The organism is Streptomyces sp. TAA204, from assembly GCF_000424965.1.
On record NZ_AUKW01000009.1, the window covers coordinates 173,015 to 230,685 of the forward strand.

Below are 57,671 nucleotides of genomic sequence, written 5' to 3' on the forward strand. Positions count from 1 at the left end.
GAGCCGGCATTAGGACCCCGGCGGGCGGTGACCGGCGCCGGCAGAGTGCCGGCCCGTCACCGCCACCGGAAGCGACGGGACATCGCGAGGCGGAATCCGGTGGAGGCGCCGCACGACGCGTGCTCCAATGCACGCCATGGTTACCGGAGAACTCGTACGCCTTCGCGCACTGGCGCCGTCCGACGCGGAGTCTCTGTGGCGGTGGAACAACGACCCCGAAGTGATGCGCTGGATGGATGCGTACTACGACCAGCACCTGGAGGAGGTGCGCAAACGTCTCGAGACCCGGGGGCCGAACACGTACGGGGACACGCTGTACGGGATCGAAGTGCGGGAAGACGCAGCACTGATCGGGCTGGTGCGCCTGCGGGATGCGCAACCGGAGGTGGGGTGCGCCGAGTTGGACATCTACCTCGGTGAGAAGGACCACTGGGGCCGCGGCTGCGGCACGGACGCGCTGCGCACCATGTGCCGATACGGGTTCGACACCATGCGGCTGCACAGGATCTCCCTGTCAGTGGTCACGGAGAACCATGCGGCGCACCACATCTACCGGAAGGTCGGCTTCGTCGAAGAGGGCCGGCTGCGACAGGTGTTCCACCGGGACGGACGGTGGTACGACCAGTTCGCGATGGGCATGCTGAAGGGGGAACTGCGCTAGTGGCCTGTCAGGCTGCGGGGGCGGTCTCGCGCGGTTGTGCGTGCGGCCGGACAGCCCCTTCCTGCGCTTTGCGGACGAGCAGTTGAACCTCCTGGAACTGCCGCCGGTCTGTGGGCTGAGGCTCGCGAACCATCCGCGCCACCTCGGCCAACCCGGACCTGCGCAGCATCGCGGCGAGATGATCAGGCCACCACCGGTAGGCCGGCGCGACTGCGTGATCGAAGACCTGCGTCGGACGGGACGGATCGTCGCTTGCCGAAACGCCGACCAGGAGGTGACCGCCGGGCGCCAGTACACGGTGGAACTCCGCCAAGATGACAGGCAGTTCCTGCGGCGGAGTGTGGATGATGGACCAACGTGAGAGCACGCCGCCCAGCACGCCGTCGGAGATGTTCAACGCGGCCATCGAGCCCACGTCGAACCGCAGACCCGGATAGCTCTGTCGAGCCAGCTTGATCATCGCCGGCGAGGCGTCAACTCCGAACGCCGTCAACCCCAACTCGTCCAGATGAGCGGTGATGTGGCCAGGCCCGCACCCCAGGTCCGCGACCTGACCGTCCCCGCTCGCACGTACGACTTCGGCGAAGGCGCCCAAGATCGCCCGGTCCAGGGGACTGTCACGCAGCGAGTCGCGGAACAGCTGTGCATAGGTGGGGGCAGCAGCGTCGTAGGCCTCGCGGGTGGCACTGAGGGCATCGTGTTCGACCATGTTTCGCGACAGTAGTTCCTGGCGCTGAGGCGAGCCGGGAGGATCACGATCCGGGCCGCACCGGCCTCGGCCGGCCATCACCGGTCACGGCCGCCGGCCCGCCGGCCCGGCGGCTTCAGGGCGCCGATCGCAGCCGGTCCAGTTCGCCGCCGATCGCATCTCGCAGCACGTCATGCTGCGGACCGAGCCTGAACTGCTCGTCACTCCAGCGCTCACGCGGATAGAGCCACACCGGAGCACCCACCACATCGGCCGGCTCCCACTCGAACCGGGGCCAGACATGCGCATGCAAGAACGGGTCGGTGTTCCCGAGGATCTCCAGGTTGACCCGTCGGAAGGCCGGGTCCAGCCGTCGGCAGGCACGCTCGACCGCTTCACCGAGCTGGTCCATGTCGGACAGGAACGACAGCCGCTTTGCCTTCGGCAGGTCCGACAACCGCCGCACATCGGGATCGTCGACGAGCAGCACCGAATACCCGGGCAGGAACTGGACATCCCCGATCACCGCGAATCCGGACGTCAGCCGTCGCAGCACGGTCGGGTTCTCGCCCCTCCGCGCAGTCCCGATCCGGTCCGTCCGCCAGTCACCGGTCATGGCCGGAACCTACATCCCTCCACTCAAGGACCGCTCTTCGCTCTCGGTCTTCCTCACACGGTTCGCGGTCCAGGCATGTGAGGCGGGGAGCGTCCCCTGGCCGCTTCCAGGAACCGCCGTCCACCCCCCCGGGGGTGACAGATCCGAGCCGCGACCCCTACAGTTTGGTCGTACGCCCAAATCATTCGCCCAAGGCGAATACCCAAGGCGAACGCCCAATGTGTGTGCCCCCGAGTTCCGAGCTGGAGTGCCAGTGACACCGACATCCGCCGAACGCGGCCACGAGACCCGGGAGCGGCTGCTCGACGCCGCCGCGCAGCTGATCGTCGAGGACGGCTGGGGCGCGGTGACCACACGGCGTGTGGCCGACCGGGCGGGGCTGCGGGCCGGGCTGGTGCACTACCACTTCCGCACGGTCACCGAACTGCTGATCGAGGCGTCCCTGGCTTCCGCGCGCCGTGAGTTGAACGCGGCCGTCGAGGCGCTCTCACACGCCGACGACCCTGCCGAGGGCATCACCGAGGTGCTGGAGATGCTCTCGGCCTACAGCTCCAGCGATCCGGCGACGGTGCTGTTCAGCGAGATGCTGCTCGCCTCGACCCGTCTCGAGCAGTTGCGGTCCGAGTTGTCGGTTCTGCTGGCCGAGTGGCGCACGACCGTCACCGACTGGCTGCGAGCGGCCAACGCCTCGCACGCCATGGACAGTTCACAGCCCCCCGGCCACGGCCGGGCGGACGACGCGGGCGACCTGGAGGGCACAGCGGTGCTGCTGGGCGCCGCTCTCGACGGGCTCGTCCTGCACCGGCTGATCGATCCGTCCCTCGCGGGGATCTCCGTCACACAGCCGCTGGCACGCCTGGTGGGTGCCCCGCAGCCGCGCAAGAGCTGACGCCCGAGCACCGTCCCACCCAGCCCCGCTCCCGGCCCCGCGCCCCGTCACCCGGCACTCCACATCCCGCACCACCCACCAGAGGAGGCATCCCGTGGCACGTACGAAACCCGCAGGAGAGGACGCCGCAGCCACCCCCCGCGCCCGGGGCGCCACGGGCACCCGGGCCGTCCGTGGGGGCGCCAGGCTGCGCGGCGCGTGCAGGACGTACGGGTCCGGCGAGGCCGCCGTCAGCGCGCTCGACGCTGTGGACCTGGAGATCGAGCCGGGCGAACTGGTCGTCGTGCTCGGCCCCAGCGGCTCCGGCAAGACGACGCTGCTGAACGTGCTCGGCGGTATCGAGTCGGCGGACAGCGGGTCCGTCGAGGTCTGCGGGGTGGATCTGGCCGGCCGCAGGCCGCGTGAACTCGCGGGCTTCCGGCGGGACCACATCGGTTTCGTCTTCCAGTTCTTCAATCTCGTGCCCACGCTGACCGCCCGGGAGAACGTGGAGGTCATGGTCGAACTCACCGGACGCGGCGAGCGCGGCCGCGTCGTCGGCCTCCTGGAGTCGGTCGGTCTCGGCGACCGCCTCGACTACTTCCCTTCGCAGCTCTCCGGCGGCCAGCAGCAGCGCGTCGCGATCGCCCGCGCCCTTGCCACCGATCCCGGTCTGCTGCTCGCCGACGAGCCGACGGGCGCCCTCGACGTCGCCACCGGCACATCGGTGCTGCGGCTGCTGCAGGAGACCAACGCGGAAGGGCGCGGGGTGCTCATGGTCACGCACAATGCCGCCGTCGCCCGGATCGCACACCGCGTGGTGACCATGCGCGACGGGCGCGTGGAGTCGGTGGAACGCAACGCCGAGCCCGCCGACGTGACGACCGTGGGCTGGTGAGGGGCGGTGCAGGGGATACTTCTCGCCAAGACACGACGTGATCTGCGGCGCCGTCTGCCGCAGTTCGCCGCGATCGGGGTGACGGTCCTGATCGGCGTACTGCTCTTCGTGGCCAGCTACGACGCCTACCGCAACCTCGGCTCCAGCTACGAACACACCTACTCCCGCATGCACTTCGCGGACCTGACGGCCTCCGGCGGGGACCCGGCGAAGGTCGCGGCGGCCGCCCGGGGCAGCGAGGACGTCTCCGCGGTGACCAGCCGCACCCAGGCGCGCCTGCCGGTCCGCCTCGGCGACGACGAACTGCTGGGCCGCCTGGCCGGAATGCCCCCGGCCGGGGATGAACGCGCCGCGGGCCGGGGCGTGAACGAGGTCGATGTGGTCTCCGGTCACCGTCCGCGCGCCGGCGACGAGGACGGCGTGCTGATCGAGCGGCACACGGCGGAGACCTTCGGTCTCGCGCCCGGCGACACCGTGAAGGTCTTCGACGGCTCGGGCTGGCGGTCCCTGGCCGTGCGCGGTGTCGCGGACTCTCCCGAGTACCTGTGGCCGGCCCTCGACAGGCAGCAGGTCATCGGCGACCCGCACAACTTCGCCGTGGTGTTCGCGCCGGAGGCGACGGTGCGCGAGCTCGCCGCCGGGGGTGGCGGCTCCACCGGCCAGACACTTGTGCGCCTTTCCGGCGGCGCCCGCGGTGACGGCGCCGCGGCGGCCGCCGTCACCGAACGGCTCCGGTCCGCGGGGGCGTCGCAGGTGGAGCCCCGCTCGCAGCAGCCCTCCCATTCCGCGCTGAGCGAGGACCTGAAGGGCTTCTCCCAACTCTCCGTCGCTTTCCCGCTGTTGTTCCTCTCGGCTGCGGCTGTGGCCGCGTACGTCCTCATCACGCGGCTCGTGCTCGCCGAGCGCAAGGTCATCGCCACCTTCCTCGCCGCCGGCGTGCCGCGCGGAATCGTGGCCCGGCACTATCTCGGACACGGAGTGCTCGCCGGTACGGGCGGGGCGGTGCTGGGCGTGGCGCTGGGAGCGGCGGCCACGACCGCGGTGACCCACGCGTACACCACCGAACTCGGCATCCCCTACACGCTGGTGGAGCACCGGCCGGGCGTCATGCTGGCGGGTGCGCTCTTCGGGACGCTGGTCGGGCTGGTCGGCGGCGCTGCACCGGCGTGGGCGACGACGAGGACGGCACCGGCCGAGGCCATGCGCGGTGACGGCGCCACCCTGCGCCCGCCCGGCAGGTGGGGCAGGGCCCTGGCCGGGATGCGGCGGCTGCCCCTGACGGTGCGGCTGTCGCTGCGCGAACTCGGCCGCAGCCGCCGCCGGACCCTCGCGACGATGCTGGGGAGCGTGCTGGCGCTGGTCCTGGTGCTCACCTCGGCGGGAATGGCCACCAGCATGAGCGCTGCCATGAACGTGCAGTTCGAGAAGGTCCAGCGGGAGGACGCCACCGTCACGGCCGATCCGCGCGCGCCCGACCAGCAGCGGGTGCTGCGCGGCATCGACGGCGTCACCGACGTCGAACCGGTCACCACGGCGCAGGTCACCGCAACCGCCCACGGCGGCTCGTACAGCACGTCGTTGACGGGATACGAGCGCGGGACGTCCATGCACGGCTTCCTCACGCCGGAGGGCGGCGAGCGCGGACTGCCGCCCGACGGCGGTCTCCTGGCGGGCAAGGCGGTCGCCGACCGTCTGGGCATCTCGCCCGGCGACCGGTTCACGCTGCGCACCGGCGGCGGCGAGGCCAGGACCGTGCGGCTGGCGGGTCTGCTGGAGGAGCCGATGGGTTCTGCGCTGTACGGCACCAGGGGCACCGTCGCCGAGGCCCTCGGCCCGGCCGCCGAGGAATCGTCCGCGGGCGGCCGGACCGAGGGCTACGCGCTGCGTTTCGCGCCGGGCGCGCCGGAGTCCGTCCACGACCGGGTACGGCAGGAGGCGACCGCCCTCGACGGTGTCGTGGCCTACGCCGGGGCGCGGGCGCTGGAGCGCCAGATCGACCAGTACATGGCGCTGTTCCGCGTCTTCGTGGGCGTGATGCTGTTCCTGGGCGCGGTGCTGGCCCTCACCGTCATCCACGTGACGATGACGGTCAACATCGCCGAGCGGACAGGTGAGTTGGCCACCCTGCGGGCAACCGGCGTGCCGTTGCGGCGCATCGCGGGGCTGCTCGCCGCCGAGAACCTCGCGGCGACGCTGATCGCCCTGCCGTTCGGTCTTCTGGCGGGGTTCGCCGCGGCGTGGCAGTTCCTGGAGTCGTTCAACAGCGACATGTTCGCGATGGACCTGCGGATCGGGTGGCCCGTGGCGCTGGGAGCGGTCGGCGCCGTGACGGGCGCGTCGCTGCTCTCGCAGATCCCGGCCGTGCGGGCGGTCCGACGGCTCGACGTGGCGCGAGTCGTACGGGAGCGGGCGGACTGAGCGGCCGGAGGGACCGGAGAGACCGGAGAGAGGGTCCACTTGCGCTCCGCCGTACGGTGTGACCCTTCTCTCCGGGTATCCCTCCCTTGGCCCTGTTGTCCGCTTCGCACCTATCGGGCTGACCTGCACTGATAGCAGCTTCGGGGTACTTTCCAGGGGCAGATGGACCACTCGTGTCGTTTTTTGCCCACCTGCAGGGGTGTGCTTACGGTCGCCACCGCTCGAGAAGTTCGCCGCCGAACGTGCGGCGAGCACCGCGACCGTTAGGAAGAAACACCATGCTGTTCTCCAGCAAGGGCCGCAACCGAGGGTCCGTGAAGAGCACCCGCCTCGCCGTCGTGACCGGCGTAGCAGGTGTCGCTGTCGCTCTCCCGATGGTGACGGCGCCCGGTGCGCAGGCTGCCCCCGTCGGCACCTGGGAGAAGGTCGCCCAGTGCGAGTCCAGCGGCAACTGGCAGGCCAACACCGGCAACGGCTACTACGGCGGCCTGCAGTTCTCGCAGTCCAGCTGGAAGGCGGCGGGCGGCACCCAGTACGCGCCCCGCGCCGACCAGGCGAGCAAGCAGCAGCAGATCGCCGCCGCGGAGAAGCTGCTCGCCCAGCAGGGCCCGGGCGCCTGGGCCTGCGCCGGTGAGGGCGGTCTGACCGCCGGAGGGGCTCCCGCCGAGGTCGACACCGGCAGTGGCGCCGACGACTCGGCCGAGTCCCGTCAGAACACCGGGAGCCGGTCCGACCGGTCGGACGGCCGGCAGGCGGGCGGCGAGGGCGAGTACACCGTGAAGGCCGGTGACACCCTCGGCTCCATCGCCTCCTCGCAGGGCCTCGACTGGAAGACGCTGTACGGGAACAACAAGTCGGTCGTCGGCGAGGACGCCGACCTGATCCACCCGGGTCAGAAGCTGCAGCTCGGCTGAGACGCGCTGCTCCGCGCCCGTCCACCGGGCCGGAGAGCGCGGGCCGATGCCCTCACCCCCGTCGAGGGCATCGGCCCGCGCCACCCCTGCCCGGTCCTTGCGGCGCAGACGTATCGTGACACCGGACGGGCCGCTCGCACATTGCCGGAACCCGGCAACAATCACGCCGTGTTGACGTCCTGTGAGCGCCGCAACCACGGCCGGTTCCAGGGACGTGGAACAACCCCGCCGCACGGCTGTCACAGTTCATCGCACGTCATCGCAGTTCACCGCGCCGTCCACCGCCACGGCCGGCCCTCGCGCACTGCTCTCCTCACTCACACGCGGAACTCACAAGCGGAACAACCGCGCCGTGCGGTGTCGCAGTTCACCGCCCGCGTGTCCCGGCGGGTTCCACAGGGCTGCGGGCACCCGGCCGGGGAAGCGTTGATCCGCGCGGAGTCACAGAGCCTTCTGCGGCCACCCCAGCAGCCGGGCACCCATGACCGCCGCCTCCAGCGTGAAGCGCTGCAGCGGCTGGTTCGGGGAGTAGCCCGTGAGGGTGCGGATGCGCTCCAGCCGGTAGGAGAGCGTGCGGACGCTCACGCCGAGCCGCCGCGCGGCCTCCGCGTTGACGTAGCCGGCAGAGGCGCACACCGACAGGGTCTCCAGCAGCGGGCCCGCACCGCCCCGCGCCTTCGTCAGCGGGCCGAGCACCGTCCGTACGAGATCCGCCATCGCGCCCCGGTCGCGCAGCAGGACGGGGAAGACGAGCAGGTCCGTCGCGCTCAGCCGTACGTCTTCGAGGCCCAGTTGCTCCGCCAGGTCGAGCGCCCCCAGGGCCTCCTCGTAGCTGCGCACCACACCGCCCGCGCCGGAGTGCTCCCGGCCGACCGCGACACGCTGCGCGGCCGGGTAGCCCGCGCCGGGGTTCTCGGCGAGCCGCGCGAAGTGCTCGAGCACGTCGCGGTCGCTGCTCGCCGCGATGCACACCAGCCGTCCCTCCTTCGTGGACAGCAGCACGTCCCTCGGCCCGAACCGGCCGAGCAGGTCACGTTCGATGCGCCGGACGGTGCGGTGGACGTCGTCGTACGCCTCCGCCCCCACGGCCACGGCCACGGCGTGCACGCCCGCGAGGCGCAGCCCGAAACGCTGCGCCCGCTCGGCCAGCCGTCCCAGGTCGCTGCGCCCGTAGAGGAGGTCGTCGACGAACTCCCGCCGTTCGCCCTCTTCCTGGCGCACGGCGAGCCTCTGCGCACGTTCGTGTCCTTCGCCGAGGGCGCTGACCGCGACCTGGACCGCGCCGAGGACCGCATCCCCGGTACGGGCGCGTTCGCTCGCGGTGGCGGCGCGGGCCACGCCCGGCAGGGTGCCCCACAGCCGTCGCGTCTGGCCGAGGTAGAGGCCGACCAGCTCACGCAGCGCGTAGCCGCGTTCGGCGGCGCGTTCCCCCAGGGCGCGGAAGGTGTCGAGTTCGTCACGGCGCAGCGAGCGTCCGGTGTTGGACACTTCGGCCAGCAGGTCCGGGTAGGCGCCGAGGAAGCCGTCCGGGCCGTCCGCACCGTCCACGTCGCCGTGGGTGCCGGGGCGGGGGCCGGTGCCGCCGTCCGTCGGGGCGCCGTCCTCGCCGTGCGGGCCGCTTCCCTGGCCGTCCTTCACCCTGCTCCCGTCCACCGCTCCCCCAGTCCCCCGTGCCAACCGGCCCACAGCGTATTCGAACAGTGCAGGCCCCCGCGCCGAGTCCGCTCTCACCCGGCGGGGTACGGTGTGACAATCACGTCAAGATCGATGCAATGATGGTGTGCCGGGAAGTCTGGTCGGCGGCGCTTACGAGCGTCTGGGCCCTTCCCGATCCCTGGAGCCGCTTCGATGCCCCTCTTCTCCTCCTCCGAGCAGACCTCGCTCTTCGCACGACCGTCATTGAAGGAACGCAAGGCGCTCGCCGAGGCGCTGCGCACCGAGACGGTCGGCGGCATGATGCTGCTCGCCGCCGCCCTGGTGGCCCTGATCTGGGCGAACACCCCGCTGAGCGAGTCCTACGAGGCCGTGCGCTCCTTCCACTTCGGCATCCCCACCCTGGGCCTGGACCTGTCGGTGGAGCACTGGGCCTCGGACGGCATCCTCACCATCTTCTTCTTCGTCGCGGGCATCGAACTCAAGCGGGAGCTGGTCGCGGGCGAGCTGCGCAAGCCCGCCGCGGCCGCGCTGCCGATCGTCGCCGCCGCGGCGGGCATGATCGTTCCGGCGGGTATCTACGTCGTCACCAACCTCGTCGGGGGCGGCGATCTCCACGGCTGGGCCGTGCCGATGGCCACCGACATCGCCTTCGCCCTCGGCGTCCTCGCCGTGGTGGGCACCAACCTGCCCTCGGGAATCCGCGCCTTCCTCCTCACCCTCGCGATCGTCGACGACCTCGGTGCCATCCTCGTCATCGCCGTCTTCTTCACCTCCACCCTCAACTGGGCGGCGCTGGCCGGGGCCCTCGCGGGACTCGTCCTCTTCCGGGTGCTGCACATCAACCTGCGGGTGCGCGGCTGGTACGTGTACGTGCCGCTGGCCGTCGTCATCTGGGCGCTGATGTACAACAGCGGCATCCACGCCACCATCGCCGGTGTGGCCATGGGCATGCTGCTGCGCTGCCTGCCCTGTGAGGCGTACAAGGGGCGGCCCCCGGAGGAGACCTCGACGGCGGAACGTGTCGAGCACCGGGTGCGGCCCGTGTCCGCGGGGTTCGCGGTACCGGTCTTCGCCCTCTTCGCCGCGGGCGTCGGCGTCTCCGGCTCCGCGCTCGGCGAGATGTTCCAGCAGCCGGAGGCGCTGGGTGTGCTTCTGGGCCTGTTCGTGGGCAAGATCGTGGGCGTCTTCGGCGGTACGTATCTCGCGGCACGCTGGACCCGCGCCCGCCTCGACCCGTCGCTCTCCTGGTCCGACGTGGCCGGCATCTCGATGCTCGCGGGCATCGGCTTCACCGTGTCGCTGCTGATCTCGGAGCTCGCCTTCACCAACGGCGAGACGACCGAGCACGTCAAGGCGGCGGTGCTCATCGGTTCGCTGCTGTCGGCGGCCGTCGCGTGCGTACTCCTCAAGTCCCGCGACGCGAAGTACCGGGCGCTGTGGGAGGCGGAGAACCGGGACGAGGACCTGGACACCGTCCCCGACATCGACCAGCCCGCCGACCCCGTCAAGCGTCCGGCGGAGGCCGCACGCCGGGCCAAGGAGCAGGAGCTGCGGTCGGCGGAGGAACAGCGGAGGGCCGGCCGGGACGACGAGGGACGCGACGGCGGACGCGAAGGCGGGCACTGAGATCGTCCTCGCACTTGTGGGCACGGCCCCGGCTGCCGGTACCTTCGAGTGGGTCGATTGTTCGGTGACCGGTACGACAAGGGGGCGATCGTGGACCTGACGGAGCAGATCGCCGCGGTACGGGCCGGGGTCGGCGACCCGGAGGAGATGATCGGGGAGTTCCGGCGCACTGCCGTGCTGGTACCGGTCGCCGACGGCGGCTTCATGTCGGGCGAGTACGGCGGCATCCAGTGGATCTACGCCTTCACCGACGAGGCGCCGCTCGCGCGGTTCGCCCAGGCGCGGGGAGCGGCCGCCGACGAGGCGTGGGACTTCGTGACGGTGCTGGGCGCGCGCCTGCTCGACGGGATCATCCCGGACCTGGAGGAGCCGACCGGGGTCGCGGTGGACGTGGCCGACCAGGGCGCGTCGATGATGTTCCCGCCGGTGGCGGGAATCGTTCCGGACGCGGTGGCGGTCGACATCGACGAGGAGGGCAACCGGATCACGGGCGACGGGGAGGCGTGAGGCTCACCGGGGCGCGTGACCCCTCACCGGGGGTGCGTCTCACCCGAGGCGTGCGTCTCACCCGAGGCGTGACGGGCGCGGGGAGTCAGCTCCGGTCCGGGAAGGAATGGTGCTCGTGCTCCACGAGCCAGCGTCCGGACTCCTTTCGCAGCCCGACCGTCAGGCGCAGCCGGTTGCCGGGGGCACGCTCCAGCTCGTCGGGGGTTCCGCAGCGCAGCAGCGCGTACGCGAAGGCGACGTCGGCGCCCGCCGTCACATCGAGGGAGACGATGTCGAAGCAGGCGCTTCGCTGCCAGGCGAAGAACGGCGGCCACGTCTCGCGGTAGCGGTCGATGCCCCGCACTCCGTCGTCGGGGGGCGGCACGTCGAACATCACGATGTCGTCGGTGTGATCGGCCAGCACGCCGTCCATGTCGCCGTCGTGCACCGCCTTCGCCCAGCGCTCGATCAGTGTCCGGATCTGCGTCCCGTCGTCGTCGGCCACGGCTGAGTCCGTCCCTTCGGGGTCCTGGTCCCGCTCCCGGTCCCGCCCCTGGTGGCGGGCCCGTGCGTGTGGATGCGGTGGTGACCGCGGTGGCTTGCGGAACTCATCGGCGCGTGGCGCTCCGCCACAGCGGTGGCGTGGGTGCGGCGGCGCGGCGTGGCCGCCGCCCGTGCCGGGGGCGGGCGGTGACGCTGGCGGTGTGAATGGTGCGCTCGCGGTGCGGCTGCCGGTGGAGCTGGTACGGCCGAAGGCGGCCGAGTCCGTCCCCGGCGGTCCGGGCTGGCACCACTCGGTCAAGCTCGACGGATGGCGCGTGGCCCTCGCGGTCACCGGGGAGGGTGTACGCGTCCACTCCCGCAGCAAACGCGAGGTGACCGGGCAGTTCCCCGAACTCACCGCCGCCGCGGCACCGTTGAGCGCGGGCACCGTCATCGACGGCGAGGTGGTGGTCTGGAACGCGGACGAGCGGCGCTTCGACTTCGAGGCCCTGCAGTCGCGGGGCCTGGCCCGGCGCCCCCGGCCCGGCGCGCCCGGTGCGGTCCTGGTCGCCTTCGACCTGATCGCCGCGCCGCACACCGACCTGCGCGCCGCGCCGCTGAGCACGCGCTGGCCCCTGCTGCGCGAGACCGTGGAAGAGGCCGGCCCGGAGATCCAGACGGTCCTGGCGACCGACGACGTGGAACAGGCCCGCGCGTGGATGCGCGAGTTGAGGCCGCGGGGCGTGGAGGGGATCGTCTCCAAGCGCTGGGACTCCCCCTACCGGCCGGGCGATCCCCGTGCCGCGTGGCGGAAAGTACGCAGCGCGGACACTCTCGACGCCTCGCTCGTGGGGATCACAGGCCCGGAACGGCGCCCGTGGTCAGCCGTCGTAGACCTTCCCGGCGGACGCCGGGCGGTGACCTCGCCGCGGCTGACGGCGGTGGCGGCCTCGCAGTTGGGCCGGGCCGTGGCGGGGCGGCTCGGTGAGAGCGTCCCGGAGGGCGAACTGGACGTGCCGTGGCGGAGGTTGACGCGGCCGCTGCCGGTGGAGGTCCGGGTGCGCACAGGACGCGACGCCCTCGTGCGGTACGTGCGCCTGCGTTCCGACTGACGACCGGAGACCCCCTCGCCCCGGGCCTTCGGTAAAGTGCGAGGACATGGGGACGGGACCGGGGAACGGGGCAGCGCACGCGGACGAAGCCAAGTCTTCGCGGGGTCGGGGGAGTTCACCGTCGGGACCGACGGCGTCGGTGACGGCGTACGTGCCGCCGCAGCGTGTGCTCCCGCCGGACGGCCCGTACGGCCCCGATCCGCACGGAAGGAACGGGCCGCGGCAGGGCAGGCGCGTGCGGAAGGCCGCCGGAATCACCGCCGCCGGTGTGCTGGTGCTGGGAGCGCTCACTCAGCTCACCTTCGCCGTCCTCCTCGACGGCGACGGCGACATGACCCCGTCCGGACCCGAACGCACAGTTGCTCTCCCCCGGTCCCTGGACGGCGGAGAGCTGACCCTGACCCGGGACTTCAGCGACGGGCCCGGTCTCGCTCTGCGGCGTGAGGTCTCCGACAGGCCGGGCGCACGCCCCCTGCGGCCGGTGGCCGGACGCTACGAGAACGACGCCGAGGGCGCGGACAGGGAGCGGTTCACCGTCCGCGGCTACAACGGCGGCATGCTCCGTCCCGAGTCCACCGTGCACGACCTGCTCAGCACGCTGGAGGGCGACGAATCCTCCGGCGGCGAGCGGAAGAGGATCACCCCTGCGGGTGCCGGGCAGCCGCTGCTGTGCGAGGTCATGCTCAAGGACGCACCGGCGGACGAGGCCGGCTCCCGGGGCGGTGACGGGGGCGAGAGCGCGGGCGTCGTCGAGGTTCCCGTCTGCGCGTGGGCGGACCGCGGCTCCGTCGGCGCCGTCCTCGACAACGGCCCGTCCGCGAAGGGCTCTTACCGCTCCGGACTGGAGACTTTCGCCAAGCGTGTCAGTTCGCTGCGCGCACAGGTCAGCGTCACGCCCGCGGGCGCGGTTCCCAGCCGGTGACGGGCACCGGATGGCAGGCGCCCACCGACATCGAACGGGCCCTGTACGAGGCCAAGTCGGCGGACGACTGGCCCGCCTACTTCGACGTGCTCGGCAACACCTGGCTCTACTACGCGGCCGACCGGTACTCCCTCGACACCGTCGGCCAGCGCATATTCAGCACCTACTGGAACGCGCAGACGGGCAGCCGGTGCCGCACGGTGCTGACCGCCGGGATGCTGCCCGCCCCCGTCGCCGACCCCGTCCACGTACGCAAGACCCTCAAGGGCTTCGCCTCTTCGTGGCCCGACGAGGAGACGTGGCTGGCGGTCAACCCGGGCACGCCCTGCGAGGGGTACTTCCCCGGCACGCTCGCCCACCGCACGGTGTGGCGGCAGCACTTCGAGCGGGCATGGCGGGACCACTGCGACAGAGTCCGCACCCTGAGCGTGGGCGGCCCGCTGCACGGGCCCGTCGCGCACGGGCTCGCGTGCGGGGCGCTGCTGTGCGTCGCCAACGGCTCGATCTGGAACGCCCTCGCCTGGCACGGGACCGGTTACGACGAGGAGCGGGACCGGCTGAGGGAGTGGTGGGGCATCACCGACCGCCCCGCCTGGCAGAAGTACCAGGAACAGCTCCTGAACGGGGAGATGAGCAGCGGTGTCTGGGAGTTCGTGCTGCGGGTGCGCAGGATTCTGGCACGTGCCTCCGACGACCGGACGGTGAGCATCTCCCGGTGGCGTGAGGTCACGGAACGCGTGGCCCGCGACAACCTCCGCAACGCCGCCCCGGAACCGCCCGACGGCGCGGGCCCCGACGTCGACGCCGCGGTGCGGCGCGTCCAGGACCTGATCGGACGCATCATGCGCTACGAGTCCCGCTTCCGCGCCGACGGGCTGCTCGGCGAGGGCCAGGTCATCCAGTCGGTGCTCGCCTGGGACTACGGCCGCGCCTCGAAGATGGCCCGTTGGGGTCTGGGGGCACGGTTCTGCGAGATGCAGGAGACGGAGGAGGCGGTGCTGCGTGCCGGGCACGCGAGCCGGGAGATGTACGACTCCTGGGGTGCCTTCTCCGCGGGCTACATACTGGGCCGCTGCCTCCACTTCGACGAGGAGAAGTTCGGCGACTGGTACGAGGACATGCTCGACGCCCACCGCCTGCTGACCTCGGACCCGGCGAGCCCCTGGCTCAACATCCCCTTCAAGTGACCCCCGTGCGGGGCGGATAGGCTTTCCCGCCATGGGGATGGGGATACCGCACAGGACGAGGAGGGGGCCCGGACCGGGAGCGGAGGCCGGAGCGGAAGCAGGCGCGGCCGGCGCTGTCGGCGCTGGGGGTATGTCCTGGGAAGCGCCGACCGATGTCGAACGGGCCCTGTACGAGGCCAAGTCGGCAGGCGACTGGGCGGCCTACTTCGACGTGCTCGGCGACACCTGGCTCTACTGGGCCACTCCGCGCCACCCGCTCGACGCCGTCGGTGAGCGCACCTACTCCCCCTACTGGAACCTGCAGACGGGCAGTTGGTGCGTGCCGCTGCTCACTCCGGGCATGCTGCCGGCGCCCGTCGCCGACCCGGTCCACGTCAGCGAGCACTTGAAGACGCACGCGGCGAACTGGCCCGACGAGACGTGGTGGATGGCGGTCAACCCGGGCACCCCCTGCGAGGCCTACTTCCCCGCGACGATGGCTCACCGCGCCGTGTGGCGGCAGCACTTCGAGCGGGCGTGGCGCAGCAAGCGCGGCCGGCTCCACACCCTGCGGGTCGGCGGTCCGCTGCACGGGCCGGTCGCGCACGGTCTGGCCTGCGGCGCGCTGATGTTCGTCAACAAGGGCCAGTACTGGAACGGCGTCGCCCACCACGGCCACGGCTACGACGACGAGAAGCGTCTGCTGGAGCGGTGGTGGGGCGTGACCGACCGGGCGACGTGGCAGGAGTGCACGGAGCAGTTGCTGCGCGGTCAAATGGTCAGCTCGCGCTGGGAGTTCGTCCTGCGCGTGAGGGACACGCTGCGCCGCAGCCCGGCCCACGCCGCCGGCCCCGTTCCCTGGCGGGAGGTCACGGAGAACCTCGCGCGCGAGCGCCTGGCCCAGATGTCCGGCAGCGCCGGCGAACCGGACGGCACCGGCCTGCCCGGCCCGGGAGGAGCGGGTGCCTGGACCGGGACCGGCGCCGAGGTGGACGCCGACGCCGAGGTCGCGGACCTGCAGAAGCTCATAGGCCGCGTGATGCGCTACGAGTCCCGCTTCCGCGCCGACGGGCTGCTCGGCGAGGGCGACTACGTACGTTCCGTGCTGTCCTGGGACCACGGCCGCGCCTCCAGCATGGCCCGCTGGGGCCTGGGCGCCCGCTTTTGCGAGTTGGCGGAGACGGAAGCGGCGGTCCTGCGTGCGGGACGCGTCAGCCAGGCCACGTACGACTCCTGGGAGGAGTTCTCCGCGGGCTACATACTGGGCCGCTGCCTCCACTTCGACGAGGAGAAGTTCGGCGACTGGTACCAGGACATGCTCGACGCCCACCGCCTGCTGACCACGGACCCGGCGAGCCCCTGGCTCAACATCCCCTTCAAGTGACCCGCGCGGGCGGCGCCTTCACTTCGCCGCCACCGCCTCCGCCAGGTCCTCCAGGGCGTCCGCGAGCAGGTCCGCGGTGCGCAGCGCGACCGACGGCGAGGGGGCTTCCGCCTCGATCTCCCACCACTGGGAGAGCGCCTCGTGGACGGGCCCCCAGTCCAGGGGCTCGTCCGCGCGCAGGGCGTCGGCCGCCGAGGGCACCGTGGCCTGGAGCGCGGCCGAGAACTCGGCCGCGCCCGGGGTGGGCCGGGCGTCCCGGTCGGGCAGGTGCGCCTCCAGGAGCATCGTCACCCGGCCCATGGTGACCAGCGCTGACTGCGCCTCGGAGCCGGAGCGTATGGACAGCCGGCCGCGGTGCCGTACGGGCTCGGCGCCCGCCCGCGTCGCCGTCTGGTCCCACTCCTGGCGTGCCGCGCGGGTGTCCAGCAGGGCCTCGCGGACCCTGCGTTCGGGATGGACGGCGTCCTCGGAGCTCCCGGCAGCCCCCGGGGTCCGGCCGGCCGTCCCCGTCCGGACCCCGGCACGGGCGAAGCAGTCCAGTACCGCCATGCTGTAACTCCCCGTCGCCGAGAGCCAGTCGGCGAGCCGGTCCCGCAGCAGCGGCGTCTCCCAGGCGGGGAAGACCGCGTAGCTCAGCATGGCCAGGGCCCCGCCCAGCGACGTCATCCAGATGCGTTCGAGCAAGGTCTGCGACCACAGCGGACCGGCGACGCCCAGCAGGAAGACGACGTACGCGCCGATGCAGGCCGAGGTGAGGGCGTAACCGGTGGGCATCAGCAGATACATCAGTCCGATGCTCACCACCGCCAGCCCGGCGCTCGTGTACGGCGAGGGATGCGCCAGCGCGATCACCGTGCCCGCGACCGCCACCCCGCCCAGCGTCCCCACGATGCGGGCCACGCCCCGCTCGTACGTGCGGGAGAAGTCGGGCCGCATCACCATCACGGCGCTCAGCGGCACCCAGTAACCGTGCTCCGGGGAGAGCGCCTTGCCCAGCAGATAGGCCACCGCGACGACCACCGCGACGCGCACCGCGTGCCGGCACACGTGCGAGGACCAGCGCATCTCGCGGCGGAAGGTGCGCAGTGCGACGGGCAGCAGCCCGGTCAGCGAGGGCCGGTTCAGGTGCCGCGGACCGCGCGCGCCGGAGGGCTGTGCTCCGGCGTCGGTGTCGACATAGACGTCGCTGTCCTCGGCGTTGTCGGGACGGGCGGGCATGTGGAACGTCGCGCGGGGGATCAGCGGTATGGAACGCGTGATCTCGACGGGCTCCTGCGCCGCGTCCACCGCGTCCTCCGTCAGCGCGATCAGCCGCATGGCTGCCTTGCGCGCGGGACCGTTCAGCACCGGCCCGCTCTCGGGGACCTGCAGTACGTCGAGAGCGTCCTCGGGGATGCGTACGCGCTCGCCGCGCCGGATCGCCCGCGCTGTCGCGTCCAGCACGGTCGCGGCCGCCGCGAGCAACTCCCGTACGCGGTCCCGCTCCCGCCCCACCATCGGCGCTCCGACGTAGGGGTCGGCGAGGGAGGCGAGGACGGGCCGGAAGCGTTCGGCCAGTCCCCGGTACCCGCCCAACTGGCGCGGACGGCGGCGTGCTTGGCGCGGGGTGACGGCGGCGGCGCTGCGTGCCGTCATCAGCGCCCCGGGGTCGAAGGGCGCGCTGGGGTCGTGGCGCAGACGGCGCGCGTAGTCGGCGACCCCGGCCAGCGCGTCGGCGAGCGCGTCGCGCCGCTCGCCCCAGCGCCGTACGGGCAGCAGCACGATCAGGGCGGCCTGTACGAGACCTCCGGCCGCGATGAGCGCGGCATGCGCGAGGGCGCCGAGGAGAGTGGTGGGCAGAGTGACGGTGACCAGCATGACGGCGACGGTCGACGCGGCCACCACACCGGCGGTCGGCCCGACCCCCCACGCCATGCCGGACATGAACGCCCAGGCACCGAGGAGCAGTACGAACACCACGGGCTGCCCCACGGCCAGGAACCCGGCGAAGGTGGACAGCGCGAGTCCGGCAGCGGCGGCCAGCGCCAGCACGGGGCGTGGGCGCCAGCTCCGCTGGAAGGTGGCCACACCGGCGGAGAAGGCGCCGAAGGCGGAGGAGACCGCCAGCTCCGGCGAACCGGCCCACAGCGTCAGCCCGATGACGATGCCGACACCGACGGCCGCACGGATCGCGATGAGCGGATGCATCGCGGCGCGCTCGATCGTCAGTCCGGACCGCGCGGTCTCACTGATCGCACGGAGCCAGGGCAGGACCTTCATGCCGTCGAGAATACGGGGAAGCCGAGGTCACAGGGACGGGGCGGGTGCGGGGCCCTCACCACCACGGGTCACCGCGGTCGACGCGGCGTGCCAGGGTGCCCTCGGCGGACCAGCCGGAGGCCAGAATGGAGAGGTGGACGACATCGCCGTTCGGCTCGCCCGCCCCGCCGATCTGCCCGACCTCGCCGAACTGCGGTGGCAGTGGACGGCGGAGGCCGGGGGCGAGCCCGTCGTCACGAGGGACGGGTTCGTACGCGCCTTCGTCGCGTGGGCGGAGGAGCACCGCTCCTCCCACCGGTGCGTGGTCATGCTCCGCGGGGAGCGGATCATCGGCATGGCGTGGCTGGCGATCACCGCACGCGTGCCCCATCCGGGTGCTCCGGCGCGGTCGTCGGGCGACGTGCAGAGCGTGTACGTGGTTCCGGACGAGCGCGACGGCGGCCTCGGAGGCCGTCTGGTCGAGGCTGTGGTGGGGCTCGCGCGCGACCTCGGGCTGGAGCGGGTGACGGTCCACTCCAGCGACCGCGCGGTGTCCGCGTACGCCCGCCGCGGCTTCTCCGTCTCGCCCCGGCTGCTCCAGACCGAGATCACGCCGTGAGACGCCCGGGCCCCGCCGGCCCCGTGTCGGCCGCGTGTCGGCCCTGTGACGGGCACGTGGCCCGGCGGGGGGGGTCAGCGCGCGCCGAGGCCGTCCGCCGCGACTGCGGTGACGAAGCCTTCGAATGCGGCGGCCGGGAAGGCCAGTTCGGGCCCGCCCGGGCTCTTGGAGTCACGCACGGCCACCTGCCCGCCCACGTCCGCGACCTCCACACACTCGCCGCCCTCGCTGCCGCTGTAACTCGACTTCCGCCAACGCGGCTGCTGACGCAGATCAATCCCGTTGTTCATCAAGATCCTCCAGGATCTGAGCGATCAACTCCGCCGAGTCGTCCGGAGACAGCGCGGCGGCTCGCACGAGATCGTATTTCAACGTGCACTCGGCCACCTCGCTCGTTTCGGTCAGACTCTGGGCGCCCCCGTAACCCTCCGAGTAGGCGATGTCGGGGCTGTCGCCGAAGGAGAAGAGAGTGAAGGAACCGTTGAGCCCCGCGTGAGCGCCCGTGCTGTAGGGCAGGACCTGGATGATGATCCTCGCCGACTGCCGGTGCTCCAACAGCACTTGCAGTTGGGGGCGCATCACCTGCGTGCCGCCCACGGTCCGGCGCAGGACCGCCTCGTCCAGCACCATCCACAGCCGGGGCGGTTCCGCCCGTGTCCACATGCCCTGCCGCTCCATCCGCGCCGCCGTCAGCCGGTCGAGGTCGGCGGGCCGGGAAGGCCGCAGCACTGCCCGGGCGTAGTCCTCGGTCTGCAACAGCCCGTGCACCACCTGCGCCTGATAGGTGCGCAGCTCCACCGCCCTGGCCTCCAGCTCCGCGTACCCCTGGAACCATCTGGGCAGGCCGCTCTTGTTCACCAGCGGCCAGAGCCGCACCAGAGCACCCTCCGCGCCCAGCGCACCGTCACAGCGCTCGGTGAAGTCGAGGCCGGGGTTGCGTTCGGCCGTCTCGACCAACCCGACCAGGGCGCCGGTGTAGTTGACGATCTCGCCGAGGCGTTCCTGGCTCAGGCCCGCCGCACGGCGCAGCCGCCTCAGTTCACTGCCGAAGTAGGCCAATGCCGAGGCCGAGGGGTCGAGTTCACGGGGAGCCACCATGGCGCCACTCCATCCAACCGTACGTACGTTGAGTCACGACTCATGGCGGAGCGTAGTCCTTCTCGGTCAGGCTCGTCCCATGGACGCCGAAATCCACGTGCTCGACCATGACGCACGCCAGCCGAAACCCGCGCACCACTACCGGATGAGCCTCACCCCGGGCCCGCACAGCGCCCGGCACCTGCGCCGCATCATCCGGGCCTACCTGACCGAATGGGGGCTGCCCTCACTTGCGGAGGAGGCCGAACTCGGCGCGACCGAACTCCTCGCCAACGTGGTCAGGCACGTCCCCGGCACGGTCTGCACCGTCCTGCTCCGCCGCTGTCCGGGCGGCGTCCGCGTCGAAGTCCACGACAGCGACCCGAGGTTGCCGGTGGTCCGCGACGCCGCCGATCTCGACGAGGGCGGTCGGGGCCTGCGGCTGCTCAGCGCCCTCACGGACGCGTGGGACGCCGAGCGGACGGGACCGTCCTCGAAGGTCGTCTGGTTCGAACTGCTGGAGCCCGGCCTCCCGGAGAGGGTGCCGTCCACGATCCCGACGGCAACCGGATCACCCTGACCGAGAACCCGGGGACGTAGCGGAGACGGCGGGTGCGGCCGGAACGAAGTGGGTGAGGTCCTCGGGCACTCCACGGTGTTCGGTGCCGTCGTCGTCGCGGTAGTGCCATTCGAAGGGCACACCGCGCGCCGTCATCACATCCGGGCCGTCCATGAGCTGGAAGTGCAGGTGCGGGTCGGAGGAGTTGCCGGAGTTGCCGCACTCCGCGAGTTCCTGGCCGGCCGTCACCCGCTCTCCCACCGCCACCCGCATGGAGCTCCGCCGCAGATGGGCGAGGACGGCGTGCACTCCGTCCCCGGTGTCCAGCACGAGGTGGTTGCCCAGTAAGTGACGCGGCAGGCCCAGACCGCGCACGAACCCTTCGAGGACGAGGTAGACCAGCCCGGCCGCCGACATGCGGGTGAGGTGGTCGCGCTGCCCGTCCGAGGTCGCCACGACCACGCCGTCGGCCGGTGCGAGCAGGGGTCTGCCGAAGGAGGGGTAGGCACGGGGGCTCCGGGCGACCGGCCACAGCCAGCTGAAGGGCGGCGTCGGCGGAGCGTCGCTGCCGTTGCCCGTACCGTCGTCCGTACCGTCGCTCGTTCCTGCCCGCGCGTCCGTGCCCTCCCGCTCCGGCGGGTCGTACTTCAGGTCGATGGCGTAGGTCTGCGCATGGCTGTGCATGTGGCTGGGGACTTTCGTGCCGGGCCCGTTGAGCGCCGTCAGGCGCCCGGCCGCGGGGACCCGCACCGCGACGGGCTCCCGGCCCACGGGCGGACGCTGGGCACGGGTGAGCGTCCAGCGCATGACGAGCGCCGCGGCGAGCAGTCCGACGCCGGTGAACCACAGCGGGCCCAGTCCCCGCCCGTTCACCAGGACGCACAACGCCCCGGCGCCGAAGACGAATCCGTGTCTCTTCCACACGGCCACCAGGGCCGACCGGGTCACCGGCATGCACACCTCTCGTCGCGTTCCGTCCGTCAACGGCCCGGTACGGGCCGATGGGTTCATCCTGCCCGGAATGCCGGGAGGTGACGCGGCGCCCCGTCGCCCCCGCGGCCCGCACGGGCCCGGGGACGGCGGGAGGGAGTGCCGGCGGACCCTACGAGGACGTGGGGAAGCCGAGGTTGATGCCGCCGCCGTCCGCGGGGTCGGGCCAGCGCGTGGTGATGACCTTGCCCCGGGTGTAGAAGGCGATGCCGTCGTTGCCGTAGATGTGCAGGTCTCCGAAGAGGGAGTCCTTCCAGCCGCCGAAGGAGTGGTGGCCGACGGGCACGGGGATGGGCACGTTGACGCCCACCATGCCCGCCTCGACCTCCAGTTGGAAGCGGCGGGCGGCGCCGCCGTCGCGGGTGAAGATGGCCGTGCCGTTGCCCCACCGGCTGCTGTTGATGAGGCGGACGCCTTCCTCGTAGGTCTCCGCCCGTACGACGCAGAGGACCGGGCCGAAGATCTCGTCGCGGTAGGCGTCCATCTCCGGGGAGACCTTGTCGAGCAGGGAGACACCGAGGAAGAAGCCGTCCGCGCACTCGGGGTGGCCTTCGACGCGGTGGCCGGTGCCGTCCACGACGACGTCCGCGCCCTGTTCGCGGGCGCCGCCGACGTAGGAGGCGACCTTGTCGCGGTGTTCGCGGGTGATCAGCGGGCCCATCTCGGAGGAGGGGTCCACGCCGGGGCCGATGCGCAGCTTGTGCGCGCGGTCGGCGATCTTCGCCACCAGTTCGTCCCCGGTGTCGCCGACGGCGACGACGACGGAGACGGCCATGCAGCGTTCCCCGGCCGATCCGTAGGCGGCGTTGATGGCGTTGTCGGCGGCGAAGTCGAGGTCGGCGTCGGGCAGTACGAGCATGTGGTTCTTGGCGCCGCCGAGCGCCTGGACGCGCTTGCCGTGCGCGACGGCCTCGGACTGGATGTACTTGGCGATCGGTGTGGAGCCGACGAAGCTGACGGCCGCCACGTCCGGGTGCGACAGCAGCCGGTCGACGGCCACCTTGTCGCCGTTGACGACGTTGAGCACGCCGTCCGGCAGACCGGCCTCGGCGGCGAGTTCGGCCAGCCGGTACGGCGCGGACGGGTCCTTCTCACTGGGCTTGAGGACGAAGGTGTTGCCGCAGGCGATGGCGAGCGGGAACATCCACATCGGCACCATCGCGGGGAAGTTGAACGGCGTGATGCCCGCGACGACCCCGAGGGGCTGGCGGATCGAGGAGACGTCGACGCGCGTGGAGACCTGCGTGGACAGCTCGCCCTTGAGCTTCTCCGGGATGCCGCAGGCCAGTTCCAGGATCTCCATGCCGCGGGCGACCTCGCCGAGGGCGTCGGAGTGCACCTTGCCGTGCTCGGCAGTGATCAGTGCGGCGATCTCGTCGCGGCGGGAGTCCAGCAGTTCGCGGTACTTGAAGAGGAAGGCGGTGCGCCGCGCGAGCGAGCTGAGAGACCACTCCTCGTACGCGCGCCGGGCGGCGTCCACGGCCGCGTCGACCTCTTCGGCGGAGGCGAGCGCGACCGAGGTGGGCTGCTCGCCGGTGGCAGGGTTGTAGACGGGGCCGGTGCTGCCGGAGCCGGACTCGACGGCCTTGCCGCCGATCCAGTGGCCGAGGGTGCTCATGAAGGGGCCTTTCTCGCGAAGTCGGTGAGCCGGGGCGGTGGCGTCCGGGCGGTTGCCGGCGGGGCCACGGGTGCCGGCGGGGTCACAGGTGCCGGCGTCTGGCCGACGAGTGGCGTTCGTAGTCCTCACGTGCCTCGCGTGCGGCCGGCCGCTCGGAGGTCTCCGCGACGACCACGTCCCACCAGGCAGACGCGCCGGGTGCGGCCGGCGCCGAGGGGCTGGTGTCGGTCTCGACGTACACGCACGTCGGACGGTCGGAGGCACGCGCCTCCTGCAGCCCGGTGCGCAGTTCGGCGAGGGTGTCCGCCCGGATGACGTCCATGCCCAGCGAGGCGGCGTTGGCGGCCAGATCGACGGGCAGCACCTCACCGGTGTAGGTGCCGTCCGCCGCCCGGTAGCGGTAGGCGGTGCCGAAGCCTTCGGCGCCCGTCTGCTCGGACAGGCCGCCGATGGAGGCGTAGCCGTGGTTGTTCAGCAGCACCACGTTGATGTTGACGCCCTCCTGCACGGCCGTGACGATCTCGGTGGGCAGCATCAGGTAGGTGCCGTCCCCGACGAGCGCCCACACGGGACGGTGCGGGGCGGCGAGACGGACGCCGATGGCGCCGGGGATCTCGTAGCCCATGCAGGAGTAGCCGTACTCGAGGTGGTACTGGCGCGGGGAGCGCGAACGCCACAGCTTGTGCAGGTCGCCGGGTAGGGAGCCGGCGGCGTTGACGACCACGTCCTCGTCGCCGACGACGGAGTCCAGGGCGCCCAGCACCTGTGCCTGGGTGGGCCGCACTCCGGCGTCCTTGGCCGCGTAGGCGGCCTCGACGGTGCGCTCCCAGCTCTCCTTGCCTGACGCGTACTCCTCTTCGTACGTGCCGGGGACCCGGTGGCCGAGCAGCGCGCCCGCCAGCGCCTCCAGACCGGCGCGCGCGTCGGCGACGAGCGTCGTCGCGGACATCTTGTGGGAGTCGGAGGGAGCCACGTTGATGTTGAGGAACCGCACGTGCGGCTGCTCGAAGAGCGTGTTGGAGGCGGTGGTGAAGTCGCTGTAGCGGGTGCCCACTCCGATGACGAGGTCCGCCCGGCGTGCCAGGTCGTCGGCCACGGCCGTTCCGGTGTGGCCGATGCCGCCCACGTCGCACGGGTGGTCGTGGCGCAGGGAGCCCTTGCCGGCCTGCGTGCTGGCGACGGGGATGCCGGTGGCGTCGGCCAGCGCACGCAGGGCGTCCTCGGCCTCGCTGTGGTGCACGCCGCCGCCGGCGACGATCAGGGGCCTGCGCGCGGCGAGTACGGCTGTCGCCGCGGCGGCGACCTCTGCCGCTTCCGGGGCCTGCCGCCGTACGTGCCAGACGCGTTCGGCGAAGAACTCCTCCGGCCAGTCGTATGCCTCCGCCTGTACGTCCTGCGGCAGTGCGAGCGTGACGGCTCCGGTCTCGGCGGGGTCGGCGAGCACGCGCATGGCCTGCAGCGCGGCGGGGATCAGCGCCTCCGGCCGGTGGACGCGGTCGAAGAAGCGGGAGACGGGCCGCAGCGCGTCGTTGACGGAGACGTCGCCCGCGTAGGGCACTTCGAGCTGCTGCAGCACGGGGTCGGCGGTGCGGGTGGCGAAGATGTCTCCGGGCAGCAGCAGTACGGGAATCCGGTTGACGGTGGCGAGGGCGGCGCCGGTGACGAGGTTGGTGGCGCCGGGCCCGATGGAGGTGGTCACGGCGTGGGCGGAGAGCCGGTCGCACTGCCGCGCGTAGCCGACCGCCGCGTGCACCATGGCCTGCTCGTTGCGGCCCTGGAGGTAGCGCAGCGGGGCACCGTCGCCCTGGCCGCTCTCCAGGAGGGCCTGGCCGAGTCCGGCGACGTTGCCGTGCCCGAAGATGCCCCAGCAGGCGTCGATGAGCCGGTGGCGGTGCCCGTCACGCTCGGTGTACTGGACGGACAGGAAGCGCACCAGTGCCTGTGCGACCGTCAGGCGCCTCGTGCGGGCGGGCATGCCGCCGCGGGTGCCGTCCGGTGGTGGTACGGAGCTCAATTGCCCGCCTCCCCTTCCACTGTCGGTGCGTGATAAAGCGGAAGCCTTGGATCGACAGGCTGCTGCTCCCAGGTACCTCGGATCCAGGCGTGATCTGGATGGTCGCAGATAAGCCACGCCCGCTCCAGACCCGGACCGGCCATCACGTTGAGGTAGTACATGTCGTGTCCGGGCGCGGCCATGGACGGGCCGTGCCAGCCGTCGGGGATCAGCACGGCGTCACCGGCGCGCACTTCCGCGAGCACGTCGGTGCCGCTGCCGGGCCCGGACGGTGACACCCGCTGGTAGCCCAGCCCCGGGATGCTGCCGTTCCCGGTGTGATGGGGGGCGATCTCGAAGTAGTAGATCTCCTCCAGTTCGCTCTCCACCCCGGGCCGCTGCTCGTCGTGCTTGTGCGGCGGGTACGAGGACCAGTTGCCGCCCGGCGTCAGCACCTCGACGGCGATGAGCTGGTCCGCCTCGAAGACACCGGCGGCGGCGAAGTTGTTGACCTGGCGGGAGCAGTTGCCGGTACCGCGCAGTTCGACGGGGACGGCCGGGGCGGGACCGTAACGGGCGGGCAGCCGCCGCGTGCAGCGCGCGCCGGTGAGGGCGAAGCGGCCTCCGGAGGAACTGGTGACGCTCACCTCGGCGTCGCGGGGGACGTAGGCGAAGTCGCTCACGCCCTCGAAGACGCTTGTCCGGCCGTGCAGATGGAAGGTCTCGCCCTCGGCGGCCACGGTGCAGCCGCCGCTCAGGGGGAGCACGATCCACTCGCTGTCGCCCGCGGCGAAGCGGTGCGATCCGCCCGGCTCCAGCTCCAGCACGCGCAGCGAGGAGTAGCCCCACCCGGCACGTTCGGGGTCGATGTCGAGGGCGTACGGGCCGGATGCGGCACCGCCCGCCCGTACGTGGAACCTCTCCCCCGCGCCGCCGGTGCCGCCGGTGCTGCGCGTGCCGCCGGTCCTGTCATTCGTGTTCGTCATCGTTGCACCCCTGCCACTTCAGACCCTCCGAAACCTTCCGACTTCCCGGCCGACCCGGCTCCCCGACTTCCCGGCTCCTCGGCCGGCCCGGCCCCTCACAGCAGCCCGACGGCGGTGTCCACGGCGGCGGCCACGTCGCCGTTCGCCGGGTAGAGCAGGGAGCGGCCAACCACCAGCCCCTGCACGGTGGGCATCCGCAGGGCCTTGCGCCACTTCTCGTACGCGCCCTCCTGGTCGCCGTTGGTCTCCCCGCCCAGCAGTACGACGGGCAGGGACGAGGTCTCGCACACCCACTCCATGTCGTCGGGGTCGTCGGCGACGGGGATCTTCAGCCAGCTGTAGGCGGAGGTGCCGCCGAGACCGGAGGCGATGGCGATGGAGCGGGTGATCGCCTCCGCGCTCAGGTCGTTGCTCACCTTCCCCTCCACGCGGCGGGAGATGAACGGCTCCAGGAAGACGGGCAGCCGCCGCGCGGCCATCTCGTCGACGGCACGGGCCGTGGAGTGCAGCGTGGCCAGCGAACCGGCGTCGTCGTAGTCGATGCGCAGCAGCGCCTTACCCGCGTCGAAGCGGAGCCGGTCGATGTCCTGCGCGCGGTATCCGGTGAAACGGTCGTCCAGTTCGTACCGGGCGCCGGCGAGACCGCCGCGGTTCATCGACCCCATGACGATCTTGTTCTCCAGGGCACCGAGGAGGAGCAGGTCCTCGAGTATGTCGGCGGTGGCCAGCACGCCGTCCACACCCGGCCGGGACAGTGCGAGCGTCAGCCGCTCCAGCAGCTCCGTCCGGTTGGCCATGGCCAGCTTCCGCCCGCCGATGCCGAGGGCGCCGCGCGCGGGATGGTCGGCGGCGACGATCATCAGCCGGCCGTTCTCCCCCACCAGTGGGCGCCGGGCGCGTCTGGAGGCAGCCTCCGCGATCGCCTCCGGGTTCCGGGCCCGTACGGCGGCGAGTTCACAGATGCTGATGGCGCTCAAGGAGTGCTCACTTTCGTGGCTGGTCGGAGTCGGGCGGGACGTGCGGACGGGACGGGCGGCCCCTGCGGTCAGGACCGGTCAGGGGCCGGTCGGGGCCGGTCGGGACCGGTCAGGGGCCGCACTGCGGCGCGTCAGCCCTTCATCAGCTCCTCGACCTCCGGGGCCGTGGGCATCGCGGCGGAGCAGGCGAGCCGTGAGGCGACGAGGGCGCCGGCGGCGTTGGCGTAGCGCATCACGTACTCCAGCCCCCAGCCTTCGAGCAGCCCGTGGCAGAGGGAGCCGCCGAAGGAGTCGCCGGCTCCCAGGCCGTTGACGACCTCGACGGGGTGCGGCGGGACCTGGGTCCGCGTGCCGTCCCGGTGCACGGCCAGCACGCCCTTGGGGCCCTGCTTGACGACGGCGAGTTCGACCCCGGCCTCCAGCAGGGCGTCGGCGCACGCCTGCGGTTCGCGGGTGCCGGTGGCGACTTCGCACTCGTCGAGGTTGCCGACGGCGACCGTGGCGTGGGCGAGGGCCTGGCGGTAGTACGGTCGCGCCTCTGCCATCACCTCGGACTCCGAGGCGGCAGCGCCGGACGGCGACTTGCCCCAGAACATGGGCCGCCAGTCCATGTCGAAGACGGTGGCCGTGCGGGCGGAGGTGCCCACCCCCTCCCGGCTGCGGGAGCGCGCTTCGAGGGCGGTGAGCGTCGCGGTGCGGCTGGGTTCGTCGCACAGGCCGGTACCGGTCACCCAGAAGACGCGGGCGGCCTCGATCGCCTGGAAGTCCAGATCCTCCGGACGCAGTTCGAGGTCGGGGGCCTTGGGCTCGCGGTAGAAGTACAGCGGGAAGTCGTCCGGGGGGAAGATCTCGCAGAAGGTGACGGGGGTGGGGTACTGCCGTACGGGCGTCACCCAGCGGTCGTCCACGCCGAAGTCACGCAGTGCCTGGTGGCAGTACTCGCCGAAGGGGTCGTTCCCGGTGCGGCTGATGACCGCGGCGGAGCGGCCGAGCCGTGCGGCGGCGACGGCGACGTTGGTGGCGGAGCCGCCGAGGAACTTCCCGAACGTCTCGACCTGCGGCAGTGGCACGCCCGTCTGCAGTGGATAGATGTCCACTCCGATGCGGCCCATCGTGATGACGTCGTGCGGCTCTGCCGTGGCGGCCATGGCGCTCCCTTCTGCGGCTTCCCCCGGCTTCCGGCGGACCGGCCCCCGGTCGGGCCGTCGGGCTGTGGGCTGTCGGGGCCGGTCGGCCTCCATCGTCGGCGCCGGTGGCGACACCTGTCAATGAATTGTCCTTACATACTGACGTCTCGGCGACAGTGGGCCGCGGTGCCACCATGGACGGAGCCCGCGAGGGCCACGTCCGTATGAAACGTTGTCCTAACAAACTCTTGACAGTGGCGTCGCACACCGAGTTGGCTCTGCCGTCGGGAGGAGCCCGCTTCGACCCCCCTCCTCCCGGGCACCGCACCCGCACGTACGCACACCGAGGAGCCCTTCCGTGAGTTCCCTGAGTTCCGCGACCCCTCCCCTCGACCGCATTCGGGTCGGCTCGGCGCCCGACTCCTGGGGCGTCTGGTTCCCGGAGGACCCCGAGCAGGTCCCGTGGAAGCAGTTCCTCGACGAGGTCGCCCAGGCCGGCTACGAGTGGATCGAACTGGGGCCGTACGGCTATCTCCCCACCGACCCCGCCCGCCTCACGGACGAGGTGCAGGCACGCGGACTGGCGGTCTCGGCCGGAACCGTCTTCACCTCCCTGCACCGCGGCCCCGAGGTGTGGGACGCGACCTGGGAGCACGTGTCCCAGGTCGCCGCCCTCACGAAGGCCATGGGCGCACGCAACCTCGTCGTCATCCCCTCCTTCTGGCGTGACGACAAGACGGCCGAGCTCATCGAACCGCGCGAACTGACAGCCGAACAGTGGCGCCACCTGGCGACCGGCACCGAACGCCTGGCCCGCGAAGTGCGCGAGCGGTACGGGCTGGAGATCATGGTGCACCCGCACGCCGACACCCACATCGACACCGAGGAACACGTCGAGCGCTTCCTCGACGCGACGGACTCCGGGCTGGTCAACCTCTGCCTGGACACCGGGCACTACGCCTACTGCGGCGGCGACAGCGTCAAACTGATCGAGACCTACGGCGAGCGCATCGGCTACCTGCACCTCAAGCAGGTCGACCCCGTGATCCTGGCCGACGTGGTCGCCAAGGGGACGCCGTTCGGACCCGCCGTGCGGCAGGGCGTGATGTGCGAACCCCCGCTGGGCGTACCCGCGATGGAGCCCGTGCTCGGCGCGGCCCAGGGGCTGGGCGTGGACCTCTTCGCAATCGTCGAACAGGACATGTACCCCTGCCCGCCCGACCGGCCGCTTCCGATCGCTGAGCGCACGCGCCGCTTCCTGCGCGGCTGCGGAGCCTGACCGGCAGCCTCCACGGGCCGCGCGTGAAGTGCGGCCCGGGAGGGCTGCTGTGAAAGGCCGCCCCTGGAAGAGCCGTTGAGGGAGCCCCTGAAACGGCCGCCCATGACGTCGGCGGGTTGTCACGAGCGTCACCATTACCCGGTCGGTACGTCACAGACCCTCAACAGGCCCTCCCTGATTGTCACTCAGTGTCGTTCACCAGGCACAGGCTGATGATCAACAGCCACTTCTGTGGTCCCTGTGGGAGGTGCCGACTTGCCCGATCGACGACTCTGGTCGTACAAGGACATCGCCGCGCACATCGGCGTCCAGACGGACACCGTGCGCTCGTACCGCAAGCACGGCCTGCTGCCACCGCCCGACCTCGTCGAGCGTGGCAAACCGTTCTGGTACGCGGACACCGTACGGGCCTGGGTCGCCCGCCGTCCCGGCCACCGCGGAGGCCGCTGACCAGCGGCGCTCCCTGCCGTTCCCAACGGCCCCGTCCCCTGCCTCCCGGCCGAAGCCGGGAGGCGGCGGACGGGGCCTCTGTCATATGCGGCGCCGCAGCAGAGCATCTCGGGAATACCCTTGGGGGGTATAGTGTTGACATCGGTTACAACCCGTCGGCCCCTGTCGGCCCACCATGGACGAGGAGCGAACATGAGCACCGTCACCACCACGTACAAGGTCAGCGGCATGAGCTGCGGGCACTGCGAGGGCGCCGTCACCAGTGAGGTCTCCGAGATCGAGGGCGTCACCTCGGTCAAGGCCGTCGCCGCCTCCGGCGAGGTGACCGTCACCTCCGCCGCCGAACTCGACGACGAGACCGTACGCGCCGCCGTCGACGAGGCGGGATACGAGCTGACGGGCCGCCTCCAGTGACCGGGAACGCTGACCGGCCACGGCACCGGCCGTCCCGCACGCGCCCTCCCGGCGCACCGCCCGCATCGGGACCGCTCCCAGGAGCAGCATGATGACCAGTACCGAAACACAGCCAGCAACGGCACCTGCGACGGGGACGGACACCCGCGGCAACGGGGTGGAACTGTCGATCGGCGGCATGACCTGCGCATCGTGCGCCGCCCGGATCGAGAAGAAGCTGAACCGGATGGACGGCGTGTCCGCCACCGTCAACTACGCGACGCACAAGGCGAAGGTCACCCGCGCGGACGCGGTGTCCGTCGACGACCTCATCGCCACGGTGGAACGCACCGGCTACACGGCCGAGTTGCCCCCTCCCCCGGCTGCGCGCCGCCCGCAACGGACCACCGGAGCGCGTACGAGCGTAGAGGGGGACGCCCAGGACGCAGACCCGAGAGGGCAGCGCGGCCAGGAGGACCACCGCGGCCAGGACGAGCAGGGCGACCCGCACGGCCCGCGCGACGGGAACGGCCCCGACGAACTGGCCTCCCTGTGGCAGCGCTTCCTCGTCACGCTCGTACTCTCCGCGCCGGTGGTACTGCTGGCGATGGTGCCGCCCCTGCAGTTCGACAACTGGCAGTGGCTCTCGCTCACCCTGGCCGCGCCGGTCGTCGTATGGGGCGGAATGCCCTTCCACCGCACCACCTGGAAGAACCTGCGGCACGGGGCCGCGACCATGGACACCCTGATCACGGTCGGCACCCTCGCCGCCTTCGGCTGGTCGCTGTGGGCGCTCTTCTTCGGGGACGCGGGCATGCCGGGAATGCGGCACGGCTTCGACCTCACACTCGACGCCGGTTCTGGCGGCGGCTCCTCCGCCCTCTACCTCGAAGTCGCCGCGGGCGTCACGACGTTCATCCTCCTGGGCCGCTACCTGGAGGCACGCGCCAAGCGGAAGACCGGCACGGCGATGCGCGCGCTGATGCAGCTCGGCGCGAAGGACGTCGCCGTACTGCGGGACGGCACCGAGAGCCGCATCCCCGTATCCGAACTGGCCGCCGGTGACCGGTTCGTCGTACGCCCCGGGGAGACCGTCGCCACGGACGGCACGGTCGCCGAGGGCTCCTCGGCCGTCGACGCGTCCATGCTGACGGGCGAGTCAGTGCCGGTCGACGTGGGCCCGGGCGACGACGTGACCGGGGCGACGGTCAACGTCTCCGGCCGTCTCGTGGTGACCGCCACCCGCGTCGGGTCGGACACGCAACTCTCGCGCATGGCACGGATGGTGGAGGACGCTCAGAGCGGCAAGGCGGAGGTGCAGCGGCTCGCGGACCGGGTGTCGGCCGTCTTCGTGCCCGTCGTGCTCGTGCTCGCGCTCGGTACGCTCGCGGGCTGGCTGCTGACGACCGGCGACGCCACCGCCGCCTTCACCGCCGCCGTGGCGGTGCTCATCATCGCCTGCCCGTGCGCGCTGGGGCTGGCCACGCCCACCGCCCTGATGGTGGGCACGGGACGCGGCGCCCAGCTCGGCATCCTCATCAAGGGGCCCGAGGTGCTGGAGTCGACGCGGCGCGTGGACACCGTCGTGCTCGACAAGACCGGAACGGTGACCACGGGCCGTATGGCGCTCCAGGACGTCTTTCCCGGCGAGGGCGTGGAGGAGGATGAACTGCTGCGGCTGGCCGGTGCGCTGGAGGACGCCTCCGAGCATCCCGTCGCACGGGCGGTGGCACAGGGCGCACGGGAGCGGGCCGGGGAGGGCGCTGCCGCGCTGCCGGTGCCGGAGCAGTTCGAGAACCTCGCGGGCGTCGGAGTGCGCGGCACGGTCGAGGGCCGCCGGCTCCGGGTCGGCCGCGCGAGTGAGGAAACACCTGTGCCGTCCGGCCTCGCCGCCGCGAAGTCCGAAGCCGAAGCGGCGGGCCGCACCGCGGTCACCGTGAGCTGGGACGGCGAGGTGCGCGGCGTGCTCACGGTCGCCGACACCGTCAAGGACAGCAGTGCGCAGGCCGTACGTGAACTGCGCGCTCTGGGCCTCACACCTGTGCTGCTGACCGGGGACAACAGGGCCGTGGCGGTCTCCGTCGCCCGTGCCGTCGGCATCGCCGAGGACAGCGTCATCGCCGAGGTACTGCCGGAGGACAAGGCCGGTCAGGTGCGGAAGCTGCAGGACGGGGGGCGGGTCGTGGCGATGGTCGGTGACGGCGTCAACGACGCGGCGGCGCTGGCCACGGCCGATCTGGGACTCGCGATGGGCACGGGCACCGACGCCGCGATCGAGGCCGGCGACCTCACGCTCGTACGGGGCGACCTGCGGGTGGCAGCGGACGGTATCCGCCTCTCGCGCAGGACACTGGGCACCATCAAGGGCAATCTCTGGTGGGCCTTCGGCTACAACGTCGCGGCGTTGCCGCTCGCGGCGGCCGGGCTGCTGAACCCGATGATCGCGGGCGCGGCGATGGCCTTCTCCTCGGTCTTCGTGGTCACCAACAGCTTGCGGCTGCGCCGCTTCAGGTGACTGCCGCCGCGCATGTGCCGCTCAGTGCTCACCTCACAGAGTGAAAACCACACCGGTGAGGAAGATGTGAAGAGGTTGTGCCCCCTGGCCGCCGTCGACCGGGCTCCTCCGGCGCTCTCGGCGGGGAATCCGGAACTTGATGCTCCGCCGGTCCCGGCCCCGCGGGAGCACCGAAAAGCGCCCCGTCGAGCAGGTCCCCCCACGGGCCTGTCGACGGGGCGCTCCCGTTTCCCGGTCACGGATTCCCCCCACGGGATCCTGGCCGGGTGCTTGCTGGCTGCACGTACGGTCGGGAGGGCCGCTCAAAGCTCCCCGGGCACGCTTGCCGATTTGCTCGCCGGGTCCGTCCCCCAAAGACGCACTCGGCGGTTGAAAGCGACTCCGCCGGGGGGCCGCCGTCACCCGGTTAGACAACCGACCCCGGGCAATGGTTACCCCCCAATTTCTGTGACCTACGTCTCTCGACGAACCCACACATGCGGAAGGCCCCATTCTAAATCGATGGGGCCTTCCTTGGACACCTCCGGAAGCCACGACCACGCTTGGTGCGGCCAGGATCACATGGCGTCAGCGCGATTCGATCGGCACGTACTCCCGCTCGACCACACCCGTGTAGATCTGCCGCGGACGGCCGATGCGCGAGCCCGGCTCCTTGATCATCTCATGCCACTGGGCGATCCATCCGGGCAGCCGGCCGATGGCGAAGAGCACGGTGAACATGCTGGTCGGGAAACCCATGGCCCGGTAGATCAGACCCGTGTAGAAGTCCACGTTCGGGTAGAGCTTCCGCTCGACGAAGTAGTCGTCGCTCAGGGCGTGCTCCTCCAGCCGCATGGCGATGTCGAGCAGTTCGTCGCTCTTGCCGAGGGCCGAGAGGACGTCGTGCGCCGCCGCCTTGATGATCTTCGCCCGGGGGTCGAAGTTCTTGTAGACGCGGTGGCCGAAGCCCATCAGCTTTACGCCGTCCTCCTTGTCCTTCACCTTGCGGATGAAGGTGTCGACGTCGGAGCCGGACGCCTTGATGCCCTGCAGCATCTCCAGCACGCTCTGGTTGGCGCCGCCGTGCAGCGGGCCCCACAGGGCGTTGATGCCCGCGGAGATCGAGGCGAACATGTTCGCCTGCGAGGAGCCGACCAGCCGGACGGTGGAGGTCGAGCAGTTCTGCTCGTGGTCCGCGTGCAGGATCAGCAGCTTGTCCAGGGCGCTGACCACGACAGGGTCGAGCTCGTACTCGGCGGCGGGGACGGAGAACGTCATCCGCAGGAAGTTCTCGACGTAACCCAGGTCGTTGCGCGGGTAGACCACCGGGTGCCCGATCGCCTTCTTGTAGGCGTAGGCCGCGATCGTCGGCAGCTTGGCCAGCAGCCTTATCGTCGACAGGTGCCGCTGCTCCTCGTCGAACGGGTTGTGGCTGTCCTGGTAGAACGTCGACAGCGCGCTGACCACGGACGAGAGCATGGCCATCGGGTGGGCGTCACGCGGGAAGCCGTCGTAGAAGCGCTTGACGTCCTCGTGCAGCAGGGTGTGGCGGGTGACCTCGTCCTTGAAGGCGGCCTGCTGGTCGACGGTGGGAAGCTCGCCGTGGATCAGAAGGTAGGCCGTCTCCAGGAAGCTGCCGCGCTCGGCCAACTGCTCGATCGGGTAACCGCGATAGCGCAGGATTCCCTGCTCACCGTCGAGATAGGTGATGGCGGATTTGTAGGCGGCGGTGTTGCCGTAGCCCGAATCCAGGGTCACCAGACCGGTCTCGGCGCGCAGCTTGCCGATGTCGAAGCCACGGTCACCGACCGTGCTGTCGACTACGGGGTAGCTGTACTCATCGTCCCCGTACCGAAGTACTACAGAGTTGTCGCTCACGTCTTCCCTCACCGACATAGTGCCTCTTCTTCGAGGTGCCCTGACCCTTTCAACTCTCCCCCACTTCGTGCAGTGCGGTGCACTCGGGGTCGGCCAATGGGCTGTTTGATGGCACGCAGTGCCGTCCTATTCAACATCCTGCCCCTTCTACCTGGCGGCGGTCACCCCCCGGTACCGCTCCCGCTGACGGGAACGCTTCCGGCGACCCGCGCAGCCGGTGATCCAGAGCGGTGCACCGGCGGCCTGCGGAGACCGAGCGAACGGCCTGGCCGATCGCTCTGCGCGAGCCCACCAGCACCACCAGCCGCTTTGCCCGGGTCACGGCCGTATAGAGCAGATTGCGCTGGAGCATCATCCAGGCACTCGTCGTGACGGGAATCACGACCGCCGGGTACTCACTGCCCTGCGAGCGGTGGATGGTGACGGCATAGGCATGGGCCAGCTCGTCCAGTTCGTCGAACTCGTAGTCCACCTCCTCGTCCTCGTCGGTGCGTACGGTCAGCCGCTGGTCGTCCGTGTGCAGTGCGGTGACGACCCCGACCGTGCCGTTGAAGACGCCGCACGCGCCCTTCTCGTAGTTGTTACGGATCTGGGTGACCTTGTCGCCCACCCGGAAAACCCGCCCGCCGAAGCGCTTCTCCTGCAGGTCGGGACGGGCGGGGGTCAGGGCCTGCTGCAACAGGCCGTTCAGCGCGCCCGCACCGGCCGGACCGCGGTGCATGGGCGCGAGGACCTGGACGTCGCGCCGGGGGTCGAGGCCGAACTTCGCCGGGATGCGCCGGGACACCACGTCCACGGTCAGGCGCCCGGCCTCCTCCGTGTCGTCCTCGGCGAAGAGGAAGAAGTCACTCAGCCCATGGGTGATGGGCTGCACGCCGGAATTGATGCGGTGTGCGTTGGTCACCACCCCGGACTGCTGGGCCTGCCGGAAGATCCGCTTCAGCCGCACCGCCGGGACGGGCCCGCCCTCGGCCAGCAGGTCCCGCAGCACCTCGCCGGCGCCGACGGACGGGAGCTGGTCCACATCTCCGACCAGCAGCAGGTGGGCCCCCGGGGGAACAGCCTTGATCAGCTTGTTGGCCAGCAGAAGATCGAGCATCGACGCCTCGTCGACGACGACCAGATCGGCCTCCAGCGGCCGGTCACGGTCGTAGGCGGCATCGCCGCCCGGCTTCAGCTCCAGCAGCCGGTGCACCGTGGAGGCTTCCGCTCCGGTCAGCTCGGAGAGCCGTTTCGCGGCGCGGCCGGTGGGCGCGGCCAGCACCACCTTCGCCTTCTTGGCCCGGGCCAGTTCGACGACGGACCGCACGGTGAAGGACTTGCCGCAACCGGGACCGCCCGTCAGCACGGCGACCTTCTCACTCAGGGCGAGCTGCACGGCCTGACGCTGCTCGGGCGCCAGCTCCGCACCCGTGCGCCGGGCGAGCCAGCGCAGCGCCGCCTCCCAGTCGACGTCCTGGAAGGCGGGGATGCGGTCCTCCCCGGTGCGCAGCAGCCGGTGCAGCTGGGCCGACAGGGACAGCTCGGCCCGGTGGAAGGGCACCAGATAGACGGCGGTGAGCGGCTGCCCGTCCTCCCCCGGCACCTTCTCCCGGACAACGCCCTCGTCCTCCCCCGCCAGTTCACCCAGGCAGTCGATGACCAGGCCGGAATCCACCTGGAGCAGCTTGACCGCGTCGGAGATGAGCCGCTCCTCGGGGAGATAGCAGTGGCCCTGGTCGGTGGACTGCGAAAGGGCGTACTGCAGGCCGGCCTTGACCCTCTCGGGGCTGTCGTGCGGGATGCCGACGGCCTGCGCGATGCGGTCGGCGGTGAGGAAGCCGATGCCCCACACCTCCGCGGCGAGCCTGTAGGGCTGGTTCCTGACGACGGAGATGGAGGCGTCGCCGTACTTCTTGTAGATCCGCACGGCGATGGACGTGGAGACGTCGACGCCCTGCAGGAAGACCATCACCTCCTTGATCGCCTTCTGCTCCTCCCACGCCTCGGCGATCTTCTTCGTGCGCTTCGGACCGAGCCCGGGCACTTCGATCAGCCTGCCCGCATCGGCCTCGATGACCTCGAGCGTGGAGGTGCCGAAGTGGTCCACGATGCGCTCGGCGATGCGCGGACCGATGCCCTTGATCAGACCGGAGCCGAGATAGCGGCGGATGCCCTGCACGGTGGCCGGCAGGACCGTCGTGTAGTTCTCGACGGTGAACTGGCGTCCGTACTGCGGGTGGGAGCCCCACCGGCCCTCCATCCGCAGGGACTCGCCGACCTGCGCGCCCAGCAACGAGCCGACCACCGTGAGCAGTTCACCGCCCCGGCCGGTGTCCACCCGGGCCACCGTCCAGCCGTTGTCCTCGTTGGCGTAGGTGATGCGCTCGAGCACGCCCGTCAGCTCGGCGAGGCCCGCCCCGCCGCGGAGCGGGGCGCGGGCGGATTCGGGCACCGGGGTCTGCTGGGACTGCGAGGACATGTGACAGACCGTAGCGCCGCACACCGACACAGCGGCAGTCCTGTGGACAACTCACCGAACCGGCCGGTCAGCCTCTTCCGCCGGGCGCGGTCACGATCATGTGTCGAACCCTTGTGCCGGGGGTGTGACGTCCCTTCTCATGGCGCATGTAATCGTTACCACAGCATGAACGACCCATCCGGGCAGGACAGTTGACCAGCATCAAGGACGTGGCCTCCGCGGCGGGCGTCTCCGTCGCGACGGTCTCACGGGTGCTCAACGACCACCCGGCCGTACGCCCGGACACCCGCTCCCGCGTGCTGTCCGCGGTCGACGACCTCGGCTACCGGCCCAACGCCGTCGCCCGGTCCCTGCGCACCCATCAGACGCGCACCCTCGGCCTCGTCATCAGCGACGTGCTCAACCCGTTCTTCACCGAACTGGCGCGCGCCGTGGAGGACGCCGCCCGCGAGCGCGGCTACAGCGTCATCATCGGCAACGCCGACGAGCGTGCCGCCCTCCAGGACCACCATGTGCGCACGCTCCTGGAGCGGCGCATCGACGGGCTGCTGGTCTCCCCGACGGACGGCGGCACTGCGATGATCCGGGACGCCGCCGCAGCCGGCACCCCGATGGTCTTCGTGGACAGGTGGATTCACGGCGTGGACGTGCCCGTCATCCACGCCGACGGGCGCGCGGCCGTGCACGACCTGGTCGGTCACCTCCACGCCCTCGGCCACCGCCGGCCGGCCATCATCGGCGGGCCGAGCGAGACGACCACGGGCAACGAGCGGGTGGCGGCCTTCCGTTCGGGGCTGGCCGCGCACGGGCTGCCGCTGCCCGAGCAGTACACCGGCGAGGGCGACTTCCAGACCGAGAGCGGCAGACGCGTCACCGCCGCGTTCCTCGACCTGCCCGAACCGCCCGACGCGATCTTCGCCACCGACAACCTCATGGCCCTCGGCGCCATGGACGAACTGCGCCGCCGGGGGCTGCGGGTGCCCGGGGACATGGCGCTCGCGGCCTTCGACGACATCCCGTGGTTCCTGCACACCGATCCCCCCATCACCGCCATCGCCCAGCCGACCAAGGAACTGGGACACCGCGCGGTGGAGGCGCTGATCAACGTCGTGGAGGGACGGAGCGCCGCCTCCGTCACCCTCACCGCCCGCCTTGTCACACGCCGCTCCTGCGGCGAGAGCGAAGGGAGCCGAAGTTGACTCCGCCCGACCCCCCACATCGCCCGACGCCACCGCAACGTCCCACGGCAGGACCGGAGTTGCTGCGCACCGAGGGCATCGTCAAGACCTTTCCCGGTGTGGTCGCCCTCGACGGCGTCGACTTCGACCTGCGCGCGGGCGAGGTGCACGTACTGCTCGGAGAGAACGGCGCGGGCAAGAGCACACTCATCAAGGTCCTCTCCGGCGTCCACCGTGCCGACTCCGGACGGGTCCTGCGCGACGGCAGGCCCGTACGCATCCACGCGGCCGGCGACGCGGAACGGCTCGGTGTGGCCACGATGCACCAGGAGTTCAACCTCGTGCCGCACCTCAGCGTGGCCGAGAACATCTTCCTGGGCCGCCAGCCGCGCCGCTTCGGGCTGCTGGACCGCCGGCGCATGAACGCGGACGCCGCCGAACTGCTGCGCAGCGTCGGCGTGGAGATCGACCCGGCCACGCCGGTGCGTGAACTCGGCATCGCCCGCTGCCAGATGGTCGAGATCGCCAAGGCGCTGAGCCTGCGCGCCCGCGTGCTGATCATGGACGAGCCGACGGCGGCTCTCACCGCCGACGAGGTGGTCAGGCTCTTCGAACTGGTGCGGCGGCTGCGGGCCGAGGGTGTCGGCATCGTCTTCATCACCCACCACCTCGAGGAGATCGCCGCGCTCGGCGACCGGGTCACCGTGCTCCGCGACGGCCGCAGCGTCGGCCAGGCACCGGCGGACACCCCGCGCGACGACCTCGTACGGATGATGGTGGGCCGCAGTATCGAGCAGCAGTACCCGCGTGTGACCGGCGAGGCGAACGCCGGACAGCGGCAGGGCGCACCGCTGCTGCGCGTCAGCGGACTGCGCCGCGCGGGCAGCTTCACCGACATCGGCTTCGAGCTGCGGGCGGGCGAAGTCGTGGGCCTGGCGGGCCTGGTGGGCGCGGGCCGTACGGAGGTGGCGCGCGCGGTCTTCGGCGCGGACCCCTACGACGCGGGCACCGTGGAGGTGGACGGCAGACGGCTGCGCCGCAACGACATCGGCGCCGCGCTGCGTTCCGGTATCGGGCTCGTCCCCGAGGACCGCAAGGGCCAGGGCCTGCTGCTGGACTCCTCAGTGGGCGACAACCTCGGCCTGGTCACGCTCCGCCGGGACACCCGCGCCGGGATCGTGGACCTGCCGGGGCAGCGTGAGGCGGCGGACCGCATCGCCCGCCGGCTCGGGGTGCGCATGTCGGGACTCGCTCAGCGCACCGGCACCCTCTCCGGCGGCAACCAGCAGAAGGTCGTCATCGGCAAGTGGCTGCTGGCGCAGAGCCGTGTGCTGATCCTCGACGAGCCCACCCGCGGCATCGACGTCGGCGCGAAGGTCGAGATCTACGAACTCATCAACGAGTTGACGGCGTCCGGCCACGCGGTCCTGATGATCTCCAGCGACCTCCCCGAGGTGCTGGGCATGAGCGACCGCATCCTCGTGATGGCCCAGGGCCGCATCGCGGGCGAACTCACCGCGCGGGAAGCCACGCAGGACGACGTGATGGCACTGGCCGTGGGCACCGCGCACCGGGAGAGCGCCCTCGCAACCGGGACGAAGGACAGGGAGGGCCTCCGTGGCCACTGACATCGACAGCAGCAGCGGCCCGGGCCAGGGGCACCGGCTGGACAAACAGAGCAAGCGGGCTCCCGCGCAGCCGGTGCTGCGCAAGGTGCTGCTGGAGAACGGCGCGCTCAGCGCACTGATCGTCCTGATCGTGGCGCTGACCGTCATGTCGCCCGACTTCCTCAGCACCCAGAATCTGCTGAACGTCGGCGTGCAGGCCGCCGTCACCGCGATCCTCGCCTTCGGCGTCACCTTCGTCATCGTCTCGGGAGGCATCGACCTGTCGGTGGGTTCCGTCGCGGCGCTCTCGGCGATCGTTCTCGGCTGGACGGCCACCACCCAGGGGCTTCCGGCGTGGATGGCGGTGCTGCTCGCCATCGGTACGGGCCTGGCCTGCGGCCTCGTCAGCGGCGGCCTCATCGCCTACGGCAAGCTGCCGCCTTTCATCGCCACCCTGGCGATGCTCTCGATCGGCCGCGGACTCTCGCTCGTCCTGTCGGACGGCACCCCCATCGCGCTCCCCGCCTCCGTCGCGACCGTCGGTGAGACGATGGGCGGCTGGTTCCCGATGCCGCTGCTGGTGATGGTCGTCGCCGGCGGCATCACCTCGCTGGTCCTCTCCCGTACGTACAGCGGCCGTTCGATGTACGCCATCGGCGGCAACGAGGAGGCGGCACGCCTGTCGGGCATCAGGGTGCGCCGTCAGAAGCTGGTCGTCTACGGGCTCTCGGGAGCCTTGGCGGCCGTCGCCGGGATCGTGCTGGCCTCGCGGCTGGCCTCCGCGCAGCCGCAGGCGGCGATGGGGTACGAACTCGACGCGATCGCCGCCGTGGTGATCGGCGGGGCGAGTCTCGCGGGCGGTGTCGGAAAAGCCTCCGGCACTCTGATCGGCGCACTGATCCTGGCGGTTCTGCGCAACGGCCTCAACCTGCTCGACGTATCCGCTTTCTGGCAGCAAGTCGTCATCGGGGCAGTGATTGCTCTGGCCGTGCTGCTCGATACACTCCGTCGTCGCGCATGATCCCTGCGCATCGGGTGGGTTCGCCGTCACGCTCGACCCTCGCGCCACGGGGGGCTCACACGCCGTTCGTTTCATCTGCCCTCGACTGCTAGGAACGCAGCAATGAGCAAGAGAAAGAGCACATATGCCGTAGTGACCGCCGCGGCACTGATATGCACGGCCGCGACAGGGTGCGGCGGCGGCTCGGCCAAGACCGGGGACGAGGACGGCATCAAGCTCGGCCTCGCCCTGTCCACGCTCAACAACCCCTTCTTCGTGGAGATGAAGAAGGGCGCCGAGCAGGAGGCCAAGTCGCACGGCGCCGAACTGAGCATCCAGGACGCCCAGGACGACGCCTCCCAGCAGGCCAACCAGATCCAGAACTTCACCAGCCAGAACGTGAAGTCGATCATGATCAACCCGGTGGACTCGGACGCCGCCGCCCCCTCCGTCAAGGCCGCCACCAACGCCGGCATCCCGGTCGTCGCCGTCGACCGCACGGTCAACAAGGCCGAGATCGCGACGACCGTGGCCTCCGACAACGTCTCCGGCGGCAAGAAGGCGGCGCAGAGCCTGGCGGAACAGCTCGACGAGCAGGGCAGCATCATCGTGCTGCGCGGTCAGCCGGGCACCTCCGCCTCGCGTGAGCGCGGCAAGGGATTCATGTCCGAGATCAAGAAGTACCCGGACATCGAGGTAGTCGCGAAGCAGCCCGCCAACTTCGACCGGGCCAAGGGGCTCGACGTCGCCACCAACCTCCTCCAGTCCCACCCGGAGGCCACCGGCATCTTCGCCGAGAACGACGAGATGGCGCTGGGCGCCGTCAAGGCGCTGGGCAGCAAGGCCGGCAAGCAGGTCAAGGTCGTGGGCTTCGACGGCACGCCGGACGGGCTCAAGGCCGTCAAGAAGGGCACGATGAACACCACCATCGCCCAACAGCCCGTCGAGCTGGGCAAGATGGCGGTGCGCAACGCGATCCGCGAGGTCGAGGGCAACGACCCGGACAGCGAGATCAAGGTGCCTGTGGTGACGGTGAACAGCAAGAACGTCGACCGGTACTCCTGAGGCGCCCGCCCGTCCGCCCGGCGGCCCACCGGCCACGCGGCCGCAGCCGGGCGGGGGCAGGCAACTCCGTGAGCACGGAAGGCGGCGGCGGCCGCGCCGAGGGCCGGCCGCCGCCGCACCGCCCTCCCGCCCGACCCGCGGGAGGCAGGGCACGCAACGCAGCAGAAGGAGTCGGCCGGATGAAGAAGTCGGGAATCCTCAACCGTCACCTCGCGGGGGCCCTCGCCCTCCTCGGCCACACCGACCGGGTCGTGGTGTGCGACGCGGGACTGCCCATCCCGGACGGGCCGCACGGCCCCCACGTCGTCGACCTCGCGTTCCGCGCGGGTGTCCCGCGCTTCTCCGAGGTGCTCGCCGGTCTGCTCGACGAACTCGTGGTGGAGGGTGCCACCGCGGCGAGCGAGGTCAAGGACCGCAACCCGGAGACGGCCGCCGAACTCGAGGGCCTCTTCCCCGCCCTGGAGCTCGTCCCGCACGAGGAGTTGAAGGACCGCACGCGCGGGGCCCGGCTCATCGTGCGTACGGGCGAGGTCCGCCCGTACGCGAACGTGCTGCTGCACTGCGGGGTGGCGTTCTAGGGGCGTGCCGATCCAGCGGTGCTCCGGCCGGAGTTCCGGTGCCGGGAGGGCACCCGGCGCTCAGCCCTTGCGGGGCGGGGAGGCCGGGACGAGCCCGTCGGCGACGAGCCCCTCCAGGACGGCCTCTCCCACCGCACGCACAGCGGACTCCGGACGGACCATCACAGTAAGCTCCTTGATCCTCCCTTCCGGGCCGGACTGCAGCAGGTCGATGCCGTGCACCTGCCTGCCTCCCACGGTGGCCCGGAAGAGCAGCACAGCCGACGGGGCCTGGCTGCCGTCGGCGCACGTCTCCGCCGTGCCGTCCAGATGCCCGACGTAGCGCAGGTCCTCGAAGGTGCGCAGCAGGACACCGAAGAGGCCCAGCACTGTCTCCCTGCCCTCGAAGGGTGTGAACTTCACCGGGCTGTAGAGGCGCACGTCCTCGGTGAACAGGTTCTCCAGAGCGGTGAGATCACCGCTCTCGACAGCGGCGCGGAAGAGCCCGGCCGCGGTCGTCGACTCGTCGTTCATGAACTGCTCCCGGATGTCTGGCTTCCCGGTACTCGCCGGTGCTCACGGTGGCCACCGGTGCTCACCGCCCCGCCCGTGGTACTCAGAAAACTGAATAGTCACTTTCTTGAGTATCATGACGGAGGTCCGGCCCGACAGAGGCGGAACCGGAGAGACCGATGAGAGGGGGCGGCATCCCGATGGCTCTGCGTCACGCCGTGCTCGCGGCACTGCTCAACGAGGAGCTGAGCGGATACCGGCTGGCCAAGGCGTTCGACAAGGGCGTGGCGAACTTCTGGCACGCGCTGCCTCAGCAGCTCTACGCCGAACTGGCCGCGCTGGAGAAGGACGGGCTGGTCACAGGCCGCGAAGTCGTACAGGACACCCGTCCCAACAAGCGCCTCTTCCGGGTCACCGACGACGGCCTCGCCGAGATGGAGAAGTTCGCGGCGGCCACCGCCAAACCCTCCTTCATCCGTGACGACCTGCTGGTCAAGGTCCAGACCGCCGACCACGTCGAGACCGGGGCGCTCATCGCCCAGCTCACCGAACGGGCGGCGTTCGCCGAAGCCAAGATCGAGCTGTTCGAGGCCCTGCTGCGCGGCTTGCGCGGCGAGTGCTCCGAGGAGCAGTTCCTGCGCCACGGTGCGCGGATCGGGCCGTATCTGACCTGTCTTCGCGGCCTCGCCTTCGAGCGCGGGAACCGCGACTGGTGCGAACGCAGCGCCGAGGTCCTGCGGGAGAGGCGGGCGGCCCGTGCCCCGCGGTGAGTATGTGCGCTACGTCGCCCTGGGCGACAGCCAGACCGAAGGGCTGGGCGACAGCGGCGCGGGCCTGCCCGGCTGGGCCGGGCGGCTCGCCGAGCAGCTCGCGGAGACGAGTCCCGGACTCCTCTACGCCAACCTGGCCGTGCGCGGCCGTCTCGCCGGCCAGGTCCGCGCCGGACAGCTCGCTCCCGCCCTCGCGCTGCGCCCCGACCTGGCCACCGTCGTCGCCGGGGTCAACGACCTGCTGCGGCCCCGGTTCGACGCGGACGGGGTCGCCGGTCATCTGGAGGCGATGTTCGCGGCGCTCACCGCCCAGGGCGCACATGTGGCGACGCTGACCTTCCCCGACATGGCACGCACGATCCCGCTCGCCCGGCCCCTCGGCTCCCGCATACGCCTTCTCAACGACCGCATCCGCGACGCCGCACACCGCCACGGCGTCGCCGTCGCCGAGACCGCCCTGCACCCCGTGGCCGTCGATCCGCGCCTGTGGAGCCCGGACCGCCTCCACGCCGGCCCGGTCGGTCACGCACGCATCGCCGCGGCCGTCGCCCACGCGCTGCGCCTGCCCGGCAGCGACGAGAGCTGGACGCACCCGCTGCCTCCGGCCGAACCGGGCGTCCCCGCCGGGTTGCCGGGCGCCGGGGCGCTGAGCGCCGCCGCGAACGAGATGCGGTGGGCGGCGGCCTTTCTGGGGCCCTGGCTGGGAAGGCGCCTGCGCGGCCGCTCCTCCGGCGACGGCCGTACGGCCGCACGGCCGGAGCTCCTTCCCGTCCGTGCGCCCGGAGCGCCGTGACACTTCGAGGGGCCCGGCCTCCACGGCCGGGCCCCTCGTACCCCCTCGGCCTCCGGCTCCCCAAGGAGGCCCGAGTACTGGAGTAGACCCACGGCGCCGCCCAGCGGTTGCGCGAGTTGCGGAATTTCTCCTTCAGCCCCTCGGCTCCGGCTCCCGGCCCCCTTCCGGCAGTACGTGCCGCACGAACCGCCGGACCGTCTCGGCCAGCACCTCCGCGCCGTCCCTCGCCCACAGGCCGGGATTGAAGATCTCCACCTCGACGGGGCCCGAGTAGCCCGCCGCCTCCGTCGCCTCGCGGAACCCGCGCAGGTCGACCGAGCCGTCGCCGAGCTGGCCGCGTCCCAGCAGCACGCCCTCCGGCAGCGGGGTCACCCAGTCCGCGACCTGGAACGCGGCCAGCCTGCCGCCCCGGCCCGCCCGCGCGATCTGCGCCGGGGCCCGGTCGTCCCACCACACGTGGTAGGTGTCCACGACGACGCCGACCTCGGCGGCCGGGAAGCGCTCCGCCAGGTCGAGGGCCTGCGCGAGGGTGGAGACCACGCAGCGGTCGGAGGCGAACATCGGATGCAGCGGCTCGATTGCCAGCCGTACGCCCCTCTCCCTCGCGTACGGGGCCAGTTCGGCCAGGGCGTCCGCGACGCGTTCCCGCGCACCGTGCAGGTCGCGGCTGCCGGCGGGGAGGCCGCCGGAGACCAGTACGAGCGTGTCGGTGCCCAGGATCGCGGCCTCGTCGACGGCGGCGCGGTTGTCGTCCAGAGCACCGGCGCGCTCCCGCGGGCCGGTGGCCGTGAGGAACCCGCCCCGGCACAGGGAGGTCACCGTCAGGCCGGCGTCACGCATCAGCCGGGCGGTGGCCTCCGGACCGTGGTCCCGTACGGGGCCGCGCCACAGCCCGGCCCGGGTGACGCCCAGCTTGCCGCAGGCAGCGGCCAGTTCGGGGAGGGAGAGCTGTCTGACCGTCTCCTGGTTGACCGCGAAGCGGGCGGGCGCGGCGGTCACTCGTGCACCCCGTGGACGGCGAGGAGCTGCCGCATGCGCGACCGCGCCAGCGAGGGGTCCGGGAAGAGGCCCAGCCCGTCGGCCAGTTCGTAGGCGCGGGCCAGGTGCGGCAGCGGACGGGCCGAGTGCAGACCGCCGGGCATGGTGAAGTGCTCCTGGTGTCCGGCGAGCCAGGCGAGCAGTACCACGCCGGTCTTGTAGTAGCGGGTGGGCGGCTCGAAGAGGTGACGGGCGAGCGTCACGGTGGGATCGAGCGCCGCCCTGAACCCGGCGGTGTCCCCGGCATCGAGGCGGCGGACGGCGTCCGCGGCGAGCGGCGCGAGCGGGTCGAAGACGCCCAGCAGGGCGTCGCTGTGGCCGAGTCCGTCCCCGGCGATCAGTTCGGGGTAGTGGAAGTCGTCTCCCGTGTAGCAGCGCACTCCGTCCGGGAGGCGGCGGCGCAGGGCCACTTCACGCTCGGCGTCCAGCAGGGAGACCTTCACCCCGTCGACCTTGCCGGGGTTCTCGGCGATGATCCGCAGGAAGGTGCCGGTGGCGGCGTCGAGGTCGTGACTCCCCCAGTAACCCTCCAGCGCGGGGTCGAACATGGGCCCGAGCCAGTGCAGGACGACCGGCTCGGCGGCCTGGCGGAGCAGCTTCCCGTAGACCTCCAGATAGTCCTCGGGGCCCCGGGCCGTGGCGGCCAGGGCGCGTGAGGCCATGAGGATCACCTGGGCTCCGGCCTTCTCCACCACCTCGCACTGTTCCTCGTACGCGCCGCGCACCCTTGCCAGCCCGTGTACTCCGGGCGGTAGTTGATCGGTTCCCGCACCGCAGGCGACACGCCCTCCCACGGCCCGTGCCTCGGCGGCGGAGCGCCGGGACAGCTCGGCCGCCACGGACCAGTCCAGGCCCATTCCCCGCTGCGCGGTGTCCATGGCCTCGGCGACACACAGGCCGTGCGACCACAGGTGACGGCGGAAGGCGAGAGTGGCGTCCCAGTGGAGGACCGCCGGAGCACCGGCCTGCGCCGCCCTGAAGGGATCGGCGACGACGTGCGCCGCGGCGAAGACCGTGCGGGAGGCGGGCCGTTCACCGCCTGCGCCGGGGCCACGGCTCCCGCCGGCCGCGGCGCTGCCGGCAGCGTCCGGTGGCCTCACGACCGGGTCCGCGGGCTCGGTCCGCGGCTGGTACGCGCGCAACGTCCCGTTCTCGTCGGGCAGTCGGATCACTGAGCTTCTCCCTGGCACGTCAGAGGGACAGTTCCGGAACGGACAGACGCCGGCCCTCGGCCGAGGACCGCAGGCCGAGTTCGGCGAGCTGCACGCCGCGCGCACCCGCCAGCAGGTCCGATTCCCAGGGCGTGCCGAGGACAACGTGCCGCAGGAAGTGCTCCCACTGCGCCTTGAAGCCGTTGTCGAACTCCCCGTTGTCCGGCACCTCCTGCCACTGCTCGCGGAACCGCTCCGTGGCCGGCAGATCCGGGTTCCACACGGGTTTGGGCGTGCCCGACCGGTGCTGTGCGCGGCAGCGGCGCAGCCCGGCGACGGCCGAGCCCTCGGTGCCGTCGACCTGGAACTCGACGAGTTCGTCGCGGTTGACGCGCACCGCCCAGGAGGAGTTGATCTGCGCGATGACGCCGCCGTCCAGCTCGAAGATGCCGTACGCGGAGTCGTCGGCCGTGGCGTCGTACCCGCGCCCCTGCTCGTCCCAGCGGCGCGGAACGTGCGTGGTGGCCCGCGCCGTCACGGACGTGACCCTGCCGAACAGCCCGTGCAGCACGTACTCCCAGTGCGGGAACATGTCGACGACGATGCCGCCGCCGTCCTCCGCACGGTAGTTCCAGGACGGCCGCTGCGCCTCCTGCCAGTCGCCCTCGAAGACCCAGTAGCCGAACTCGCCGCGCACGGACAGGATGCGCCCGAAGAAGCCGCCGTCGACGAGGCGCTTGAGCTTGAGCAGCCCCGGCAGGAAAAGCTTGTCCTGCACCACTCCGTGCTTGACACCCGCCGCGTGCGCGAGCCGTGCGAGGTCCAGGGCCCCGTCGAGCCCGGTGGCGGTGGGCTTCTCGGTGTAGATGTGCTTGCCGGCGCCGATCGCCTTGCGCAGTGCGCCCTCCCGGGCGCTGGTGACCTGCGAGTCGAAGTAGACCTCGATGCCCTCGTCCGTCAGTACGGCGTCCAGGTCGGTGCTCCACTCGTCGAGCCCGTGCCGCAGGGCGATCTCCTTCAAGGCGTGGTCGCGGCGGCCGACGAGCACGGGTTCGGGCCACAGCACACTGCCGTCGCCGAGGCCGATGCCGCCCTGCTCACGGATGGCGAGGATCGAGCGGACGAGGTGCTGGCGGTGGCCCATGCGTCCGGTCACACCGTTCATGGCGATGCGCACGGTTCTGCGTGTCACGTGGATCGTCTCCTTCGGGGTCCGCTCCTGGGAGGGCAAGATGGACAGCAAGCGCTTTCATTCAAGGATGGCCGAGCGCACTTCTCCCCGGGTCCGCGAGGCCCCGCCCGAGGGCCCGCACACAACGGTGACCGTAATGGGCCGCGCCGGGCGGCGGCCCGGCTCAACTCCGCAGCTCCCGTCGCAGTTCGACGGCGGTCAGGGCCAGCGCGAGCGGTCCGGGCAGCAGAAGGAGCACGGGCGGCAGAGCCCAGGCGCACACGGCCGCCGTGCACAGCGCGAGCACCACCATGCCGCTGCCCGGGAGGTCCGCCGCGGTGCGGCCGGCGCCCGCCCGCACCGCGGCACGCCAGCTGCCCGGCAGGCCGCCCGACAGGCCGCCCGTCACGTCGTGCTCGGCCTCGGGCGACGCGGCCGCACGCAGCCCGACGACCGCGGCCGCGCCCGCCACCACCGCCAGCACCAGGGCGAAGGGCACGGCCCCCGGCAGGCCCGCGGTCGCGAGCCCGGCGTCGGCTGCCACCAGGGCGGCGAATCCGAGCACGCACGCCCCGGCCGTCCACTCGCCGCGCCGCGCCACGCGTGTGCGCAGTGCGGCGAAGTAGCGTCCGGCCGTGCACGGTTCGGCGAAGAGCAACCGGCGTCTGAGCAGCGTGCACGCGGTGGCCAGCGCGGCCGGAAACGTGACCAGCGGCAGCGAGGCGGCCCAGACCGCGAGGCCGACCGCGAGGACGTCGGCGAAGAGTTCGAAGCGCGCCCCGAACAGGTCGCCGCGGTCCTCTCCGGCTGTCCGCGAAGTGCTCATCCTGGTCAGCCTTTCAGCCCGGAGTTGGCCATTCCCTCGACCAGCAGCCGCTGGAAGGCCAGGAAGAACAGCACGATGGGCAGCAGCGCGAACACCGACATCGCGAACATCGGCCCGTAGGCGGACTGGCTGGAGGTGTCGACGAAGGTGCGCAGCGCCAGTGTGAGTGTGTACTTCTCCGGCTCGAAGAGATAGATCAACTGGGTGAAGAAGTCGTTCCACGTCCAGATGAAGGTGAATATCGCGGTGGTGATCAGCGCGGGCCTGGTCAGCGGAAGGACCACGCGCGCGAATATGCGGAACGGTCCGCAGCCGTCGATCTTCGCCGCCTCGTCCAGCTCGCGCGGCAGCCCCCGCATGAACTGCACGATGAGGAAGACGAAGAAGGCGTCGGTGGCCAGGAATTTCGGCAGCACCATCGGCCAGAAGGTGTTCACCATGCCCAGTTGGTTGAAGACGATGTACTGCGGGATCAGCACGGCGTGGTGCGGCAGCATGATCGTGGCGATCATGAAGGCGAACAGCGGCCCGCGCATGGTGAACCGCAGCCGCGCGAAGGCGTACGCGGCAAGCGAGCAGCTGAGCACATTGCCCAGAACGGCACCGAGCGAGATCGTCAGCGAGTTGCCGAACAGCTGGAGCAGCGTGACGCCTTCGATGCCTTCGGCCGCGGTGCCGTAGTTCTCGGTGGCCAGCCGGGAGGGAAGCAGCGTGAGGCTGGCGAGGACTTCGTCCGCCGGCTTGAACGACGTCGCGACCAGCCAGGCCAACGGGTAGAGCAGCACGAGCAGCACAGCAAGTGCACCCCCGTGGAGGGCGACGCGGCGCCGGCCGGTCCCCCGGCGCGGCGTGCGGACGGCGGTGACGGACATCAGGCGGCCTCCTCGTTCGCGTAGAAGACCCAGGAGCGGGAGGTGCGGAACAGCACCGCGGTGACGATGCCGATGGCGACCAGCAGCACCCATGCCATCGCCGAGGCGTAGCCCATGTGCGAAGCGGTGAAGCCCCGGTCGTAGAGATAGAGCGTGTAGAACAGCGTGGAGTCCGCGGGCCCGCCCCGGCCGCCGCTGACCGCGAAGGCGGGAGTGAAGACCTGGAACGCCTGGATGGTCTGGAGCACCAGGTTGAAGAACAGCACGGGAGAGAGCATCGGCAGTGTGATCGAGGCGAACTGCCGCCACGGGCCCGCGCCGTCCACGGCCGCGGCCTCGTACAGCTCACGCGGGATCTGCTGGAGCCCGGCCAGGAAGATGACCATCGGCGCCCCGAACTGCCACACGGTCAGCAGCGCCACGCTCAGCAGCGCCCAGCCGGGCCGGTTGACCCAGCCGCCGATGTGGATGCCGAGACCGGACAGCAGATTGTCCACGGTCCCGCCGTCGTTGAAAATCGCCCGCCAGACCAGCGCGACGCTCATGGACGCACCGAGCAGCGAAGGGGCGTAGAAGGCGGAACGGTAGAAGTTCCTGCCGCGCCTCATCGACCTCAGGGCGACGGCCACGGCCAGTGCCAGGGCGAGTTGCAGCGGCACGGCGACAAGCACGTACAGCAGGGTGTTGCCGACCGAGCGGAGCAGCCGCGGGTCCTCGGTGAACATCTGCGCGTAGTTGCGCAGACCGATCCAGGAGGGCGGATCGAAGAGGTTGTAGTCGGTGAACGAGAGGTAGAGCGAGACCGCCATCGGAAGCAGGGTGAGCACGGCCGCACCCAGCACCCACGGCGAGAGGAACACCCAGGCGGCGCCCTGGCGTTCGCGCCTGGGCGGGCGGCCGGACCGTCGCCGGCGCGTGCCCGGTGCGCCGCTGCCCGTGCGGGCCGCGGCCTGCCGGGCCCTTACGGGCGCGGTCGCCGTCGGGGAAGGTGCCTGCTGTGTACGGGAAGTCCCCGGGAACGCCATCAGGGCCTCAGCTCCGCCCGTGCCTCGGTGATGAAGTCCTCCGCGGCCTCACGTGGCGTGAGCTTCTCGAAGGAGACCTGGTCGTAGTCGCGCTGGAAGGTCGACTGCAGCCCGTTGTCACCGCGTGGAGGAGCGGTCGGCGGCTCCTCCAGCTTGCCCTGCAACGAGGTCTGCAGCCGGGCCACTTGCTTCTGGAAGCCGGTGACCGTGGAGAGCACCCGGCGGCGCTGTGTGCTGTTGACCGGGGTGCCGCGGTCGACGCCGAGGATGTCGGCGGCCTTGTCGGAGTTCAGCAGGAAGTCGATGAACGACGCGGCCTCACGGGGGTGTTCGCTGCTGGCGGCGATGCCGAGCAGCATCGACGGCTTGTAGTACTGACCGAACGTGCCGTCCTCACCCGTGGGGGTGGGAGCGATGGCGAGCCGGTCCCCGTACATCGCCTCGTAACCGGCGGAGGGCGCGTCCCAGTTGAACTCCGCGATCGACCTCTTGCGTCCCATCGGAGCGTCCTCCACCGACCCGGACATCTGGGTGGTGTCCGTGGCCGGACTGACCAGCCCCTCCTTCCGCAGCGCCGAGGTGAAGGACCACCAGCGAGCCAGGTCGCCCGCGGTGAAGGCGATCTGCCCGTCGTCGGTGTAGAGCTTCTTGCCCTGTCCGCGCAGCCAGATCTCGAACTGGTCCTCGGCTGCGCCGGGATCGGTCATCACGTACGAGCCGCGGTCCTCCTTCACCTTGCGCAGCGCCCGCACCCAGTCCTGCCAACTCCAGCCGGGCTGCGGTGTCTTCACCCCGGCATCACGCCATGCCTCCTTGTCGTAGGCGACCGTCTGGGTGCCGACACCCATCGGCAGGGCGTACTGCACGCCGCCGACCTGCCCGGTCTGCAGCAGGTCCGGGTCCATCCTGTCGGTGGAGAGGGCGGCGCGCTGCCGGCCCAGGTCGAGCATCACGTCGGAACCCGCGTACTGGCTGATCTGCCGGTAGTCGAGCTGGATGAGGTCGGGCACGTCACCGCCCGCCGCCTGGGTGGCGAGCTTCTGCTTGTACGCGTCGTAGGTGGAGTAGGAGGTGCGGATGTCGATGCCGGGATGCGATCTTTCGAAGGCGGCCACGGCCTTCTCGGTGCGCTCGGCCCGGTCGGCGTTGCCCCACCAGGTGAAGCGGAGGGTGACCTTGCCGTCGGCGGCTGCCGGGGCTCCGCCGCCGCAGCCGGCGAGCGTCGCGCACAGGGCGATCGCCACGGCTGCCGCGCAGGACGCCCTCGTCCTGGGTCCGGGCATGCGATGAACCTTTCCGGTGCGTGCGGTGCGGGTCGGGGCGGTGCGAGTCGGTGCGGTGCGGGACTGCGGTCGGGTCGGCGCGGTGGGTGCTATTCGCCGTGGTAGGGCAGCGTGGTGCCGGGCAGTTCGTACTCGTCCCTGCGTCCGCACATCCCGTAGCCGCGGCGCCGCGTGGGCTGGGCCGAGTGGGCGCGGGCACCGGAGAGGTGGGCCGCGTCACCGTCGGCGAGCGCGTCGAGGTGGCTGCCGGTGCGTTCGGCCGCGGCCAGCGCACCCTCCCGCCAACGCGGGCGCCAGGCAGCCACCTTGGGGGCGACAAGGCGTGCGGCGGCCCGGTGGAACGCGTGCAGGGGCCCGGTGTCGCCGGCCTTCAGCGCCGCTTCGATGACCAGATAGCCCTCGACGGCCAGATCGCGCCGCTCGCGTGCCGCGCGGCCGGCTTCCGCGCCCTCCTTGGCGGGCAGCGCCGCAGCGGCGGCGTACGCCCCGGGGTCGGCCAGCACCTCCGGCGGAAACGTGAACACCGCGTCGCCGGCCTCCGGCAGCCCGCTGTTCTGCATCAGCACGGTCACCCGCAGGCCCGCGCCGTCCACCATCCGGTGCACGGTTCCCGGTGTGAACCAGGCGATCACGCCCGGCTCCAGCGGCGTCTCGTTGAAGCCGCCCTCGGGGGTCAGCGTCCGGACGGCGCCCTCGCCCGCGGTGACGACGTACGCCTCGGTGCAGGCCAGGTGGATGTGGGGACTGCCGCCGCACACCCCGTCGGCGGCCTCCCAGTCGTAGGCGGTGATGTGCGACAGGCCGATCCCGCCCGGCAGTGGCGCGTCCAGCACGTGCGGTCTCCTTCGACTCGGTGTACGTGGTTCGGTGTCCGTGATCCGGTGTTTCGTGATCCGGTGTCCCTGGTTCGGTGCTCGGTGCTCGGTGTTCGGGTCGGGGCCCGGGCCGCCGCCCCGGGGCCGCTCACCAGGGGATCGACTCCAGCTGCCCGGCGATGGCGTCCGCGTCCCGGGCACCGTCCGCCACGAGCATCCGGTAGCCGTAGGTGAAGGAGCCGCCGGGCGGCAGGGCGAACTCCTCGAAGAAGGCCCAGGAGAAGGCGACGGTGGGAACGGGCTCGGAGCGCACGAACCAGTGCGAGGCGTGCACGGACTCCTCGTTGCCGGGTGCGTGCGCGAAGACGAGGGTCGAGTACCCGTCCCTGCCGTCGTGTTCGCCCACGAAACCGATCCAGGGGTGCTTCGCGGCCGGCTGCCCCATCATCTCCCCGTCGGTGCTCGGCCCGGCCGGGGTGAGCACCCTGCCCCCGGTGAAGTCGCGCGGGCCCCGCCACTGGAGGCCGGTGTAGCCGGCCATCTCACGGCCGTGCGTGGTCGGCGAGCCGAACTCCAGCGGGCGGTCGCGGATGTTGGTGAGCTCGATGCGCCAGTCGATCGCGTACGTGCCGCTGCCCGCGTCCGCCGAGTGGAGAGCCACACCGCGCCGCTCGTGCGCCCACTCCTCGCCGCCGTTCTCGACCCAGGTGAGCAGTTCGGTGAAGTCGAGTCTGTCGTCGGCCACTTCGAAGGTGTCGAAGCCGTCGTGCCGCATGGAGCCGACGAGTTCGTGGCGCGGCTGGTAACCCTCGCCGCGGACGTAGGAGTTGCCGCCCCAGAAGTTCTGGCCCGACAGGTGGCTGGCGGTCATCTGGAGGCCCTTGTGCCAGCGGTGGTCGTTGGGCCGGTATCCGGTGACCGTGGCTCCGGCGAGGGTGCGCAGCGGATGCGCGTACGGCTTGCGCGACTCGAAGGCCACGGGGTCGGGGGCGTAGACGTAGCGCATCACTTCGGTGCCGTTCACGGTGACGCCGATGCGCTCGCCGTGGACGTGATCGACGGTGACGGGCAGGTGACCTCGGGGGTCGGGGGCGTTCATGACTGCGTCAGTGCTCCTTCGGTGCCCAGTCGGGGTGATCGCCGTGCATGGTGCGGTAGAAGGGGTCCTGCGGTGTGATTTCTCCCCGGTGTACGGGTGCCGCCGTGAAGGCCGACTTGTAGAGGGCGGCGAGGAATTCGAGGGTGTCGCGGGCGTCCCGGCCGCTGCCCGGGGGGCGTTGGCCCTTCTCCATGGCGTCGAGGAAGCCGCTGAGCTGGGCGGCGTGCGAACTGGGGACGTCGGCCGCGGGAGTGCGCCAGTGCGATGTGCGCTCCGGCTGCCGGCGAGCGTGCGGCGCGGGGGTGTAGGCCCAGTCGTCGTTGCCGTACCCGTAGAGATGCGTCAACTCCACTGTGGCGTCGGCGCAGTCGATGCGTATGCGGCTGACCTCGTCAGGGCTGAGCACGCTGTTGACGACGGTGGCCATGGCACCGTTCTCGAAGCGTACGAGGGCTGTGGAGACGTCCTCGCTCTGCACGTCGTGCACGAGCCGGCCGGCCATGGCGCGTATCTCGCTCCACTCCCCCAGGAGATGCAGCAGCAGATCCATCTGGTGGATGCCGTGGCCCATGGTGGGCCCCCCGCCCTCGGTGGACCAACGGCCGCGCCACGGAACGGAGTAGTACCCGGCGTCACGGTGCCAGGTGGTCTGGCAGTGGGCGACCAGGGGCGTCCCCAGGTCCCCGGCCCGCAGCAGTTCGCGGGCGTGTGCGGCCCCGGAGCCGTAGCGGTGCTGGAAGACGGCGGAGGCGTAGGGGCCCTCGTCGCCCTCCTCCGCGGCGATGGCGTCGCACTCGGCGAGCGAGAGGCACAGCGGCTTCTCGCACAGCACCCACGCTCCGGCACGCAGGGCGGCGACGGTCTGTTCGGCGTGGAGGGCGGGCGGCGTCCCGATCAGGACCAGGTCGGGTTCCTCGGCCGCGAGCATCTCGGCCACTCCGGGGTATCCGCTCACGCCCTCCCCGGCCTGGGCGAGGAACCCGGCGAGCCGGCTCTCGTCGACGTCGACCGCGGCGGTCAGACGTACGCGGCCCGACTGGGCACGCAGCGCGGGCAGGTGGCTTCCGGTGACGATGCCGCCGGTACCGACAACGGCGACGCGTGGGGGAACTGACTCGTCCGGCATACAGCAGTGGCTCCTTCGAAAGACAGAAAGCGCTTGCTGTCGAAGGACAGTAAGGGTGCTTGATAAGACAGGACAAGACCCCGTGCACGACGGGACCGGAACGCACGGCCGTGAACCGGCCGGGGAGCCGGTTGCGGTCACAGGAGGACACGCGGAGTGAGAACATGGGCGCGCCGGCCGCCGACGAACCCGACTGTGCCGTGTGCGCTGCACTGATGCACTTTCGCGTCAACCGCGCCGCCACGTCACCGCACCAGTGCGCGACCGTCCGGTGAGGGCGCTGCCCGAGGTAGTTACGTGGACTGTGGAAATCGGAGGACTGGATGGCAGTGACTCTGGCCGATGTGGCGACGCGAGCAGGGGTCTCGGCGGCGACCGTCTCGCGCGTGCTGAGCGGCAACTACCCCGTCGCGGGCGCCACCCGCACACGGGTCATGCGCGCGGTCGAGGAGCTCCAGTACGTCGTCAACGGCCCGGCCAGCGCTCTGGCCGCCGCCACCTCCGACCTCGTCGGTGTCCTCGTCAACGACATCGCCGACCCCTTCTTCGGCATCATCGCCGGCGCCGTGCAGAGCGAGATGGGCGAGAGCGGCCCGGGGACGTCCGGCCAGAAGCTCGCCGTCGTCTGCAACACCGGCGGCTCCCCGGAGAGTGAACTGACCTACCTCACGCACCTGCAGCGCCAGCGCGCGGCGGCCGTGGTGCTGACGGGCGGTGCCGTCGAGGACGAGAAGCACAGTGCGGCCCTGGCCACGCGGCTGCGCCGTCTCGCGGCCGGCGGCACCCGCATCGTGCTGTGCGGCCGTCCGCCGCTCGGCCCGGAGGAGGCGCGGCAGGCAGCCCCTCCGGAGGGGACACCTCCGGAGGCAGCCCCTCGGGAGGGGACAACTCGGGAGGGGAGACCGGAAGACCCCGCGTCCGGCGGGCAGGCCGCGTCCGGCGGCCACGGCATCGTCACCGTCGCCTTCGACAACCGCGGCGGCAGCCGGCGTCTCACGGAGCATCTGCTGGCCCTGGGCCACCGCCGCATCGGCTACGTGGCGGGCCCCGCCGACCGCACCACCACCCGTGACCGCCTGGAGGGCCACCGCCTCGCGCTGCTGGAGCGGGCGCCCGGGCTGCTGGAGGACGCCGACCGCTTCACCGTCCACGGCGGCGCCTACGACCGCTCCTCGGGCTACGACGGCGCCCTCGAACTGCTGCGCCGCGTCCCCGACCTGACCGCCGTCCTCGCGGCCAACGACACCGTCGCCCTGGGCATCTGCGCCGCGCTGCGCGACCAGGGGCTGCGCATACCCGAGGACATATCCGTGGCGGGCTTCGACGACCTGCCGTTCAGCGCCGACGCCTCCCCCGCGCTCACCACGGTCCGCATCCCGCTGCACGCCGCGGGTGCGCGGGCGGGACGGCTCGCGCTCGGCCGGGAGACGCCTCCTCCCGGCGGCGTCGCCACCGTACGCTCCGAACTCATGGCCCGCGCCTCGACGGCGCCGCCCGCCGCCTCACCGCGCGGCTGAGGCTCCGGCTCCCGGCACCGCCCCCGCTCGCCCGCCCGCACTCTGCGGTGTGCGCCGCCGGCTCCACGGGGGTGCGCTGCCGGTACCGCCTCCGCTCCGCATCTCCTCCGTCTGAGCGCCCCCCGGCGGGGCACCCGAACAGATGACGGACGGACACCCCGGGGCGGAGGCACAAACGGGCAGTTGACGTTCGGAGCTTGTCCGACACCACCGACATCTGGTCCGCTGTGCTCATGCGACTCGCTTTCTCCACCCTTGGCATCCCAGGTCTTCCCGTTTCCGACGCCGTCCGGCTCGCCGCGGACAACGGCTTCGAGGGCCTGGAACTGCGTGCGCATCCCGAGGAACCGGTGCACCCGGGGCTCTCGATCGCCGAGCGGGTCGACGTGGTGGAGGAGTTCAAGGCCGCGGGGGTGGAGATCCTGACCGTCGCCGGGTACGCGAAGGTCGCCGAACCGGGTGACGACGAAGCAGTACTCGCACGGACGCGCGCCCTGCTGGAGCTCGCGCGCGACCTGGGCGCGTCCTACGTACGGGTCTTCCCCGGCGGCGGGGACAGCGGCCCCGAGGAGGCCGACGCGACGGCGGCCCGGCGGCTGGCCGCCATGGCACCGGTCGCCGCGGACCTGGGCGTGCGCATCCTGCTGGAGACGCACGATTCGCACAGCACCGGCGAGGACGCCGCCCGCGTCCTGGCCGCCGTGGGACATGCCTCCGCGGGCGCGCTGTGGGACGTGATGCACACCTGGCGCGGCGGGGAGGACCCGGCCACCAGCCACCGTCTGCTCGCGCCGTTCCTCGGCTACGTGCAGGTCAAGGACATCGCCTCCGCCGAGGACACGACGCCGCTGCCGCCCGGCGAGGGCGTACTGCCGCTGCGTCAGGTCATCGGACTGCTGACACACGCGGGCGAGGCGGGCGACCCGATCGGGGCCGTCGGCACGGCGGGGACGCCGTCGGCGGGAGCCCGGGCGGACACCGCCAGGGGGTGGCTGTGCTGGGAGTACGAGAAGCGCTGGTACCCGGAGATTCCGGAACTGCCCGCGCTGCTGCCGGGCGTACGGGACCACCTGCGGGGCCTGCTCGCGCAGTCGTCAGGCGGGACACCCGACGACATGCAGGTGCCCGGCCCGGGCTGAACGCGCCCGGGCCGGGCACCTGTTGAGCGCTACGACCGGCGGACCCGGCCCGCCCCGACCCGGCCCGCCCCGACCCGGCCCGGCCCGGC

Annotated in this window: 51 protein-coding genes and 1 pseudogene (1 of these 52 cut by a window edge); 26 read left to right on the top strand and 26 right to left on the bottom strand. The window is 71.6% G+C overall.

The features are described 5' to 3' along the window. A protein-coding gene (locus tag H343_RS0115395) for a glycosyl hydrolase family 65 domain-containing protein (protein ID WP_028431881.1) crosses the window boundary here: on the top strand, positions 1–13 show its 3' portion. Its footprint begins 2,333 nt before the window's first position; 13 of the gene's 2,346 nt are visible here — the last part of the coding sequence; its start codon lies off the left edge, out of view; the stop codon is at positions 11–13. A gap of 123 nt (positions 14–136) precedes the next feature. Continuing rightward, complete coding sequence (locus H343_RS0115400; protein ID WP_028431882.1) at positions 137–661, top strand: GNAT family N-acetyltransferase; 525 nt, start codon at positions 137–139, stop codon at positions 659–661. Positions 662–668: 7 nt separating this feature from the next. On the opposite strand, the gene H343_RS30840 is transcribed toward H343_RS0115400, so the two are convergent. Beyond that, on the bottom strand, positions 669–1,370 hold the full coding sequence (locus H343_RS30840) for a class I SAM-dependent methyltransferase (protein ID WP_051265303.1): 702 nt from the start codon (positions 1,368–1,370) through the stop codon (positions 669–671). Positions 1,371–1,485: 115 nt separating this feature from the next. Next, complete coding sequence (locus H343_RS0115410) at positions 1,486–1,965, bottom strand: diadenosine tetraphosphate hydrolase (RefSeq protein ID WP_028431883.1); 480 nt, start codon at positions 1,963–1,965, stop codon at positions 1,486–1,488. Between the two features lie 253 nt (positions 1,966–2,218). Between H343_RS0115410 and H343_RS0115415 the strand changes: the two genes are divergently transcribed. The 4 genes from H343_RS0115415 (at position 2,219) to H343_RS0115430 (ending at position 7,063) form a co-directional block, all read left to right on the top strand. Next, positions 2,219–2,854 (top strand): TetR/AcrR family transcriptional regulator, encoded by a 636-nt coding sequence (locus H343_RS0115415; RefSeq protein ID WP_028431884.1) that lies wholly within the window; start codon positions 2,219–2,221, stop codon positions 2,852–2,854. A gap of 94 nt (positions 2,855–2,948) precedes the next feature. Next, entirely contained in the window at positions 2,949–3,731 is a 783-nt protein-coding gene (locus H343_RS0115420) for an ABC transporter ATP-binding protein (protein ID WP_078505675.1), read from the top strand. A gap of 6 nt (positions 3,732–3,737) precedes the next feature. Further along, positions 3,738–6,149 carry an ABC transporter permease gene (locus H343_RS0115425; protein WP_028431886.1) on the top strand — a complete coding sequence of 804 codons (2,412 nt, stop codon included), beginning with the start codon at positions 3,738–3,740 and terminating at the stop codon, positions 6,147–6,149. Positions 6,150–6,427: 278 nt separating this feature from the next. Next, positions 6,428–7,063, top strand: a complete 636-nt coding sequence (locus tag H343_RS0115430; protein ID WP_028431887.1) for a LysM peptidoglycan-binding domain-containing protein — start codon at positions 6,428–6,430, stop codon at positions 7,061–7,063. Positions 7,064–7,504: 441 nt separating this feature from the next. Here the strand turns inward: H343_RS0115430 and H343_RS0115435 are convergent, their stop codons facing one another. Beyond that, entirely contained in the window at positions 7,505–8,611 is a 1,107-nt protein-coding gene (locus H343_RS0115435) for a helix-turn-helix domain-containing protein (RefSeq protein WP_028431888.1), read from the bottom strand. 300 nt (positions 8,612–8,911) lie between these two features. Here H343_RS0115435 and nhaA point away from each other — a divergent pair, with 300 nt between their 5' ends. Together nhaA and H343_RS0115445 are read left to right on the top strand one after the other, a co-directional pair. Next, positions 8,912–10,345 (top strand): Na+/H+ antiporter NhaA, encoded by a 1,434-nt coding sequence (gene nhaA, locus H343_RS0115440; protein WP_028431889.1) that lies wholly within the window; start codon positions 8,912–8,914, stop codon positions 10,343–10,345. A gap of 57 nt (positions 10,346–10,402) precedes the next feature. Beyond that, the gene (locus H343_RS0115445; protein ID WP_486586911.1) at positions 10,403–10,852 is read left to right on the top strand and encodes a hypothetical protein; all 450 of its coding nucleotides are present in this window, start codon (positions 10,403–10,405) and stop codon (positions 10,850–10,852) included. Positions 10,853–10,937: 85 nt separating this feature from the next. Here the strand turns inward: H343_RS0115445 and H343_RS0115450 are convergent, their stop codons facing one another. Continuing rightward, positions 10,938–11,336 (bottom strand): nuclear transport factor 2 family protein, encoded by a 399-nt coding sequence (locus H343_RS0115450; RefSeq protein WP_028431891.1) that lies wholly within the window; start codon positions 11,334–11,336, stop codon positions 10,938–10,940. A gap of 199 nt (positions 11,337–11,535) precedes the next feature. Here H343_RS0115450 and H343_RS0115455 point away from each other — a divergent pair, with 199 nt between their 5' ends. From H343_RS0115455 to H343_RS0115470, 4 genes are all read left to right on the top strand, one after another. Then, a complete protein-coding gene (locus H343_RS0115455) occupies positions 11,536–12,426 on the top strand; it encodes an ATP-dependent DNA ligase (RefSeq protein ID WP_037903854.1) in 891 nt (296 codons plus the stop codon). A gap of 235 nt (positions 12,427–12,661) precedes the next feature. Further along, positions 12,662–13,348, top strand: coding sequence for a hypothetical protein (locus H343_RS0115460; RefSeq protein WP_158679567.1), 687 nt, complete (start codon positions 12,662–12,664; stop codon positions 13,346–13,348). Beyond that, on the top strand, positions 13,345–14,535 hold the full coding sequence (locus tag H343_RS0115465) for a DUF1266 domain-containing protein (RefSeq protein ID WP_028431894.1): 1,191 nt from the start codon (positions 13,345–13,347) through the stop codon (positions 14,533–14,535). Before H343_RS0115460 ends, H343_RS0115465 begins: the two co-directional genes overlap by 4 nt. Positions 14,536–14,665: 130 nt before the next feature. Beyond that, the gene (locus H343_RS0115470; protein ID WP_028431895.1) at positions 14,666–15,898 is read left to right on the top strand and encodes a DUF1266 domain-containing protein; all 1,233 of its coding nucleotides are present in this window, start codon (positions 14,666–14,668) and stop codon (positions 15,896–15,898) included. A gap of 18 nt (positions 15,899–15,916) precedes the next feature. Here the strand turns inward: H343_RS0115470 and H343_RS0115475 are convergent, their stop codons facing one another. After that, positions 15,917–18,157, bottom strand: a complete 2,241-nt coding sequence (locus H343_RS0115475) for an FUSC family protein (protein WP_078505679.1) — start codon at positions 18,155–18,157, stop codon at positions 15,917–15,919. Positions 18,158–18,290: 133 nt separating this feature from the next. Between H343_RS0115475 and H343_RS0115480 the strand changes: the two genes are divergently transcribed. Next, a complete protein-coding gene (locus tag H343_RS0115480; RefSeq protein WP_028431897.1) occupies positions 18,291–18,755 on the top strand; it encodes a GNAT family N-acetyltransferase in 465 nt (154 codons plus the stop codon). 74 nt (positions 18,756–18,829) lie between these two features. On the opposite strand, the gene H343_RS0115485 is transcribed toward H343_RS0115480, so the two are convergent. Together H343_RS0115485 and H343_RS0115490 are read right to left on the bottom strand one after the other, a co-directional pair. After that, positions 18,830–19,045 (bottom strand): DUF397 domain-containing protein, encoded by a 216-nt coding sequence (locus H343_RS0115485; protein ID WP_051265305.1) that lies wholly within the window; start codon positions 19,043–19,045, stop codon positions 18,830–18,832. After that, entirely contained in the window at positions 19,029–19,853 is an 825-nt protein-coding gene (locus H343_RS0115490) for a Scr1 family TA system antitoxin-like transcriptional regulator (RefSeq protein ID WP_028431899.1), read from the bottom strand. The genes H343_RS0115485 and H343_RS0115490 overlap by 17 nt, the downstream gene beginning before the upstream one ends. 79 nt (positions 19,854–19,932) lie before the next feature. Between H343_RS0115490 and H343_RS30845 the strand changes: the two genes are divergently transcribed. Continuing rightward, entirely contained in the window at positions 19,933–20,412 is a 480-nt protein-coding gene (locus H343_RS30845; RefSeq protein WP_051265307.1) for an ATP-binding protein, read from the top strand. Here the strand turns inward: H343_RS30845 and H343_RS0115500 are convergent. The 6 genes from H343_RS0115500 to iolC all read right to left on the bottom strand — a co-directional run bounded on the left by H343_RS0115500 (position 20,404) and on the right by iolC (position 28,103). Then, positions 20,404–21,339 (bottom strand): M23 family metallopeptidase, encoded by a 936-nt coding sequence (locus tag H343_RS0115500; protein WP_486586912.1) that lies wholly within the window; start codon positions 21,337–21,339, stop codon positions 20,404–20,406. The two genes, H343_RS30845 and H343_RS0115500, sit on opposite strands and share 9 nt — an antisense overlap. A 154-nt stretch (positions 21,340–21,493) precedes the next feature. Beyond that, a complete protein-coding gene (locus H343_RS0115505; protein WP_028431901.1) occupies positions 21,494–22,999 on the bottom strand; it encodes a CoA-acylating methylmalonate-semialdehyde dehydrogenase in 1,506 nt (501 codons plus the stop codon). 82 nt (positions 23,000–23,081) lie between these two features. Next, on the bottom strand, positions 23,082–24,974 hold the full coding sequence (gene iolD / locus H343_RS0115510) for a 3D-(3,5/4)-trihydroxycyclohexane-1,2-dione acylhydrolase (decyclizing) (RefSeq protein ID WP_028431902.1): 1,893 nt from the start codon (positions 24,972–24,974) through the stop codon (positions 23,082–23,084). A 35-nt stretch (positions 24,975–25,009) separates the two neighbouring features. Next, a complete protein-coding gene (gene iolB, locus H343_RS30850; protein ID WP_037903859.1) occupies positions 25,010–25,978 on the bottom strand; it encodes a 5-deoxy-glucuronate isomerase in 969 nt (322 codons plus the stop codon). A 95-nt stretch (positions 25,979–26,073) separates the two neighbouring features. Further along, positions 26,074–26,955, bottom strand: a complete 882-nt coding sequence (locus H343_RS0115520; RefSeq protein ID WP_028431903.1) for a Cgl0159 family (beta/alpha)8-fold protein — start codon at positions 26,953–26,955, stop codon at positions 26,074–26,076. Between the two features lie 131 nt (positions 26,956–27,086). Then, positions 27,087–28,103 (bottom strand): 5-dehydro-2-deoxygluconokinase, encoded by a 1,017-nt coding sequence (gene iolC, locus H343_RS0115525; protein ID WP_028431904.1) that lies wholly within the window; start codon positions 28,101–28,103, stop codon positions 27,087–27,089. A gap of 337 nt (positions 28,104–28,440) precedes the next feature. On the opposite strand from iolC, the gene H343_RS0115530 reads away from it, so the two are divergent. From H343_RS0115530 to H343_RS0115545, 4 genes are all read left to right on the top strand, one after another. Further along, entirely contained in the window at positions 28,441–29,361 is a 921-nt protein-coding gene (locus tag H343_RS0115530; protein ID WP_028431905.1) for a sugar phosphate isomerase/epimerase family protein, read from the top strand. A 255-nt stretch (positions 29,362–29,616) separates the two neighbouring features. Beyond that, a complete protein-coding gene (locus tag H343_RS0115535) occupies positions 29,617–29,811 on the top strand; it encodes a helix-turn-helix transcriptional regulator (protein ID WP_028431906.1) in 195 nt (64 codons plus the stop codon). 192 nt (positions 29,812–30,003) lie between these two features. Continuing rightward, a complete protein-coding gene (locus H343_RS0115540; RefSeq protein WP_028431907.1) occupies positions 30,004–30,225 on the top strand; it encodes a cation transporter in 222 nt (73 codons plus the stop codon). A 91-nt stretch (positions 30,226–30,316) separates the two neighbouring features. Continuing rightward, positions 30,317–32,719 carry a heavy metal translocating P-type ATPase gene (locus H343_RS0115545; protein ID WP_028431908.1) on the top strand — a complete coding sequence of 801 codons (2,403 nt, stop codon included), beginning with the start codon at positions 30,317–30,319 and terminating at the stop codon, positions 32,717–32,719. Between the two features lie 567 nt (positions 32,720–33,286). On the opposite strand, the gene H343_RS0115550 is transcribed toward H343_RS0115545, so the two are convergent. Together H343_RS0115550 and recD2 are read right to left on the bottom strand one after the other, a co-directional pair. After that, the gene (locus H343_RS0115550) at positions 33,287–34,576 is read right to left on the bottom strand and encodes a citrate synthase (protein WP_028431909.1); all 1,290 of its coding nucleotides are present in this window, start codon (positions 34,574–34,576) and stop codon (positions 33,287–33,289) included. Positions 34,577–34,706: 130 nt separating this feature from the next. Continuing rightward, positions 34,707–37,037 carry an SF1B family DNA helicase RecD2 gene (gene recD2, locus H343_RS30855; RefSeq protein WP_078505683.1) on the bottom strand — a complete coding sequence of 777 codons (2,331 nt, stop codon included), beginning with the start codon at positions 37,035–37,037 and terminating at the stop codon, positions 34,707–34,709. A 191-nt stretch (positions 37,038–37,228) separates the two neighbouring features. Here recD2 and H343_RS0115560 point away from each other — a divergent pair, with 191 nt between their 5' ends. The 4 genes and pseudogenes from H343_RS0115560 (at position 37,229) to rbsD (ending at position 42,465) form a co-directional block, all read left to right on the top strand. Further along, entirely contained in the window at positions 37,229–38,236 is a 1,008-nt protein-coding gene (locus tag H343_RS0115560) for a LacI family DNA-binding transcriptional regulator (RefSeq protein ID WP_028431910.1), read from the top strand. Next, entirely contained in the window at positions 38,233–39,843 is a 1,611-nt protein-coding gene (locus H343_RS0115565; RefSeq protein WP_028431911.1) for a sugar ABC transporter ATP-binding protein, read from the top strand. Before H343_RS0115560 ends, H343_RS0115565 begins: the two co-directional genes overlap by 4 nt. 37 nt (positions 39,844–39,880) lie before the next feature. After that, positions 39,881–41,887 (top strand): annotated as a pseudogene (locus H343_RS35935) (ABC transporter permease/substrate-binding protein). 179 nt (positions 41,888–42,066) lie between these two features. Then, complete coding sequence (gene rbsD / locus H343_RS0115580; protein ID WP_028431914.1) at positions 42,067–42,465, top strand: D-ribose pyranase; 399 nt, start codon at positions 42,067–42,069, stop codon at positions 42,463–42,465. Between the two features lie 60 nt (positions 42,466–42,525). Here rbsD and H343_RS0115585 read toward each other — a convergent pair whose 3' ends face one another. Then, positions 42,526–42,978 carry a nuclear transport factor 2 family protein gene (locus H343_RS0115585; RefSeq protein WP_028431915.1) on the bottom strand — a complete coding sequence of 151 codons (453 nt, stop codon included), beginning with the start codon at positions 42,976–42,978 and terminating at the stop codon, positions 42,526–42,528. Between the two features lie 179 nt (positions 42,979–43,157). Here H343_RS0115585 and H343_RS0115590 point away from each other — a divergent pair, with 179 nt between their 5' ends. Both H343_RS0115590 and H343_RS0115595 read left to right on the top strand, forming a co-directional pair. Further along, entirely contained in the window at positions 43,158–43,727 is a 570-nt protein-coding gene (locus H343_RS0115590) for a PadR family transcriptional regulator (RefSeq protein ID WP_037903863.1), read from the top strand. Further along, the gene (locus H343_RS0115595; RefSeq protein WP_028431917.1) at positions 43,714–44,520 is read left to right on the top strand and encodes an SGNH/GDSL hydrolase family protein; all 807 of its coding nucleotides are present in this window, start codon (positions 43,714–43,716) and stop codon (positions 44,518–44,520) included. The genes H343_RS0115590 and H343_RS0115595 overlap by 14 nt, the downstream gene beginning before the upstream one ends. A gap of 132 nt (positions 44,521–44,652) precedes the next feature. Here H343_RS0115595 and H343_RS0115600 read toward each other — a convergent pair whose 3' ends face one another. The 10 genes from H343_RS0115600 to H343_RS0115645 form a co-directional block, all read right to left on the bottom strand. Next, positions 44,653–45,519 carry a sugar phosphate isomerase/epimerase family protein gene (locus tag H343_RS0115600; RefSeq protein ID WP_028431918.1) on the bottom strand — a complete coding sequence of 289 codons (867 nt, stop codon included), beginning with the start codon at positions 45,517–45,519 and terminating at the stop codon, positions 44,653–44,655. Next, complete coding sequence (locus H343_RS0115605) at positions 45,516–46,730, bottom strand: dihydrodipicolinate synthase family protein (protein WP_486586913.1); 1,215 nt, start codon at positions 46,728–46,730, stop codon at positions 45,516–45,518. The genes H343_RS0115600 and H343_RS0115605 overlap by 4 nt, the downstream gene beginning before the upstream one ends. A gap of 19 nt (positions 46,731–46,749) precedes the next feature. Further along, positions 46,750–47,901, bottom strand: a complete 1,152-nt coding sequence (locus tag H343_RS0115610) for a Gfo/Idh/MocA family protein (protein WP_028431920.1) — start codon at positions 47,899–47,901, stop codon at positions 46,750–46,752. Between the two features lie 163 nt (positions 47,902–48,064). Continuing rightward, complete coding sequence (locus H343_RS0115615) at positions 48,065–48,706, bottom strand: hypothetical protein (RefSeq protein ID WP_028431921.1); 642 nt, start codon at positions 48,704–48,706, stop codon at positions 48,065–48,067. 5 nt (positions 48,707–48,711) lie between these two features. After that, positions 48,712–49,578: a carbohydrate ABC transporter permease gene (locus tag H343_RS0115620; protein ID WP_028431922.1), complete on the bottom strand. Its 867-nt coding sequence runs from the start codon at positions 49,576–49,578 to the stop codon at positions 48,712–48,714. Further along, the gene (locus H343_RS30860; RefSeq protein ID WP_051265310.1) at positions 49,578–50,603 is read right to left on the bottom strand and encodes a carbohydrate ABC transporter permease; all 1,026 of its coding nucleotides are present in this window, start codon (positions 50,601–50,603) and stop codon (positions 49,578–49,580) included. Before H343_RS30860 ends, H343_RS0115620 begins: the two co-directional genes overlap by 1 nt. After that, complete coding sequence (locus H343_RS0115630; protein ID WP_028431923.1) at positions 50,603–51,886, bottom strand: extracellular solute-binding protein; 1,284 nt, start codon at positions 51,884–51,886, stop codon at positions 50,603–50,605. Before H343_RS0115630 ends, H343_RS30860 begins: the two co-directional genes overlap by 1 nt. Positions 51,887–51,975: 89 nt before the next feature. Further along, the gene (locus H343_RS0115635) at positions 51,976–52,719 is read right to left on the bottom strand and encodes a hypothetical protein (RefSeq protein ID WP_028431924.1); all 744 of its coding nucleotides are present in this window, start codon (positions 52,717–52,719) and stop codon (positions 51,976–51,978) included. A 130-nt stretch (positions 52,720–52,849) separates the two neighbouring features. Beyond that, positions 52,850–53,773 carry a DUF6807 domain-containing protein gene (locus H343_RS0115640; protein ID WP_028431925.1) on the bottom strand — a complete coding sequence of 308 codons (924 nt, stop codon included), beginning with the start codon at positions 53,771–53,773 and terminating at the stop codon, positions 52,850–52,852. A 34-nt stretch (positions 53,774–53,807) separates the two neighbouring features. Then, positions 53,808–54,926 (bottom strand): Gfo/Idh/MocA family protein, encoded by a 1,119-nt coding sequence (locus H343_RS0115645; protein WP_028431926.1) that lies wholly within the window; start codon positions 54,924–54,926, stop codon positions 53,808–53,810. Between the two features lie 323 nt (positions 54,927–55,249). Here H343_RS0115645 and H343_RS0115650 point away from each other — a divergent pair, with 323 nt between their 5' ends. Both H343_RS0115650 and H343_RS30865 read left to right on the top strand, forming a co-directional pair. Next, positions 55,250–56,443: a LacI family DNA-binding transcriptional regulator gene (locus tag H343_RS0115650; protein ID WP_028431927.1), complete on the top strand. Its 1,194-nt coding sequence runs from the start codon at positions 55,250–55,252 to the stop codon at positions 56,441–56,443. 233 nt (positions 56,444–56,676) lie between these two features. Further along, positions 56,677–57,582, top strand: a complete 906-nt coding sequence (locus tag H343_RS30865; RefSeq protein WP_051265357.1) for a sugar phosphate isomerase/epimerase family protein — start codon at positions 56,677–56,679, stop codon at positions 57,580–57,582. Positions 57,583–57,671 lie beyond the last annotated feature (89 nt).

Bases quoted from the DNA above. Each gene is read 5' to 3' on its own strand.
- rbsD (WP_028431914.1), top strand. From the start codon at position 42,067: ATGAAGAAGTCGGGAATCCTCAACCGTCACCTCGCGGGGGCCCTCGCC.
- H343_RS0115400 (WP_028431882.1), top strand. From the start codon at position 137: ATGGTTACCGGAGAACTCGTACGCCTTCGCGCACTGGCGCCGTCCGAC.
- H343_RS30860 (WP_051265310.1), bottom strand. From the start codon at position 50,603: ATGGCGTTCCCGGGGACTTCCCGTACACAGCAGGCACCTTCCCCGACG.
- nhaA (WP_028431889.1), top strand. From the start codon at position 8,912: ATGCCCCTCTTCTCCTCCTCCGAGCAGACCTCGCTCTTCGCACGACCG.
- H343_RS0115615 (WP_028431921.1), bottom strand. From the start codon at position 48,706: ATGAGCACTTCGCGGACAGCCGGAGAGGACCGCGGCGACCTGTTCGGG.
- H343_RS0115590 (WP_037903863.1), top strand. From the start codon at position 43,158: ATGGCTCTGCGTCACGCCGTGCTCGCGGCACTGCTCAACGAGGAGCTG.
- H343_RS0115585 (WP_028431915.1), bottom strand. From the start codon at position 42,978: ATGAACGACGAGTCGACGACCGCGGCCGGGCTCTTCCGCGCCGCTGTC.
- H343_RS0115430 (WP_028431887.1), top strand. From the start codon at position 6,428: ATGCTGTTCTCCAGCAAGGGCCGCAACCGAGGGTCCGTGAAGAGCACC.
- H343_RS30865 (WP_051265357.1), top strand. From the start codon at position 56,677: ATGCGACTCGCTTTCTCCACCCTTGGCATCCCAGGTCTTCCCGTTTCC.
- H343_RS30840 (WP_051265303.1), bottom strand. From the start codon at position 1,370: ATGGTCGAACACGATGCCCTCAGTGCCACCCGCGAGGCCTACGACGCT.
- H343_RS0115410 (WP_028431883.1), bottom strand. From the start codon at position 1,965: ATGACCGGTGACTGGCGGACGGACCGGATCGGGACTGCGCGGAGGGGC.
- H343_RS0115645 (WP_028431926.1), bottom strand. From the start codon at position 54,926: ATGCCGGACGAGTCAGTTCCCCCACGCGTCGCCGTTGTCGGTACCGGC.
- H343_RS0115490 (WP_028431899.1), bottom strand. From the start codon at position 19,853: ATGGTGGCTCCCCGTGAACTCGACCCCTCGGCCTCGGCATTGGCCTAC.
- H343_RS0115545 (WP_028431908.1), top strand. From the start codon at position 30,317: ATGACCAGTACCGAAACACAGCCAGCAACGGCACCTGCGACGGGGACG.
- H343_RS0115620 (WP_028431922.1), bottom strand. From the start codon at position 49,578: ATGTCCGTCACCGCCGTCCGCACGCCGCGCCGGGGGACCGGCCGGCGC.
- recD2 (WP_078505683.1), bottom strand. From the start codon at position 37,037: ATGTCCTCGCAGTCCCAGCAGACCCCGGTGCCCGAATCCGCCCGCGCC.
- H343_RS0115630 (WP_028431923.1), bottom strand. From the start codon at position 51,886: ATGCCCGGACCCAGGACGAGGGCGTCCTGCGCGGCAGCCGTGGCGATC.
- H343_RS0115505 (WP_028431901.1), bottom strand. From the start codon at position 22,999: ATGAGCACCCTCGGCCACTGGATCGGCGGCAAGGCCGTCGAGTCCGGC.
- iolD (WP_028431902.1), bottom strand. From the start codon at position 24,974: ATGCCCGCCCGCACGAGGCGCCTGACGGTCGCACAGGCACTGGTGCGC.
- iolB (WP_037903859.1), bottom strand. From the start codon at position 25,978: ATGACGAACACGAATGACAGGACCGGCGGCACGCGCAGCACCGGCGGC.
- H343_RS0115485 (WP_051265305.1), bottom strand. From the start codon at position 19,045: ATGAACAACGGGATTGATCTGCGTCAGCAGCCGCGTTGGCGGAAGTCG.
- H343_RS0115470 (WP_028431895.1), top strand. From the start codon at position 14,666: ATGTCCTGGGAAGCGCCGACCGATGTCGAACGGGCCCTGTACGAGGCC.
- H343_RS30845 (WP_051265307.1), top strand. From the start codon at position 19,933: ATGGACGCCGAAATCCACGTGCTCGACCATGACGCACGCCAGCCGAAA.
- H343_RS0115540 (WP_028431907.1), top strand. From the start codon at position 30,004: ATGAGCACCGTCACCACCACGTACAAGGTCAGCGGCATGAGCTGCGGG.
- H343_RS0115650 (WP_028431927.1), top strand. From the start codon at position 55,250: ATGGCAGTGACTCTGGCCGATGTGGCGACGCGAGCAGGGGTCTCGGCG.
- iolC (WP_028431904.1), bottom strand. From the start codon at position 28,103: ATGGCCGCCACGGCAGAGCCGCACGACGTCATCACGATGGGCCGCATC.
- H343_RS0115475 (WP_078505679.1), bottom strand. From the start codon at position 18,157: ATGAAGGTCCTGCCCTGGCTCCGTGCGATCAGTGAGACCGCGCGGTCC.